The organism is Bacillus sp. PS217, from assembly GCF_037963535.1.
GTDB lineage: Bacteria > Bacillota > Bacilli > Bacillales > Bacillaceae > Bacillus > Bacillus subtilis.
In genome coordinates this window covers 3,308,015-3,364,256 of sequence record NZ_CP150157.1, presented here as the reverse complement: position 1 = coordinate 3,364,256, position 56,242 = coordinate 3,308,015, and the positions used below count along the sequence as shown (strand labels likewise).

Sequence of the window (56,242 nt, the reverse complement as noted above, 5' to 3'; positions counted from 1 at the left end):
AGAGGGACGAACACAAAAGATTCAACTGCCGGAACAGGTCTCGGGCTCGCGATTGCCAAGGAGCTTGTCCATCTGCATAACGGAACGATCCATGTGAACAGCAGAATGGACATTGGAACGGTCATTACCATCCTTTTTAAAAAACAATAAACATCATGTGGTTTGGACACCTCTTTGCCGGGAATAACAATATATAGACTGAAGCTAAAGAGGTGTAACACATGGATGCAGTATTGGAAGCAGACACTCGGGCAGTGATTGGAGAAGGCCCGTTATGGGATGAAGAAAACGGCCGCTTATATTGGGTTGATATCCTGGGGAGCGAGCTCCACATCTTTGACCCTGAAGAAAAAATCAACCGATCAATCAAATTCAAATCCTTTGTGACGGCGCTTGCGAAATATTCAAAGGATGAACTGATTATGACGATGAAGGACGGGTTTTACCTGTATCATCTTCGGGATGACAGCTTGGAAAAAATTAAACAGCCGAAGGACATGCATGAGAGCCTGAGATTTAATGATGCTAAATGTGACCCTTACGGAAGGCTTTGGGCGGGGACGACGAGCATGGAAGGCGAGCAAAAACAGGCGTCGCTGTACCGTTTGAATCTAGACGGCAGTCTTGTCAAAATCAAGGATCAAGTCTCCACCTCAAACGGTTTGGATTGGGACCGCGAGCGGAATTTGATGTATTACATCGACACGCCGACGCAGGAGATTGTGCGTTACAGCTATGATCCTCAAAGCGGAGATGTTTCGAATCCAGAACCTGTCTATCGTTTTGATCAGTCAGACGGATTGCCGGACGGCATGACAATTGACCAAAATGGCATGCTGTGGGTGGCGCTGTTTGGCGGCAGCCGCGTTGTTCACATTGACCCGTTTCAGAAAAAAGAAATCAATTCAATCAGCGTGCCGGCTAAATATGTCACGTGCTGCGCGTTCGGCGGCAGAGACTTAAAAACCCTTTACATTACAACGGCAACAGAACAAATGACAGAAAAAGAGAGATACGAGCAGCCTCACGCTGGAGGATTGTTTTCAGCACAACTGGAAACAGGCGGATATCAGCCGGTACCATTTGCTGGAGACGTATAAAAAAAACGCATCCGAAATACGGATGCGTTTTTTTATACTACAGAGAACGGATAATGCCGCCTTCCACACGCTGTGCCGTGCCGTTAATGGCGGATGCGGCGTCAGACGCGAGGAATACGATTGTGTTAGCGACTTCTTCTGCTGTCGCGTAACGCTGAATAAGTGAGGTTGGCTCATTGACCTTGAAATAGTCTTTGATAAATGTATCTGTATCCTGGCCGGCTGCTTGTGCGGCGCCTTCCATATAGGATGCCACACCCTCTGTCCAAGTAGGTCCCGGGAGCACTGAGTTGACCGTCACATTTGTGCCTTTTGTCATTTCAGCCATTCCTCTTGAAAGGCTGATCAGCGCCGTTTTTGTCATTGAGTATGGAATCATCGTTGGCAGCGGTTTGACGCCTGCTTCACTTGCAATATTTAAAATGCGGCCGCTGTTTTTGGCAAGCATTTTTGGAAGGAAGTGACGGCTTGTCCGAACGGCGCTCATCACGTTCACTTCGAAATATTGATTCCACTCTTCATCTGTCACATCGGCAAAGTCTTTTACCTCGAAGAAACCAAGGTTGTTGACAAGGATATCGATATCACCGATTTCATTTACTTTTTCGATAAAAGCCGCTGCTTCATCTGTTTTTGACAAATCGGCAGCAGCACCGTGCACTGTTCCATAGCCAGAAAGCTCTTCAATCGTGCGATCGACAGTCTCCTGTTTGCGTCCGTTGACAATGACTGCCGCACCCTCTTGCAGAAAGCTTTTTGCGGCGGCTTTCCCGATGCCGGACGTCGAGCCGGTGATTAAGACGAGTTTGTCTTTTAGCTGTAAATCCATAAGAATCATTCCTTTTGATTGATGATGGTATTAAGTATACAAGATCAAATTTAGTGTTTACGAGGATTTTGCTCCCATACACAATACGGGGAAAAGTCATTCAGGACGCATATACAAGCCTGTCAGTCATATAGTATAATTACTCCGAAAAAAGGATACGAATGTCAAATAGGTGCCGGTCCGTGAACAACAGCCGGCTTAAAAGGGAAACCGGTAAAAGCCGGTGCGGTCCCGCCACTGTAATTGGCAAAGCGCCAAGAGCCAGGATACCTGCCTGTTTGATCAGCACGAATTCTGCGAGGACAGATGATGTGTAAACAATAGGCTTTTTTGTGTTGTTTACAGCATCTTTACCGTCGTAGAGATGCTTTTTTTAGTTCGTTTAGGAGGAAAAGATTATGAAAAAACGAGCCGGGATATGGACTGCGCTCCTGCTGGCTGCTGTTATGCTGGCAGGCTGCGGCAATCCTGCGGATCAGAAGGATTCAAAGGCAAAACAAAAAGCAGAAGCGTTCCCTGTCACCATTGATGATGCGTCGAACCAAGATGTAACCATCAAAAAAGAGCCAAAAAAGATTGTTTCATTAATGCCGAGCAACACAGAAATTACATACGCACTCGGCCTTGGTGACAAAGTGGTCGGTGTCACCACAAACGATACCTATCCAAAGGAAGTCAAAAAGGTTGAGAAAGTCGGAGATATGAATGTAAACGTTGAAAAAGTCATTTCTCTAAAACCAGATCTCGTTCTGGCCCATGAGTCTTCCATGTCAGCATCAGCGGATGCCATCAAACAGCTGAAGGACGCGGGCATTACAGTGCTGACTGTCAATAATGCACAATCATTCTCCGAGGTGTACAAATCAATCGAAATGATCGGAGAAGCTGGCGGGGCGGAGAAAAAAGCTGATCAGCTCGTGAAACGCATGAAATCAGATCTAAAGGATATTCAAGAAAAAGCGAAAACCATTTCAAAAGACGAGGAGAAAAGCGTATTTATCGAGGTTTCTCCTGATCCTGACATTTATACAACCGGAAAAGATACGTTTATGAATGAAATGCTGAATGTCATCCATGCTAAAAACGCAGCTGCGGATCAGACAGGATGGGTGCAAATGACAGACGAGGCGATCGTAAAACTCAATCCTGATGCAATTGTTACAACGGACGGTGTGAAAGCGAAAGCTGTGGAAAAACGCGATGGCTGGAGCGAAATCAATGCTGTGAAACATCATCGTGTATATGATGTGGACCCTGATCTTGTGACACGTTCCGGTCCCCGTCTGATCGAAGGGGTCGAAGAACTTGCGGAAAGCATTTACCCGGATACGTTTAAGGAATAATCGTTATGCCGCATATATCATTGGTTTCTCATTTTTAGCCGTGAGCATCATCTTAGGAATTTCTTGCGGCAGCCTGCATATTCCTATTCCCGCTGTTTTTCGTGTCTTTTGGCATCAAGGTTTCGGCGGCTCTATCGGTTCTGATGATCCGATGTACACTAATATTATGATGAATATCAGACTGCCGAGAGTTGTGCTGGCCGCCCTTGTGGGGGCGGCTCTTTCTATTGCAGGGGCCGCTTTTCAAGGATTGTTGAAAAATCCGCTTGCTGATCCCTATACGCTAGGTGTGTCATCCGGTGCTTCAGTTGGAGCTGTTGTGACTCTGTTCTTAGGTCTGCACCTTCCTGTCATCGGAGAGTTTACACTCCCGGTTGTGAGTGTAGCCGCGGCACTTGCCACGATGGCGGCGGTCCTTTTCTTCAGCCGCCTCGTTCATGCTTCGATGTCTGTTTCCACCCTCATTTTGACCGGTGTCATCACTAACTCTTTTTTGGGCGCATTTATTTCTCTTATCATCGCCTTGACAGGAGACAACCTGCTTCCGATTGTGCATTGGCTGCTTGGCAGCGTCTCAATGAGGGGCTGGAGCTATGTTATTTTGTTTCTCCCGTTTTTTCTTTTGGGAACCATTTTATTGATTATAAACGGAAGGGAACTAAACGTGATGACATATGGAGAAGATAAAGCAAAGCTTCTTGGAGTCAGCGTTCAGCAGAGGAAGATGATGATTCTAATAGCCGGATCTCTTTTGACGGGAAGCGCTGTGGCAGTATCGGGTACGATTGGCTTTGTCGGCCTTGTGATTCCGCATATCACAAGGTTTTTGTGGGGAACGGACCATCGGCATTTACTGCCGCTGTCCGCCTTGCTCGGGGCAGGATTTCTCGTTTTAGCCGATCTGCTTTCCAGAACCATCATTGAGCCGATTGAACTGCCGATCGGGATCATTACGTCCTTGGCGGGAGCGCCTGTGTTCGCTCTTATTTTAATTCGGCAGCACCGCGGGAGGAGAAGCTTATGATGAAGGCAGAAGGGCTGTCGGGAGGATACGGTGACAGCCGCCTAATCAACAATGTCAGCTTAACAGTGGAGAAGGGAGAATTTCTCGGAATTCTTGGCCCTAATGGAAGCGGAAAAACCACGCTTTTGCACTTGCTGACAGGTACGCTGCCGGCCAAGGAAGGCAGGGTTTATCTGGCCGGAAAACTGCTGGCGGACTATAAACCGAAGGAACTGGCGCAAATCATGGCTGTCCTGCCGCAAAAAATGGATCAAGCCTTCACCTTTACCGTCGAAGAAACTGTAGCCTTTGGCAGATATCCATTCCAAACGGGGCTGTTCAGACAGCAGACTGAAAAGGATGAAGCCATTGTACAGGAAGCAATGGAGCAAACAGGAGTGGCCGATTTTGCGCAAAAGCCGATTCGCGAACTAAGCGGAGGGGAACAGCAGCGGGTGTATTTGGCACAAGCTTTGGCGCAGCAGCCGCGTATTTTATTTTTGGACGAGCCGACTAATTTTCTCGATCTGGCTTATCAAAAAGACCTGCTTGATCTGATCAAACGCCTGACGAGAGAAAGCGGATTGGCAGCTGTCAGCGTTTTTCATGATCTGAACACCGCAAGCCTGTACTGTGATGAGCTCATGTTTATGAAAAACGGTACCGCCGGGCCTAAGCAAAAACCGGAATATGCTGTTACAGAACAAAGCATAAAGGCGGTGTACGATACAGATGTCACCGCCTTGGTTCATCAAAGCTCACCTAAACCGATGATTGTGATTCAGCCTGAAAAAGATAGCGTGAAGCGGCAGTCTATCCCATTTGAAGCATTGCTCCAAGCGGGGCGTGATGACATTCTTCTGCAAACGGAAATCCCGCTTCGAACATTGTCCTCGACGCCTATCGGTGCAGGGTTTTCGTGGAGCAGGACGCTGATCCATAAACGGCTGCCAGATCAGCCAGATCCGATAGAAGGACTTACGGCCTGTCTTTCAGAAAGCGGTTTTCAACTGCAGGAGACGTGTGCGATGGCTTCTTCAGAAAGACTTGACCGTTTCGTATATCGAACTTATGAAGACGGAGAGTTATCCGTTTTCATATGCGTTCAGACCGGCTTTTCGATTTGGATTTTGATTAACGGCTATGCGGCAGATCAATTCTTCATCAAAGCTCTTATGGCTGCCGAAGCAGAACGGACGAAAGTGCTGGGAGACGGAGGAGGCACAGGTGATATTCTCATCGCCGCGACTCAAACTCAGCAATCCGAAAACATAGAACAGCGGCTGAACCAATTGATAAAGAAAGGGACAGCTGAATGTGTAAAAGAGGCTGCTGAGTTGTTTGAATAAGTCTGTAAAGGAGATTCAGGGTATGAAACTATATACAAAAACAGGCGATAAGGGACAAACGGGCTTAGTCGGGGGCAGAACGGACAAGGACAGCCTACGCGTCGAAAGCTACGGCACGATTGACGAGCTTAACAGCTTTATCGGGCTTGCTTTGGCAGAGCTTTCCGGGCAGCCCGGCTTTGAAGATCTGACAGCCGAGCTGCTGACCATCCAGCATGAGCTGTTTGACTGCGGAGGCGATCTGGCAATCGTCACAGAAAGAAAAGACTATAAACTAACGGAAGAATCTGTTTCCTTTTTAGAAACGCGCATTGATGCCTATACAGCAGAAGCGCCGGAACTGAAGAAATTTATTCTTCCAGGCGGATCAAAGGGTGCTTCGCTTCTCCATATCGCACGCACCATTACAAGGCGGGCAGAACGAAGAGTGGTGGCGCTGATGAAATCGGAGGAGATTCATGAAACAGTGCTGCGTTATCTCAATCGTCTGTCCGATTATTTCTTTGCCGCCGCCCGGGTTGTGAATGCAAGAAGCGGTATTAGCGATGTAGAATATGAAAGAAGTGCCATTGTGTTTCGGGACCGAAACAGCAGCGAATCATAAAAAGTGAAAAGGAAAGCCGGCGTGTTCAAATATATGCCGGCTTTTTTTGTTTTTCACTCTGTCAATTTCCCATTTTACGACAAAAAATGAACCTTATGAATTATTGACTGAAAAATGGAAAAATGAGATATTGTAATAAATAGATGTAAAAAATAGGCAACGGGGGGCTCTGATGGATGGTGAAATTGATTGAAAGTGATAGCATCTGGAAGAGAAATTTCAATTATCTGTTTTTCTCAAGAATAGTCAAGATATCCGGCGATATGTTCGCATTTAATTCAATATTATGGTTTTTAATTTATGACGGCAAAGGTGCGATCGGCACTGCTTTATTGATTGCTGTCACGTTTTTGCCGGAAGCCGTTCTGGCGCCTGTGACGGGGCCTTTTATGAAACAGACCACGCTGAAATTTTGGATGTACTTTTCAGATCTGACAAGGGCGGCGATTGTTTTGATTATCCCTCTATGTCATTTTGCGGGCTTCTCTCCGCTGTGGTTTGTCATGACGCTTATGATTGTGCATTCAGCTACTGGAGCTGCCTACAATCCCGCCTCTATCGCTTTGATTCCTCAAATCGTCAATGAACAGGGCATTCAAAAAGCAAACGCTGTGCTGCAGTCCTCCGCTCAAATTGTCAGGCTCGGGGCTGTCACATTATGCGGCGCTTTTCTTACATTTATCAGTCCTTCTTATACCATGCTTATCGCACTTGTGCTCTATTTGGTGTCAGGTTTTCTCGTTCTTTTTATTAAGTACACTGCGGTTGAATCTCAATCAGAGTCTGCGGTTGTTACACAGAGAGGCACATATATCGGAAGACTGAAACGCGGCTTTAGGCTCGTCAGAAAACACCAGATTTTATACCCGCTCGCCATTTACTGTATCTTTATGAATTTCGCGGCTGCCCCATGGGAAGCGCTCTCTGCCGTATACGTAGCGGAAGATTTAAACGGCCAGCCGATCGTATACTCGCTTTTAAAGGCCACCACCGCCGCGGGCGCGTTTTTATTAGGGTTTGTGCTGGCGAAAGTCAAGGTAAACAGGTACGGCTTGTTATTCGTCACTGCCGGCATTATTGAAGGATTTGCTTTCTTTATTACAGGGATGAATACCTTTTTGCCGCTCGTCTTTTTCGCTGCTTTTACCTTTGGTGCCGCAGTCAGTGCTGTTAATGTTCCTGAGTACACGATTATCCAGACGTCTGTGGACAGTGAGGATCAGCCGCAGGTTTACGCCGTTATACATATGATCTCAAATATTTCGATCCCTGCTGGAGCTGTCATTTGCGGGTATGCCGCTAATGCTTTCGGCTCAGGAACAGTGATTGCTGCCGGCGGGATTGTCGAAATTATTGCGGGTATCGGAATTTTGCTGTTTACAAAACTGGCCAAAGCAGAAAGGTCCGACCTGATTAAAGAAAGGGAAGCAAGTGTTCATCTGTAAAGGGTTTTAAAACGCCATGCCTCGTGCATGGCGTTTTTTTGTGCCAATGGGTCCGGTGCGAGATACGACTCCGGTCTTATATAAAAATCAATCTCTGATTCGTTTTGCATATCTTCCAACTTGTATAAGATGAAGACAAGGAAAACGAAAGGAGGATCTGCATGAAGATAAACAAGAAAACAATAGGCGGATTCTTATTAATTGTATTTGGGATCTCTGTCTTTTTTGGAGGAGGAAGCTTCGGCTTTATCATCCCGCTCGCCATCGGGAGCTTGATGACATACGCAGGAATCAAAAGGTTTGCCGCGGGAAAAACCATCACGGGAATCATCGTGGGCGGTATCGGGGCCATTATGCTCATCTGCTCACTTCCGTTTGTCGTCGGAATCGCATTGGCGGCCGCTATGGTGTATTACGGCTGGAAGCTGATGAAAAACGGATCAGCTGATAGCGGTGTATCATCTTTTGATCCTGAACCGGCTTCTGCTGCCTACCAATCTCACTTTGATGACGAATGGGAAGAATTTTTGAAGAAAAAATAATATCAATATATTAGGAGGAATTAGGTATGGTATTAAAAAGAATCAGAGATATGTTTGTTGCGTCAGTTCATGAAGGACTTGATAAAATGGAGAATCCAAAGGTGATGCTGAATCAATATGTACGCGATATGGAAAGCGACATCGCAAAAGCAAAGCAAACAATTGTGAAACAGCACACGATTGCCTATCAATTTAAGAAAAAATATGAAGAAGCCGCTGAAGTGGCTGGCAAACGGAAAAATCAGGCACAGCTCGCATTTGACGCAGGTGAAGAAGAACTGGCGAAAAAGGCGCTGACTGAAATGAAGTATTTAGAAGGGAAGGCGGCTGAGCATAAAGCTTCCTATGAACAGGCAAACAGTCAGCTGGCTGATCTGAAAGAGCAGCTGGCTGCACTTGAAACAAAGCTTCAGGACGTAAAGGATAAAAAACAGGCGCTGATTGCGCGGGCAAATGCGGCGAAAGCTAAAGAGCATATGAATACGACATTTGACAAAATTGACAGTGAAAGCGCGTATCGTGAATTTTTGCGTATTGAAAATCGTATTGAAGAAATGGAAATCCGCGCGAATTATTCAAAGTCAGCGGAAGCCGGCACAGAACTTACACGTAAAGAATTCGCAGACGATGTAGAAGCGGAGATTGAAAAAATGCGGACACTTTCACTGCAAAAATCAGACCAGACACAAGCGGCAAATGAATAAGCGGAACGGGGAAGGATTTGCGGTCAAGTCCTTCCCTTCCGCACGTATCAATTCGCAAGCTTTTCCTTTATAATAGAATGAATGAGAAGGATGAAACCGAATGAAAAAAATGCTTGGCAAACTGTTGATCACTGCGGGTATTCTGGTTTTTTTCGCCGTCGTCGTAAAAGATGTGTTTGCTGCAGGCCTGGGTTTCATAAATGGCACAGAAGCCGATTTAGCCAGCGCATCGCCGCGGGACATTGACAGCATGGTCATTGAGTCGGATAGCAAGGATGTCCGGATTATAGCGGAAGAACGAAGTGACATATCGGCAGGCATTTCAGGAGACTCAGGAAAGTTATTTGTTACTGAAAACAATAGAAAACTGGAGCTGACCGTAAAGGAAAAAGAATTTCAATTTTTGAATGGGTTTAACCGTTCAACTCTTATCGTCAGGCTTCCGTATGATTATAAAGGTGATCTGGCAGTACGAACCTCAAGCGGGGACGTGTCTGTGGCCGGAAATGACCATTTTGCGCTTTCCAGGCTGAATACAGTATCTGCGAGCGGAAATGCGAGCGTGACGGACGTCCGCCTTCAAGACCTGAAAGTGAAGGCGTCATCGGGGGATGTAACCATTTCAAATACCGTCTCCAAAACATCCGGCATTGATTTAGCTTCAGGGGACGCAAATCTGGTTCATGTATCAGGCTCTCTTGATGTGAAAATGACTTCAGGAGATTTTAATGCTGTATTGACAAAGATAACCGGCCCCGTATCTGTCACGCTGACAAGCGGTGATGCCAATCTAAGCCTTCCCAAAAACGGCAGCTTTACAGTCAAAGCGAAATCAGCGAGCGGTGACGTCAGTTCGCCGTATTCATTTGCTGATAAAGCACATAAAGAGCAGCATCACATCACAGGCACGCAAGGAAGCGGCCGGCATCCAATCGACATCAAAACGGACAGCGGGGATCTAGCGATACGGTAGCACCAGGCAGAAGAAAGGAGGCGGACACCAGGAATGACAAAAAAACAGCTTCTCGGATTGATCATTGCTTTATTCGGCATCAGTATGTTTTTGCAAATTATCGGAATAGGCGATCTGCTGTTTTGGCCGCTCTTTTTTCTGATTGCCGGCTATTTCCTTAAAAAATATTCCCGTGATTGGCTTGGCTCCGTCATGTATATCTTTGCCGCGTTTCTATTTTTGAAAAACCTCTTCAGCATCACCTTTAATTTATTCGGCTATGCGTTTGCCGCATTTCTGATTTACGCCGGCTACAGGCTTGTCAAAGGGAAGCCGATATTCGAACCGAATGAGAAACAGGTCAACCTCAATAAAAAAGAACATCATGATCCGCCAAAAGATGTAAAACATCCCGACATGCGCAGCTTTTTTATCGGTGAGCTGCAAATGATGAAGCAGCCGTTTGACCTGAATGATTTAAATGTCTCTGGTTTTATCGGTGATATCAAAATCGATTTATCTAAAGCGATGATTCCCGAGGGAGAAAGCACAATCGTCATTAGCGGAGTCATTGGTAACGTTGATATTTATGTACCATCGGACCTTGAAGTGGCTGTCAGCTCAGCTGTTTTTATAGGTGACATCAATCTGATCGGCTCGAAGAAAAGCGGATTAAGCACGAAGGTATATGCCGCGTCAACCGATTTCAGCGAGTCAAAGCGCCGTGTCAAAGTGTCCGTTTCCTTATTTATCGGTGATGTGGATGTGAAGTACGTATGAGAAAAAAACTGCTTGTGAGCCTCCAGTGGCGCGCCATCCGCATGACAACGGGAATCAGCCTGCTCCTTTTTGCCTGCCTGATTTCCTTTATGATGTTTTACTATCGGCTCGATCCGCTTGTTTTGCTGTCATCAAGCTGGTTCGGAATTCCGTTTATCCTGATTTTGCTTCTAATCAGCGTGACCGTCGGTTTCGCCTCAGGGTATATGTACGGCAACCGGTTGAAGACAAGGATTGATACATTAATTGAATCCATTTTAACCTTTGAAAACGGCAATTTCGCTTATCGGATACCGCCGCTCGGTGATGATGAAATCGGCCTGGCCGCCGATCAGCTGAACGAAATGGCGAAGCGCGTGGAGCTTCAAGTCGCATCCCTGCAGAAACTTTCCAATGAACGTGCGGAATGGCAGGCGCAAATGAAGAAGTCGGTTATCTCAGAAGAACGCCAGCGATTGGCTAGAGATCTTCATGATGCGGTCAGCCAGCAGCTCTTTGCCATATCGATGATGACATCAGCCGTGCTGGAACATGTCAAGGATGCTGATGATAAAACAGTCAAGCGGATCAGGATGGTCGAGCATATGGCAGGCGAAGCCCAAAATGAGATGAGGGCGCTCCTGCTCCATTTACGGCCTGTTACCCTTGAAGGAAAAGGGCTGAAGGAGGGCCTTACGGAGCTTTTGGACGAGTTCCGAAAAAAGCAGCCGATTGATATTGAGTGGGATATACAGGACACAGCGATATCCAAGGGTGTTGAAGACCACTTGTTCAGAATCGTGCAGGAGGCCCTTTCAAACGTATTTAGACATTCAAAAGCGTCAAAAGTAACCGTGATTCTGGGCATAAAGAACAGTCAGCTCCGTCTGAAGGTGATTGATAATGGAAAAGGCTTTAAAATGGACCAGGTGAAAGCATCCTCATACGGCTTGAATTCTATGAAGGAACGTGCAAGTGAAATCGGCGGGGTCGCCGAAGTGATTTCAGTAGAAGGAAAAGGCACCCAAATTGAAGTAAAGGTCCCGATTTTCCCGGAAGAAAAAGGAGAGAACGAAAGTGATTCGAGTATTATTGATTGATGATCATGAAATGGTCAGAATGGGGCTCGCGGCTTTTTTGGAGGCGCAGCCCGATATTGAAGTCATCGGCGAAGCATCGGACGGCAGCGAAGGTGTTCGGCTTGCTGTGGAACTGTCGCCTGATGTCATTTTAATGGACCTTGTCATGGAGGGCATGGATGGCATTGAAGCTACAAAGCAAATTTGCCGGGAGCTTTCCGATCCGAAAATTATTGTGCTCACTAGCTTCATTGATGATGACAAAGTGTACCCGGTTATTGAAGCTGGCGCGCTCAGCTACTTGTTGAAAACCTCAAAAGCGGCAGAAATCGCTGATGCCATCCGCGCCGCAAGCAAGGGAGAGCCAAAGCTGGAATCAAAAGTGGCGGGAAAAGTATTGTCCAGGCTGCGCCATTCAGGTGAAAATGCGCCCCCGCATGAATCGCTGACGAAACGGGAGCTCGAAATACTCTGCCTAATCGCAGAAGGAAAAACAAACAAAGAAATAGGCGAGGAACTGTTTATTACAATTAAAACAGTCAAAACGCATATTACGAATATTTTATCAAAGCTGGATGTCAGTGACCGGACGCAGGCGGCGGTGTACGCGCATCGAAATCATCTCGTCAAATAGGCGGCTCCTATTTGTTTGCGCCTTTCGTTCCGAAGTCTCTGACAATCACATTGACCCGGTAGTCTATTTCCGCATTGCTGAAATAATCATCATCCCATTTTCTTGCGATCTTTTTCCACTTTTGAGGATAATGAATTCTGACTTGGTTTCCCAATCCGGTCACATCCGCTTTGATCTCTTTCTGCAGCTTCTCTGTAATAAATGTCGTTACTGTTTTGTGTATTCGTTTTTCGACTGCCTTTTCAATGCTTTTAATATATGAATCCTTAAACGAATCTTCACTGGGATTCCAGTCCTCAGATAGACGACCTTCAATAGTGCGGGTGACGGTGAATTTGAACTTTCCGTCCTTATAGGCCGTCTTGATCTTCCGATTGCTCGAATATACTTCATAAGAAAAGAGATGGCCATCGCGCTTCAAGTCAATGACGCCTCCCTCGACAGTGCCTGAAAATAAGTTAATATTTTGAACCTCAATCGGGGTGAGATCCCGGTGCCATAATTTATTTTTGATGATAGAGGCTCCGTTTATCGCGAGCTTGCCGTTTTCCTTACCGACATGAGGGATGAGGAATGAATCGTCAGAGGTTAAGTGTTCTGAGATCTCCCCCAATGTAACTGGCTCCATCATTCTGATCGTCACCTTATTTTTCTCTGTCAGATCATATATCACGTTGGATGCGGGTTCGCCTTCATCATTCATGTTAAATATATCCTTAGTTCGGCCGTTGGTGATAAAGACATAGGAACTCCTCCTTGTTCCGTTGTCTCTGACAAACTGGTTAATGATCGCGTCCATTCCAATTTGATCCGCAATCACGCTTTTGGAAAGCAGAATGAGACGCAAATGCTGTGAAAACGTAGGATTATGCTTTAATGCAGAGGTTCTCATCATTTGATGGACAGTTTTACCCTTTGTGATAGAAAGCTGTGTCGGATCAGATGAAGAGCCCTCCTTGGCGCTGATTATTTTCGGCACGAGAATTTGCTGTGTCAGCTCTAAATTTTCATCGTCAGGCTTGTCTAGCCCTACTCCGATCACTAAGCTTAATTCCTCGATATTCTCACTGTCCCAGCATCCGGACAGCAATAGGGTGCATATAAACATACATAAAATCCGGATTTTCATTTTGTTGTAATCCTCCTCTTGAGAGCTACAATGAAAAAGAGAATGAACGGAAGCAGAAACAGGGAGACAAAAATATAGCCAAGATAATCGCTATACATCATGACTTGATTGGCGTCATCCGGCCAGAGAGAAAAATAAAAGACCGTTATGCCGATAATCACCATGCTTGTTTTAGTCGATAATCCAAATGTCTTCTTTAGCCCGTTAGCGGCAAAGTATCCGTAAATGACAAATGTGGTGAAAAACTGGATAATCCAGACCACCAGTAAAAAGGATTCAAACCGTTCAATAAATATGCCTTTAAGCTCAAAGGACTGAAAGAGAGAAATAGTCGGCCAAATCAGCGTTTTCACCTCGGGAGCGGTCAAAGCTCCGACAACGATAATATACGTAAGGATATATAAGATAATCGGAATCAGAAATCCTAGAGACGCATATCTGAACGTGTATTTCTTTTTCTTCATATGTTCAGGAAGAAACAGCATCACTTCCATTCCTAAAAAAGAGATGGAAACGACGGTAAGGGAGTTTGCAATGGGTCCAAGGCCTTCGCCTAAAACAGGACGCAAATTATTGATATCAAAAATTTTAAAACTGATCCCGAACACAATCAGCAAAATAATAATGGTTACCGTTAAATAAAAGGGAAACAGCCGCGACACATCGCTTAAGCCCCCAACCATTAAATAAATGCCGCAGCAAATAAACGTTAAAATAATGACTTGAATTGGGGTTCTCTCCAGCAGGAAAAACTTCACCATTTCAGCCATTGCCCGTGTCTCGAAGCTGGCTACGCCGAGGAAATAGCCGCAGATCAAAAGGCCGATGATGCTGCCGATCCATTTCCCAAGCCCTTCCTTCAAATATTCAAAGAGTGAAGGGTATTGATGTTTTTTCTGAATGAGCGTGTTTAAATAAATGAAGAAAATAAAAATGAAACCTTCTAATATCAGCGTGATCCAGCCGTCAGGCGTATTAGCCTTAGTGGTCAGCGCTCGCGGCAATGTTAAAAGTCCGGCCCCAAGCATTGTATTTGCAACAATAGAAATACCTTGAAAGGTATTAAGTTTCAGTGGAGTCTGTTTTTGGCTCATTTGGATTATTCACCTCTTTTGGTTTGTTTTTAATTGGGAGACGGATAATGGAGTCATCCGTATTTTTCAGGCTAAAGAATCCGTTTGGCGAAAAATACGGAGACCCAAAGCTCGTTTGTCTCGTTAAGTGCGTATAAACGACAAGCATAAATAAAATAATGCCGTATAGCCCTAAAATAGCGGCGGAAAACATCGAAATAAAACGCAGCACCCGGAAAGACAGACCCATTCCGTATTGAGGAACGGTAAAGGATGCCAGGGCAATGACACTGACGACAATGACCATAATCGAACTGACGAGATTCGCTTCTACAGCAGCCTGTCCGATGACTACGCCCCCAACGAGGCCGATCGTCTGTCCGAGCGGATTGGGGAGTCGCAGTCCGGCTTCCCTTAGCAGCTCGATGGTTACTTCCATCAGCAGGGCTTCAAATATCGGAGGGAACGGCACGTTTTCCCTGTTCGCCGAAATCGTGACGGCGAGTGCGGTCGGCAGCAGCCCCTGATGGAAGGAAACAAGTGCTATATAAATCGATGACAAAAACAAGGTGATAAAGATAGAAGCAAAGCGCAGCGACCGGATAAGAGATGCTGAAATCCAGCGTTCATAGTAGTCATCCGGGGATTGCATCAGGATGCCGAGAGAAACCGGCACCAGCAGCACAAATGGTGAACTGTCGACCAAAATTGCCACACGGCCGTTAAACAGGGCTGAAGATACTTTGTCAGGTCTTTCCGTATTTTGTATCTGCGGAAATGGTGAATATTTATTATCTTCAATGAGCTCCTCGAGCGTTCCGCTGTCCTGGATATCTTCCAGCTGGATATTTTTAAGCCGCGCCTTCACTTCTTTTATGACGGACTTTTTTGCTTTGCCTTCAATGTACATAATGGCTGCAGGCTTCAGCTTGTTTTCGCCGATCATGATTTTTTTGGTGATCAATTTCGGATGAGAGGTTCTTTGTCTGATCAGAGCGAGATTTGTATCAATATCCTCTACAAACGCTACTTTTGGGCCGCGAACCACTTTTTCAGTTGTCGGCTCTGTCAGGCTTCTTGTTTTTTTCTTTCCTGTGGTCAGAATATAGGCTTTATCCAATCCGTTGATAAACACAGCACAATTGCCGTTGAGAATCGATTCAATCGTTTTTTTTGCAGTTTCAACAGGTCTTGCGTCAAGCTGGTCAAGGCGTTTTTTGACCTGGTCAAGCGTTAAGGTCTCCTCATCTTTAATCAAAGTTTTAATGGCTTCTGACACCTTATTCTCATCAGTCATTTCACTGAAATAGAGATAGTAAAAAACCAGTCCGTTCGCAAGCATTTTTTTGTTTTTCACCAGATCATCGTTTTCTTTTAATTTTGGCAGCACCAATGCTAAATTATCGTGTATATATTCCTTAAACTCTGTTTGTTCCAATGAGGTCACCTCTTATCCAAAACCTTAGTAGAGGTTATCTTTTCCTGTTAAAAAAATGATATACTGTGTTAGAGTATTTCATGGAGTAAGTTTTTTTATGAAAGCGGAGGATACGAAGTGGCACAGGTAAGGCTAGCTGGAAAACAAGAAGAAATTGAACAGCTCATTAGATCATTTGAACAGCATTATGATGTCTCTTATACATCAAAGGAGTACGGCAGGACAAATCCAAAATACAAATATTCAAAGGATTCCCGCGTATATCTTGAATTAAAATTAAAATCTGCCAAGATCGAAAAATAAAAAGGATTTTTTGTGTCATTGGCGAATTATGATCTATTGAAGCAACCGTTATGGAGGGATACATAAATGGAATACAGAATTGAACGAGACACCATGGGAGAAGTAAAAGTTCCTGCTGATAAATTTTGGGGCGCCCAAACACAGCGAAGCAAGGAGAACTTTAAGATCGGTTCTGAAAAAATGCCGATGCGTGTTGTGAAGGCGTTTGCAATTTTAAAACGAAGCACTGCTCTAGCTAATAAACGCCTCGGCAATCTGGACGCTGAAAAAGCAGAAGCGATTGCAGCGGTTTGTGATGATGTGCTCAAAGGCAAGTACGATGACAACTTCCCGCTTGTCGTATGGCAGACCGGAAGCGGCACACAAAGCAATATGAACATGAACGAAGTGGTAGCCAACCGTGCGACTGCTTTATTAAAAGAGAAGAACTCTGATCAAACGATTCATCCAAATGATGACGTGAACCGAAGCCAAAGCTCAAACGACACATTCCCGACTGCGATGCATGTTGCCGCTGTTTTGGCTGTTTACGAGCAGCTTGTGCCGGCGCTTGATCAGCTTCGCAATACACTGGATGAAAAAGCAAAAGCATACAATGATATTGTCAAAATCGGACGCACGCATCTTCAGGATGCTACGCCACTGACCCTCGGACAGGAAATCAGCGGATGGGTTCACATGCTGGACCGTTCGAAGGAAATGATTTTGGAAGCGACAGATAAAATGCGTGCGCTTGCAATTGGTGGAACGGCTGTCGGAACGGGTATCAACGCTCACCCAGAGTTTGGAGAGCTTGTCTCAGAAGAGATCACTAAGCTGACCGGCCAAACGTTCAGCAGCTCGCCGAATAAATTCCACGCGCTGACAAGCCATGACGAAATCACTTATGCGCATGGCGCATTAAAAGCGCTTGCGGCTGACTTAATGAAAATCGCGAACGATGTCAGATGGCTCGCAAGCGGACCCCGCTGCGGCATCGGGGAGATCGTCATTCCTGAAAATGAGCCGGGAAGCTCTATTATGCCTGGTAAAGTCAACCCGACACAAAGCGAAGCGTTAACAATGATCGCAGCGCAAATCATGGGGAACGATGCGACAATCGGCTTTGCGGCGAGTCAGGGGAACTTTGAACTGAACGTGTTTAAGCCTGTTATTATTTACAACTTCCTGCAATCTGTGCAGCTGCTCAGTGACGGCATGAATTCATTCCATGATAAATGTGCTGTCGGTATTGAGCCTAATAAAGAAACCATTCAGGAAAACCTGTCAAATTCATTAATGCTTGTTACGGCGCTGAACCCGCATATCGGTTATGAAAACGCGGCGAAAATCGCCAAGCTTGCCCATAAAGAGGGATTGACGCTCAAAGAAGCAGCTTTGAAGCTTGAATTGCTGACAGAGGAGCAATTTAACGAAATGGTTAAGCCGGAAGACATGGTAAAACCAAAGGCGTAATAGGAAGAAAGAACGGCTGCTTTTTAAGCAGCCGTTCTTCTAAATATGTTGCTGTTTTAATAAATATTTAAGCTGTTCCGCATCTTTGGCGAGAGCTTCAGACTCCGTCAGATTATGAATCATTCCTTTTATGATCGCCAGCTTCGGTGTTTTTTTCTTCATTTCTGCTTCAAGTATGTCTAAGCTCTCCGATAATTCAAGAGAGGAGTTTGTGTTTAAGCTGTTAATTTTGTCACGTAGGCTTTTCACAATTGATTCAGTCAGCGGGTCAGGCCGTCCGTGCGTAAGAGGCCCGAATAAAGAGCTAGCGTCTTCCAATGTGATGAAAGGCTTATCGTTTCGTTCAGACATGCCTTTTACCATATCATCAATTCGATTCATAATGATATTAGCTAATTGAGACGGCTTCACAGTGTACCCGAGCAAAATCATGCATTCCAGGTAAATCTGGCTGATGCCCTCTATTAAAAAACAAAGCTCAGCAGTGTAGGGTTCCGCTTTTTTTCCATAGATGTTCAGCAGGCTGTCGATATGAAATTGAAGTGAGGACTGGCGGATTTTTTTTGCGCATTGCTCCACTTCTTCTGTGTAAGGCAGAGAACCCTCCTTCAACTGCATGCTGATAAAATCTTTGTGTTCAAGAATGTTTTCATAGAGGACGGTCAGCTGTTTACGGTAAGCCGTTCTGGGGCTGTCGCCCTTCGTTTTAATATTTAAAATTCGGGTAAACGTTTTATCATAATAGTAGTTCAGCATAGAGAGAAGAAGCGCTTCTTTCGAAGGAAAATAAATATAAAAAGCGCCTTTAGATATTTTGCATTCTTTTGCGATTTCCTGGACTGATGTTGAGTTGTATCCTTTTTGGGCAAATAGTTTTAAGGCTGTTTCAATAATCAGTTTTTCTTTTTCCTTCAATGGTTCCACCCTTTCGGAGCCCGGAGGCCTGCTAGGATATGACCATATAGTCACACCGTCTGTTATAAAATTAACCTTATTGTAACTTGTTTTTTTATCATGTATTATTTATATTATAAATTGAGATGACCGAATGGTCAAAGCTCAAGTGAAAGGGTGAATCTAGAATGAGAGAATTGGACGAAATGATCAGCCGCTTGCGAAACAGAGGAATCAAAGTGGAGAAAGTCAAATATCCGAAGCAGACCTTGTCAGAGAAAAAATGGGTTCATCAATGCAAACAGCCGCTCAAAACAAATTACAGAGATTTTAACGGCTATTCTTTCACATAAAAAAATAGACTGCAAAACATCTACAGTCTATTTTGGCACTGCTATGCGGTATGTTACACCCGTTTTGTCATTTTCAATTGAGATAGATGCCTTATGAAGAGTTAAAATTCGTTTTACGATGCTTAGACCAATGCCGAATTCGCCTTTCTTCCCTTTATTAAAAGGCTCATAGAGGCTGGAGAGCATCTCATCTTCAATATGCGGACCGTCATTTTTAATGGTGATCACGATATTTCGATCATCTTGTTTCATGCTGATTTCTATTTTTGTCTCAGCATAGCGGATTTGATTTTCCAGAATGTTTTCGAGGAGTTTGTTCCATTGCTCCGGATCGCCCGGCATCAAAATATCCTCTTCTACATCAATTTCCCACGATAGTTCTTTCCGCGCCCACTTCAATCGTTCGATGACTTCTTCTGTCACTTCCACAATACTGAACATGTCGTGCTGCACTTTTTGCTTCGCTAAATAATCCAGCTTCGTTAAATATAATAAATCCTTTATTTTTTTCTCCAGCTTAAGGGCTTCGCATTCAATAACATCTACAGTGTTTTCAAGGTCTCCTTTAGGAAAAATCCCGTCTTTAATTGATTGTGTATAGCCTCTGATGACCATGACCGGCGTTTTTAAATCATGAGAGATATTTTGCAATAGAGTTCTTTCTGTTTCATCCTTTTGCACAAGCTTTTGGCGCATCTCTTCGATGGTATGGCCCAATTTGCCGATTTCATCTTTCCGATCCACTTTTACTGGGTCATCCCAATCCTGTTCAGAAATCCGTTTGACGTGTTTTTCAAATGATACAAGAGGCCTTGATAAATACTTTGCAAGCCAAATAGCCGGAATCCAGCTTAATAAAATGACGACAGCTATAATAAACAGAAGCTGTTTGAACAAGGTATAGGCCAAATCGTCCCGATAAGAATCAAGCGCGTAAGAGAGCATCATCGCTGATTGTCCATTGACGGAAAGTCCCTTTTTAATGACAAAAAACACTTTCTCTCCATTGACGTCGGCGCTGTAACGTTTCTTTTTAGCTTCCTGCTTATCAGCCAGCTTGTACACCTTGTGGATAAATGAAGATGACAGAATGCTTAAATCCTTGTCTGAAGAAGCCTCTTCATTTTCAGGAAGGAGCACGTGCTGTACGGAGCGGACAGTTGTCGGCGCCGTCGCCTCCTCGCTGTAATAGCGCCTTTCAATCGAACCTGGCAGGCGGTACTCTGTCAGCACATGCTGCTCATTTTCAATCGTCGTATACGTTTCATTAGTGAAAAAATCTCGCAGCGTGTTTGAAAATAACACAAGCAGTAAAATCGATATCGCTAACAGGATGCCGGATATGACAACCCATATCTGAAACGCGAGCGGCTTGTTTTTCATGATGACATCATCCTGTAGCCGAAACCGTAAATCGTCTCCACCTTCAATTCAGGCATCTTTCTGCGCAGTCTCCGGACGAGATCATCAACGACCCGATCTGTTCCGAAGTAGTCATGTCCCCACACTTTTAGGAGGATATCCTCACGAGAGTATGGATGCCCTTTATGATGGATAAATAATAGCAGCAGATCAAATTCCTTTGACGTCAAATTGATGATATTTCCGTTTTCGTCATAGACCTCGCGGGCGTCTTCAGCGACCCGATACGAGGAGACGGCAATTTCATTTTTTTGGACAGGAGGAGCTTCCTTATATACGAGCTGCAGCAGCTTTTGCACACGGATAATCAGCTCCCGCGGCAGAAACGGCTTTGAAATGTAGTCATTGCTGCCAAGCTCTAAGCCAAGCACTCTGTCAATATCCGCATCTCGGGCGGAAATAAAAATGACCGGCACGTCAGGATCTTTCGCCTTGATTTCTTTTATTAATGTATAGCCGTCGGTATCCGGCAGCATGATATCGAGAATCCATAGGTGGGGAGACGGTGTCATTTTCTTTCTGGCGTCTTCACCTTTCGTAAAAGATGTAATGTTCCAGCCCTCATTCTCTAAATACTTCGTTAGCAGTTCATTCAGGTTATCCTCATCTTCAACTAGATAAATGGTGTATGACAAGGCTCTTCACATCCTTTCAACGTCATTATAAACTAGTTTTAACATACGGCAGGCAATTTTCATAATTTCACATATTCTTTTCATTTTTATCCCACAATGTTTGTTTATGATATGGTTAAGGGAAGAAAGGAAGAGAAAAAGAGCGAGGAAGATGTAGGATGATCAAACATATTCTATTTTGGTGCTTTGCTTTTCTCCTCATTATTGGGACAATTGAACTTGTACATGCGATGAATATGTAACGATAAATGAATAACCGTTAAAGGAGTGTAAGAACATGGATTATCGACGTGATGGCCAAAACGATCAACATCAAACTGAACCTTCACATACAGAACAGCAGAATACAGAAAACCAGAAGCTGATTGGACATTCTGAACAAGAATTGCTTGACGCGCCTGTGTCGTATGAAGCGGGACGGCAGGAAACGGCTTCTGCTTTAGAAATGGAAAAGCAAGAAACGGCTGTGAAAAAAGAAAAGAAACGGAGAGCCGCATGGCTGAGCCCGATTTTAGGCGGTATTATCGGCGGGGGCCTCATGCTTGGCATCGCGCCTTATCTGCCGTCAGACCAAAATCAGGCGACCGAGACCGCTTCCGCAAATAAACAGGTGCAGTCTGATAATTTTACAACGGCGCCGATAACGAACGCATCAAACATCGCTGATATGGTAGAGGATTTAGAGCCTACGATTGTCGGAATCTCAAATATCCAAACCTCTCAAAATAACACATTCGGCACGGGAGGAGGCTCCAGCTCAGAAAGTGAAAGCGGAACCGGGTCAGGTGTTATTTTCAAAAAAGACAGCGATAAAGCGTATATCATTACAAACAACCATGTCGTTGAAGGCGCGAACAAGCTGACTGTTACGCTATACAACGGAGAAACGGAAACTGCCAAGCTTGTCGGCAGCGATACCATTACTGATTTGGCAGTTTTGGAAATCAGCGGCAAGAATGTAAAAAAAGTGGCGAGCTTTGGTGACTCTTCACAGCTGCGCACTGGCGAAAAGGTAATCGCTATCGGTAACCCGCTCGGACAGCAGTTTTCCGGTACAGTGACACAAGGTATCATTAGCGGACTGAACCGGACAATTGATGTGGATACAACACAGGGGACGGTGGAAATGAACGTGCTGCAAACCGATGCAGCGATCAATCCGGGGAACAGCGGAGGCCCATTAATCAATGCAAGCGGCCAGGTCATCGGCATCAACAGCTTGAAGGTGAGCGAAAGCGGCGTGGAATCACTTGGCTTTGCGATCCCAAGTAATGATGTCGAGCCGATTGTTGACCAGCTGCTGCAAAACGGGAAGGTGGACCGTCCGTTTTTAGGCGTGCAGATGATTGACATGTCACAAGTTCCTGAAACCTATCAGGAAAATACGCTCGGCCTGTTTGGAGATCAATTGGGCAAAGGTGTTTATGTAAAAGAAGTTCAAGCAAATTCGCCGGCAGAAAAAGCAGGTATTAAATCTGAGGATGTCATTGTCAAACTAAACGGTAAAGACGTGGAAAGCAGTGCGGATATCCGTCAGATCCTTTACAAAGACTTAAAAGTCGGAGATAAAACAACAATCCAAGTGCTGCGAAAGGGAAAAACGAAAACGTTGAACGCAACACTGACCAAGCAGACAGAAAGCAGTTCAAGCTAAGAAAAAACAAAAAGCTGAACCCGATTAAGGTTCAGCTTTTTTGTTACCCTAAATAAGAGGAAAGCATCCACACTTGTTTTTCAACTTCTTCAATTAATCCGACAAACAAGTCCGCTGTCGCATTGTCTTGATTTTCTTCAGCCAGGCCGATCACGAATTTAGATTCGCTGCTGATTTGTTTGTAGTCGTTTACCAATGCTTGTACCATTTCTGATGCTGATGTTTCGTTTCCGCCGTCTGTGATAGATGCATGCTCAGTGTATTCTTTCACTGTGGCAACAGGCTGTCCGCCAATCGCCAGCAGGCGCTCAGCGATGGTATCCACTGTTTCAGCCGCATGGTCATAAAGTTCTTCAAATTTCTCGTGCAATGTAAAGAAATGAGGCCCTTTCACATACCAATGGAAACGGTGGAGCTTAGAGTATAAAAGAAACCAGTTTGATAATTGTGTGTTCAGTGAATTCTCAACTAATGTTTGATTTGTTTTTGCGTTTTCAGTTTTCATAAGATAACGTCCTCCTTGTGATCTGTTGTTTTAATTATATCATATACTAAATAAAAATCAATACTAAATTATAATAATTATAATTTAGGTTATTTGAATAGCTTTTTCTTCAGGATAGACTCCCACGCAGACCAAGGAAAAAGCGATCGGAATAGCAGGGTGAGCTTGATGCCCTTTCCGATCGGGTATCGCAATTTCTTTATGTGCTGTTTTGTTGCCAATTGATAAATGAGGTCGGCAACCTCTTGGGGATCTCCGCTTTCTTCTCCGTTTTTTTCAACGTAGGAAAGGATCTTTTTATAGTATTGATGATAGGCTGAATCGTCAGCAGGCACCGACATAAAATTTGATAATGACGTTGACCAGATCGATGTCTTGTATGAGCCCGGCTCGATCAAAGCGGTTTCGATACCGAACGGAAGCAGCTCGATACGCAGGCTTTCAGAAAAACCTTCCAATGCATGCTTAGAAGAAACATATGGCGACAGCGCTGGGAATCCGGTCAGTCCGCTGATGCTGCTCACGTTTATAATCTTTGCGCCGCCATGCTTTCTTATGTAAGGCAGAACGGTTTTTGTCACATGGATCACACCGAAGACGTTCGTTTCAAATTGTTGTCTGAAATGTTCCATCGGCACATCCTCGACAAAACCTCCATAAGCCGTTCCGGCGTTGTTAACGAGTAAGTCGATCGGGGCGTAAGCACTAACGGCTTTTCCGAATGAGACTATAGATTGTTCATCGGTGACATCGAGAGCTGTAATGAGAATGGAATCAGACACATTGTGTGCTGCAGCCAATTCCCGAAGCTGTTCCGCTTTTTCAGGCTGTCTTGATGTGGCTATCACGAAAAATGATCGGGCAAGCTTTACAGCTGCCAGCAGACCGAAGCCGCTGGACGCTCCTGTTACGATGGCTATTTTTTTATTCATCCTAACCCTCCTATTAAACTGCTATAGCTATTGTACTATCCTGAACAGGAAATGACGTCTGAAAAAAGAAATTTTTATACAACAATTCAGAATTGTTCTATAATAGAACGAAAGAAGGAAAGGGGTTTTGTGATATGGCGCTGCAAGGGGTAGGCCAAAGATGGGATCTTGATTCATTTTTTAAGGGCGGGAGCCAATCGGAAGAATTCAAAGGATATATTGAGAAGCTGTCACTAAGTCTGCGTGCATTTCAAGACAGGACTGATGCGTTTCAGGTGCCTGAATCGCCTGAAGAGGCTGAAGGGCTGACCGCGTTGCTTGATTTATTCGAACAGACATCCGTCAAACTTCAGCAGGCCGGCGCTTTTGTTGCTTGCCTCCAGGCCCAGAATATCAATGATCAAAAGGCTATAGAGCATCAGGCACTCATGAACCGGCTTTCCGCAGATTTTCAATCGTCGCTCGTTACATTAGATCATAAACTAATGGACATTGATCAAGACGTGTGGAATGAATTGTTAACAAAACCGGGATTGCGCGATGTTTCTTACATATTAAATGAAAGAAGACAGAGGGTTGCCGAAAAGCTTAGCCCCGGTAAAGAAAAACTGATCGGGAATCTTGCCGTGGACGGATATCACGCTTGGAGTGACTTATACAATATGGTTGTCGGGAAAATGACGATCCCGTATGAGGAAAACGGTGAAAACAAGCAATTGTCTGTCGGTCAGGTGGAGAATATGATGGACCATCAAGACCGTACTGTCAGAAAAACAGTATATGAACGTTTCCGCCAAGCTTGGGAGAGCAAGCAAGATATTTTCAGCAGCACGCTGAATCATTTGGCGGGATTCCGGCTTGAAACCTATAAAGCGCGCGGCTGGGAGAATGTCCTGAAGGAACCGCTGCAAATTAACAGGATGAAAAAAGAAACACTTGATACGATGTGGCAGGTCATCACTGAAAACAAGCAGCCGTTCGTTCAGTTTTTGAACCGGAAAGCATCCATGCTCGGCCTTGAAAAGCTTAGCTGGTACGATGTTGAGGCGCCGATCGGTTCTAACGGAAAGGCCTATTCGTATGATGAAGCCGCAAATATCATTACCAGCCAGTTTTCAACGTTTGGCAAAAAGCTGTCCTCATTCACTGAAAAAGCGTTTCGGGACGGCTGGATTGAGGCGGAAGACAGGAGTGGAAAAAGAGTCGGCGGCTTTTGCACCAGTTTTCCTGACAGCGGGGAATCCCGGATTTTCATGACATTTTCGGGCAGCGCCTCAAATGTCTCTACTCTTGCGCATGAACTCGGGCACGCGTTCCATCAGGAAGCAATGCTCGACGTCAGGCCGTTAAACCGCTCCTATGCCATGAATGTTGCAGAAACAGCTTCAACGTTTGCAGAGATGATAGTCGCGGACGCGACTGTCCAGCAGGCCGAGACGAGGGAAGAAAAGCTTGTTCTTCTGGAGGATAAAGTGCAAAGAAGTGTTGCGTTCTTCATGAACATTCACGCAAGATTTCTATTTGAAACGAGATTCTACGAGGAACGAAAGCGGGGAGTGGTACCGGCCAGCCGCTTGAATGAGCTGATGGAAGAGGCGCAAAGAGAGGCATACTGCAATGCGTTAGAAGAATATCATCCGCTTTTTTGGGCATCAAAGCTTCATTTTCACATCACGAGGGTGCCGTTTTACAATTTCCCTTATACATTCGGCTACCTGTTTTCTCTTGGCATTTACGCGCTGGCGCTTGAAGAAAAAAATGCATTCGAAGAGAAGTATATGGCGCTATTGCGCGATACGGCTTCTATGACAGTGGAGGATTTGGCGATGAAGCATTTGGGCGCTGACATCACAAAGCGCGATTTCTGGGAGAATGCCATCAAGCTGACTGTGCGTGACGCCGAAACCTTTTTACAAATGACCGAATCTTAAAGAAAAAGCCGTGGCGTTAAATGCTCCGGCTTTTTCAATTCTTCTCTGAATGAGGATTTCATTCTCTGGATATACCTAAAATAAATGGAATCCTACAGGGGGGAAACATATGCATTTGATCAGAGCAGCCGGGGCTGTATGTCTCGCAGTGGTTCTGATTGCGGGCTGCCGTTTCAATGAAGACCAGCAGCAGGCAGAAGGAGAAAATACAGCCGTCACCCAGCTGAAGTCCGTTCCCTACAGTAATTTTTCGCTTCGTGTGAGCTACGGGGATGGTGAGCATAACCGTTATGAAGGAATCTATACAAAGAACGGAACTCAGGAAAAAGCGGAAATACAGGATAAGCTCTCCGGTGTCAATCAGGAGGGAGAAGAAGCATTGGATGAGATGAAAATGATTTTGAGCGAGCTTTCCGTAACAGACCAAATGGCTGAAACAGAAGTGATACACAGTGTGCTGGCAGCATTTAATCTGGACAGTCATTATGATCATATCGATTTAAAATTGAAGCTGAAGGACGGCTCCATCAGAGAAATCAAGAAGTAATCTTGTGATAAAAAACCCATAAACGTCAATTATGTCCATAAAACTAATTGAAAATGATTTTCAAAGTCAGTGTTTTCTGCTACAATGAGGGATATATGACCATATCAAATGGCTGAATATCGGAATCACTTGCATTGATGACAATTGACTTAAAAGCATGTATATAGAAAACGTGCAATACATAGTGCTGCTAAAAAGCCAGCAAAAAGGAGCGGTTATGGGTATGAGTGCAATTTCTACAGAAACGCTGAGCTTAGGATACGGGGATGCCGTTATTATTGATGAGTTGAATTTAACAATTCCCAAAGGTGAAATTACCGTATTTATTGGCAGCAATGGCTGCGGAAAATCGACACTTTTACGTTCATTAGCGCGCCTGATGAAGCCGAGAGGCGGTTCAGTGCTGCTGGAAGGAAGAGCGATTGCCAAGCTTCCGACGAAGGAAGTCGCAAAAGAGCTCGCAATCCTGCCCCAAGGTCCTTCGGCTCCAGAGGGGCTGACGGTGCATCAGCTGGTGAAGCAAGGAAGATATCCTTACCAAAACTGGCTGAAGCAGTGGTCAAAAGAGGATGAGGAAGCAGTTGAAAGAGCGCTTAAAGCAACAAAGCTTGAGGACATGGCTGACCGTGCCGTTGATTCTTTGTCAGGCGGACAGCGCCAGCGGGCTTGGATTGCGATGACGCTTGCCCAGGAAACGGATATCATCCTTCTTGACGAGCCGACGACGTATTTAGACATGACGCATCAAATTGAAATTCTTGATTTGCTGTTTGAGCTGAATGAAAAGGAAGACCGGACGATTGTTATGGTTCTCCATGACTTAAACTTGGCGTGCCGCTATGCACATCATCTTGTGGCCATAAAAGACAAACGGATTTATGCAGAAGGCCGTCCGGAAGAGGTCATCACTTGTGATCTTGTGCAAAATGTGTTTTCTATGAACTGTCAGGTTACACAGGACCCGCTCTTCGGAACGCCTCTTTGCATTCCTCATGGCAGGGGCAGATGCATTGTCCAGGAAGCGGCTTTCACATCACATGGATAAATAACGCAGCGAAGGAGCTTTCAATTGAGAAAGCTCCTTGCTGTTTTTTCGAAAGGAAGATGGCAAATGGAACAAAAACTTCAGGAGCAGCTGGATGGATTGCTGGAGAAGTATACTGAGCTTCTGCTTGGTGAGACAAACGATGAGCTAAAAGAAGAAGTGAAGCAATGGATTTTGTACACGCATATAGCCAAGAGCATGCCACCGCTCGCTAAGCATTGGAATGCGACATACCCCGACGCAAAGCAGGGCATTAAAGAGATCATTCAGCATATTAAGGAATTAAATGAAGCGCATCGAAACAAACAATAGCCAAAAAGCAGTCTGTACATTATAGCAGACTGCTTTTTTGTGATTCAGCCGTTTTATCTGGCGTAAAGGAATCCATAAAGGTTCTCAGCGCGCTGCTGATAAACGAATCTTTTCGAACAATAAACTCTGTTTTCATCTGGCTGAGCGCTTCAGGCAGCGGGTACAATCGAATTGATCCTTCTGCTTCATGTTTCTGCACAACCGTTCTTGGCAGCAACGAGATGCCAAGACCTGCTGTAACCCCGCCGATAATTGCTTCAAGCGTCCCAAATTCCATAATGACCGGCTGTGTGACACCGACGGAGCGCAGCCATTTTTCAAGTGTTTCTCGATACGAACAGCCTGTGCTGTAAACGAGAATCGGCTTTGTGATGGCTTCCTCAACATCGGGCACGGAGGCAGCCGAAACAACTACTGGTTCTTCCTCAAACGCAGGATAGGATTCGAGCTCAGGATGATGGCATTCGCATCCGATAAACGCGCCATCCAATTCATAACGAAGAACTTTATCAAGGAGAAATTGCGTATGTCCTGTTGTTAAAGATAGCTGGACGTTTGGATGTTCTTCATAATAAGATGCCAGGAGCTTTGGAAGCCTTACCGCGGCGGTTGTCTGAGTGGAGCCGATCATAAGCGGCCCGCTTGGTTCTGCGGAGGATGAGAGCGCTTTAGACGCTTCATCAAGCAGGCCTATAATTTTATTTGCGTAGTCCAGCAGCAATTTTCCGCTTGCAGAAAGTGTCATGCCCCGATTATGGCGCAAAAACAGCGTGGTACCCAGCTCAGCTTCCAATTGTTGAATTCTGGCTGTGACATTCGATTGTACATAGCCAAGCTGCAGTGCTGCTTTCGTAATGGTCCCTTCACGGGCTACCATTTGAAACACACGTAAATCTCCGCTTTCCATTTTTGAATTCCTCCGTTCGTTTGCTATCAATCTGAGTGATATCTAGTATCTTTAACAATCATTATACGTAACATCAAAGCTGGATTACAATGGAATCAGAAATATACTTTAGTCAACAGCAAGGAGTGGCGGCAATGAATGTCTTGAACAAAATAGCTCTCGTAACGGGGGGCGGCACAGGAATCGGAAAAGCAGCCAGTATGGAATTGGCAAAGCGCGGGGCGATTGTGGCGGTGAATTATTCACGCTCGCAATCAGAAGCGGAGGAAACAGTGGAAATGATTAAAAAAGCTGGCGGGCAAGCCTTCGCCATCCAAGCAGATGTATCCAAAAACAGTGACGTGCAGGATATGATTCAAGCAATCGTGAACACACACGGCACGGTTGATATTTTAGTCAACAATGCCAGCATTACACGGCATATTCCAATGGATGATCTTGAGGCTGCGACAGAAGACATATGGGATGAGCTGTATGCCGTCAATGTGAAAGGGATGTTTTTCTGCGCGCGGGCAGTGGTTCCGTTCATGAAGAAAAGCAAGGCCGGGGCGATCGTAAACGTCGGCAGCATCGCAGGGGTAACTGGTGCCGGCTCATCTATGCCTTACGCAGTATCAAAATCAGCGGTGCACGGTTTAACGAAATCATTGGCCCACGCCTTAGCGCCTGAAATCAGAGTGAGCGGTGTAGCACCAGGAGCTGTGGCAACGAGATGGTGGGCCGGCCGGGAAGAAAAAATGAAAAGCATGATCGGCTCTTTGCCGCTGCAGTGTATTGCTGAACCAGATGATGTTGCCAAATTGATTTGTTCACTAATTGAACAGGAATCACTCACAGGCCAAATTATCACAATTGACAGCGGACAGACGCTGTAAAGAAAGGGATGCAGGGAGATGCCATTTGTACAGATTCATTTACGGTCGGGAAGAAGCGAAGCGTGGCTTCAAAAACTGAGCAGGACTGTCCACCAATCGATGATTGAAGAAATCAATGTGCCGGAAGATGACTATTTCCAAGTCATCAGACAATATGAAAAAAGCGAATTTTTTTATGATCCATTTTATCTCCAAGTCGAGCGAACTGATGAACTGATATACATTCATTTTACACTGAAACAGTCAAGAACAACTGAACAGAAAAAAGCACTTTACCGCTCAATCGCGAGCCGGATTCATTCCGAGCTTGGCGTCAGAAAAGAAGATGTGTTTATCATGCTGGCCGGAAATCAGGCTGAGGATTGGTCTTTCGGAAATGGAAGAGCCCAGATGATTGAATAAAAAACCCCGCGGATTGATACCCGCGGGGTGCTCTATTAATGGGAAGGTGATTCAACGGCTTTTGCCGCCTTCTCTTTTTCTTGTTGGTCTTCCGCTTTCTTATTTGATAGCTTGATAGGTTTTAAGAACAAGGTGAATACGGCTCCGACTGCGATAAAGATCAGGCCCGTATAAAACACGCTGTGGAGCGAATCCATCAACGATGTTTTTAAAATCGGCACAATATGGGATGAGAAAGCCGCAGGGATTTGTTTGACCGCGTCCGGACTGAACAGTGATTGCAGCAGCCCTTGCGGATTTGTATCAATCATACCCTTTAGCTGGGCGGCAAACGAGCTTGCCTGTGCCGGAAGAGAGTCTAAATATGGAACCAATTTATCTGTTAATAGATTTCCTGATCTCGCATTCATTACGGCTCCCAGCATGGTAATGCCGAATGTTCCGCCGATAGAACGGAAGAATTGGCTGGATGAAGTGACAACTCCAAGCTCCTCCTTCGAAAAGCTTTCCTGTAAAGCCAATGTCAGAATCGGCATAACAAGACCCATTCCCAGACCAATAATCGCCATAAAAGATGTAGCGACAAGCTTGCTCGTGTCGAGATCCAAGGTCGTTAACAGCAGGAATCCGCCGGCCATAACCAGCATGCCTGCAATGATTTGCGGTTTAATCCCGATTTTATAAACAAGCTGTCCGCCGATGATACTTGTAATAATCATAGAAATCATCATCGGTGTCATAATTGTACCCGATTCAGACGCACTTACACCGACAATTCCCTGCATAAAGAAAGGAACAAACGTAATGGCGCCAAACATACCGATACTCATAAAGAAGCCGATCAAGTTTAGAAATGTAAATGTTCTGTTTTTAAATAAATACATTGGCAGGATTGGCTCTTTTGCTTTTGATTCTACGATGATAAAGCTGACAATGCCGATCAGTGCGAGAGCGAACAACCCAAGAATCTGCCATGAATCCCATGCATAATCTTTTCCGCCAAAGCTTAAGGCGAGCAGGAGGCTGACCACACCGACAATCATTGTGAAAATACCAGCGATATCGAAGTTGATCGGACCAGTCTGCTGGCGTCCCTGTAATCCCCTGGCAATAAAAATAACCGCAATAATTCCGACTGGCAGGTTAATATAGAAAACCCATTTCCAGTTTAACGAGTCTACAATCCAGCCGCCGATTTGCGGCCCAATCACTGAAGCCAGCCCGTAAATTGCGCCAAAGACACCTTGGAATTTAGCACGCTGTTTTCCTGTGAACAAGTCACCGATGACAATCATCGCCATCGGCATCATGATGCCTCCGCCGATGCCCTGCAGTCCACGGAAGATAATCAATTCCGTCATGTTGTTGGCCATTCCGCACAAAGCAGAAGCGGCCATAAAAATAATCAAACCTGATACATAGACAATGCGGCGTCCCAATAAATCAGCCAGTTTACCGGCAATTGGAACAATGGTTGTTGATGTTAACAAATATGCAGTTGTCAGCCAGGTCATCATGCTCAAACCGCCCAGATCACCGACAATTTTCGGCATGGCCGTTCCGACAATGGTACCGTCAAGGGCTGAAAAAAACATGGCAATAATTAAGCCTGTTATTAATAACGTTCGTTTTGATTGTTTGCCTTCTTTACTCATTTTCATCCGTTTCCTCTTTTCATGTTTTGCTTTTCATCCGTTTCTGCTGCTTGTGCGAGCTTTGCTGTAATATGCGCCGCCTGCAGCATCTCCTCCTCCGTCAAAAAGGAAAGATAGCGCGCCATAATGGCCTTTCTGCCTGCCAAAACCTCCTCGAACTTTCTGTCTCCTTCGTCAGTAAGACTGAGATCAATCACTCGCCTGTCTTTTGTGTTGTGTGTTCTGGCGATAAGATTTTTTTGTTCAAGGCGATCTGCCATCAGCGTCACCGCGCTTGGCTTTACCTCCATACGCTCGGCAATTTCAGAAATTTTGAGGCTGCCGTGTTTCTTTAGGCTGGCCAGCACAAACAGCTGCGCTGGGGTGACACCTTGTTTTTCCATGCTTTCCAGCATTTCAGGCTGTATCTTTTGAAAGAGCGCCTGAAGCGATAATTGAATATCGGACATTAACTGATCCGCACTCTTCATATTCATTTCCCCTCTGTTACATACACTGTATATATATTTTGATGACAAAATAGTTAATGCTTATTAAATATAAATAAGCGTAAATGAAAAGTCAACTGATTTTACACAAAAAAAGGATAGATGCCCGAAAGAACATCGTATCCTTTTTACTGATATTGTTATTGCTGATAAGGAGACTGCTGCTGAATGGTCTGCTGGAATTTTTGATAGGACTGCTGCAGCTTTTGTGCATCCTCCGCTTCAACAGAATACCATCCATATTGGAACATGAGATCATATAGTTTTCTTTGCGCTTTTTGTGACTCATCAAAAATGGATTGAATATCCTGATAAAGAGACTCGTGGCTGAATTCGTGCAAGGCAGTACAATAAGCTGTTGTCATGTATTTTTCGGTTGTCAGCAATTCGTTGACGAAATCTCTGTCATTCATTTCCGATGTTGTCGGTACAGGTGTCTGCGGGTTGCTGATTTTTTGATTTTGCTGATTCATTCTGGCGCCTCCTTATTGGATGTAGCCGGACTGCTGCTGGCCTGGCTGCAGGTGCTTTAATATTCTTTGATAGTGATCATGATGCATGTGTCCGACGCGGTCGAGTTCTTGCTTTAACGTTTGATCCTGGCACTGCTGCGCCATGAAATGCGCTTTCTTCATCGCGAGCAAATTCCAGTTCAGCATGTCATTGAGATACAAATGATCCTTTGTCGAAATAACGGAAGGCGGCATTTGAGATTGCTGCTGATTATCCATTGTGATCCTCCTTTGGTTTCTGTTCATTTTATAGTTTCCTTCAGACTGGGAGTTATATACAGGTGTTTTGAAGATGACGGCGGGAGGGAGTCGGATGTTGAGACATGTGTTTTTATTCTTATCTCAAAATAAAACACTTACCAAGTTCGCAAAAGCATACGGAACGCGGCTTGGAGCACGAAGGTTTGTCGCAGGGGATACGATTGAATCGGCGGTTAAGACCGTCAAAAGGCTAAACAGATCCGGTTTGTGTGCAACAATTGATTATTTAGGCGAGTATGCAGCTTCGGAAAAAGAAGCAAACCAAGTCGCAGAGGAATGCAAGAAAGCCATTCAAGCCATTGCCGAACATCAATTGGATTCAGAGCTTTCGCTTAAGCTGACCTCAATCGGGCTCGATCTTTCAGAAGAACTTGCTCTTACTCATTTGCGCGCCATTCTTTCCGTTGCGAAGCAATATGATGTTGCTGTGACCATTGATATGGAAGACTATTCTCATTATGAACAGACACTTTCTATTTACAGGCAATGCAAACAGGAATTTGAGAAGCTCGGCACGGTCATTCAGGCGTATCTGTACCGGGCGGCAGAAGATATCAGAAAGATGCGGGACTTAAAGCCGAATCTCAGACTTGTAAAAGGCGCTTATAAAGAATCTGCGGCTGTAGCGTTTCCCGACAAAAGAGGAACGGACCTTCATTTTCAGAGCTTAATAAAGCTGCAGTTGTTAAGCGGGAACTACACGGCTGTCGCCACACATGACGATGACATCATTGCATTTACGAAACAGCTTGTCACCGAACATCAAATCCCCGCGTCGCAATTTGAGTTTCAAATGCTATACGGCATCAGGCCGGAGCGTCAGAAGGAACTCGCCAAGGAAGGCTACAGAATGCGTGTGTATGTCCCATATGGAACGGACTGGTTCAGCTACTTTATGAGAAGAATTGCCGAGCGGCCTGCCAATGCAGCGTTTGTGTTAAAAGGAATTTTGAAAAAGTGAAAGCAGCCGCGGGAAGCAGCTGCATTATGATTGTTCCATGTTATGTTTTTTATACTGCTGATTTTGACTTGTCCGTTTTCCGCCGCCGTAATGCTGACTCGGACCGGCATCTCCCTTTACGCTCGCCGCGCTGACTGCCGCTGAAGACGGATTTTTTTTCTCTCGTACCATTCCCTTCACCTCCGGGCTTAAGTTGCCCGACTTTTATAGGCTTCATACAAAAAAATAACAAATTAGCTATTGAAGTCGAACCGGAAATCTTTTAAGATGAAAGAAGAAACGGGTTTCATTTTTTTTGGTCAAAAAATGAATGACTATTCATTCAATGTTCAAGGGGGATATCTCATGCACAAACACATTCGAAAGGCAGCCGTTTTAGGATCGGGGGTAATGGGCTCCGGGATTGCGGCGCATTTGGCTAACATCGGAATACCTGTCCTGCTGCTAGATATTGTGCCGAACGATTTGACAAAGGAAGAGGAAAAAAGGGGGCTGACGAAGGACAGTCCGGAGGTGCGCAGCAGGCTGAGCCGGCAGGCGGTGAAAAAACTGCTGAAACAAAAGCCCGCTCCCCTCACATCAGCGAAAAATACCTCCTATATTACACCGGGCAATCTGGAGGATGATGCAGAAAAACTGAAAGAAGCAGATTGGATTATTGAGGTCGTTGTCGAAAACCTTGAAGTCAAAAAGAAAATTTTCGCTCTTGTGGATGAACATCGAAAGACTGGAAGCATCGTCTCAAGCAACACATCCGGCATATCAGTGCAGGAAATGGCTGAAGGCCGGTCGGATGATTTTAAAGCCCATTTTCTCGGAACGCATTTTTTTAATCCCGCACGCTATTTAAAGCTGCTGGAGATCATTCCGATTAAGGAAACGGATCCTGATATTTTAAAGTTTATGACAGCTTTCGGAGAAAATGTCCTCGGGAAAGGTGTTGTTACAGCAAAGGACACACCGAACTTTATCGCAAACCGCATCGGGACGTACGGGCTTCTCGTGACAGTCCAAGAAATGCTGAAAGGCGGCTATCAGGTCGGGGAGGTTGATTCGATCACAGGACCGCTGATCGGCAGGCCGAAAAGCGCTACCTTTAGAACGCTTGATGTGGTCGGTCTCGATACATTCGCCCACGTTGCCCGAAATGTGTATGACAAAGCTGATGGCGATGAAAAAGAAGTGTTTCGCCTTCCAAGCTTCATGAACGATATGCTGGAAAAAGGGTGGATCGGAAGCAAGGCCGGCCAAGGCTTTTATAAAAAAGAAGGAAAAACGATTTATGAGCTTGACCCAGTGACGCTTACTTACGGCGAGCGGACAAAAATGAAAACACCGGCACTTGAAGCGGCAAAACAGGCAAAAGGGACAAAAGCCAAAATGAAAGCGCTTATTTATTCGGATGACAGAGCCGGCCGATTGCTGTGGAATATCACATCTCAAACCCTGCTTTACTCAGCCGAGCTGCTTGGCGAGATTGCCGATGATATTCATGCGATTGACCAAGCCATGAAGTGGGGATTCGGCTGGGAACTGGGACCTTTTGAGATGTGGGACGCCATCGGCCTCAAGCAGTCAGCGGAAAAGCTTGAGCAGCTTGGAGCAGATATGCCTGGCTGGATAAAAGAGATGCTGGACAAAGGAAATGAAACCTTCTACATCAAAGAGAACGGAACGGTATTTTATTATGACCGCGGCGAATACAGAGCTGTGAAAGAAAACAAAAAACGAATTCATTTACAAGCACTTAAAGAAACAAAAGGCGTGATTGCGAAAAACAGCGGAGCAAGCTTAATTGACCTTGGAGATGATGTGGCCCTTCTTGAATTTCATTCGAAAAGCAATGCGATCGGCCTCGATATCATTCAAATGATCCACAAAGGATTAGAGGAAACAGAACGGAATTACAAGGGGCTTGTCATCGGCAATCAAGGGAAAAATTTCTGCGTCGGCGCGAATCTCGCCATGATCTTAATGGAAGTCCAAGATGACAACTTTTTGGAAGTTGATTTTGTGATCCGCCGTTTTCAGGAGACGATGATGAAGATCAAATACAGTGCGAAACCGGTCGTCGCCGCGCCATTTGGCATGACGCTCGGCGGAGGAACGGAAGTATGCCTGCCTGCGGCGCGTACTCAAGCGGCAAGCGAAGCCTATATGGGACTTGTGGAATCCGGTGTCGGCCTCATCCCTGGCGGAGGAGGTAACAAAGAGCTGTACATCAACCATCTACGCCGCGGCCTTGATCCGATGAATGCGGCAATGAAAACATTTGAAACGATTGCAATGGCGAAAGTGTCCGCTTCCGCTCAAGAGGCTCGTGAGATGAACATCTTAAAAGAAACGGATCAGATCAGCGTGAATCAAGACCACCTGTTATACGATGCGAAGCAGCTGGCCGCATCTTTATACGATACCGGCTGGCGACCGCCTGTAAAAGAAAAGGTCAAGGTGCCGGGAGAAACCGGTTATGCGGCACTATTGCTTGGCGCTGAGCAGATGAAACTGTCCGGCTATATATCTGAGCATGATTTCAAGATTGCGAAAAAACTCGCTTATGTCATTGCGGGCGGAAAAGTGCCGTTCGGTACTGAGGTTGATGAAGAGTATTTATTGGAGATCGAAAGAGAAGCGTTTTTAAGTTTGGCGGGAGAGGCAAAATCTCAAGCGAGAATGCAGCATATGCTTGTGAAAGGTAAACCTTTACGGAATTAGGAGGGAGTTTATGAAAGAGGCAGTCATTGTATCAGGTGCAAGAACACCGGTTGGGAAAGCAAAAAAAGGATCGTTGGCCACCGTTCGCCCGGATGATTTGGGAGCGATTTGTGTAAAAGAAACGCTGAAACGGGCAGGCGGCTACGAAGGCAATATTGATGACTTGATTATCGGCTGTGCAACACCTGAAGCGGAGCAGGGGCTTAATATGGCGAGAAATATCGGTGCGCTCGCGGGCCTGCCGTACACGGTTCCGGCGATTACAGTTAACCGCTATTGCTCTTCAGGCCTTCAGTCTATTGCGTATGCAGCAGAAAAAATTATGCTGGGCGCCTACGATACAGCGATCGCCGGCGGAGCAGAATCCATGTCGCAAGTTCCGATGATGGGGCATGTTACCCGTCCGAACCTTGCTTTGGCAGAAAAGGCACCGGAATATTATATGAGCATGGGACACACAGCCGAGCAGGTCGCGAAAAAATACGGCGTCTCCCGTGAGGATCAAGACGCGTTTGCCGTTCGCAGCCACCAAAACGCCGCTAAAGCCCTTGCAGAAGGAAAATTTAAAGATGAAATTGTACCCGTAGAAGTGACGGTGACAGAAATTGGAGAAAACCATAAACCTCAGGAAAAACAATTTGTATTTTCTCAGGATGAAGGTGTTCGCCCGCAAACGACTGCAGACATCTTATCGACATTGCGCCCGGCCTTTTCCGTTGACGGGACGGTGACTGCGGGCAATTCCTCGCAAACGAGTGACGGAGCGGCGGCTGTCATGCTGATGGACCGGGAAAAAGCCGATGCTCTTGGCCTGGCGCCGCTTGTGAAATTCCGCTCCTTTGCCGTAGGCGGCGTGCCGCCGGAAGTGATGGGAATCGGACCGGTGGAAGCAATTCCGCGCGCTTTGAAGCTTGCCGGACTTCAGCTGCAGGACATCGGCTTGTTTGAACTGAATGAAGCTTTTGCCTCACAGGCCATTCAAGTAATCAGGGAATTGGGAATTGATGAAGAAAAAGTGAATGTCAACGGGGGCGCAATCGCGCTTGGACACCCGCTTGGCTGTACGGGCACAAAGCTTACACTCTCACTCATCCATGAAATGAAACGGAGAAACGAGCAATTTGGAGTCGTGACCATGTGTATCGGCGGCGGGATGGGAGCGGCCGGTGTATTTGAATTATGCTAAAGGGGGAAAAACAAATGGCAAAAAAAGCGGCTGAAGTACAAAAAGGCGGCGGATTTTTAATCGAGGATGTCACATACGATCAAATGTATACACCGGAGGATTTCACTGACGAGCATAAAATGATTGCGAAAACAACAGAGGATTACATCGAGCAAGATGTTCTCCCTCATATAGATGATATCGAAAACCACCAATTCGAGCATTCTGTCAGACTGTTGAAGAAAGCGGGCGAACTAGGACTGCTTGGCGCCGATGTGCCGGAAGAATACGGAGGGCTCGGCCTAGATAAAATCAGCTCGGCACTCATCACTGAGAAATTTTCGCGTGCGGGAAGCTTTTCTCTTTCTTATGGCGCGCATGTCGGTATCGGTTCCTTGCCGATCGTCTTTTTCGGGTCAGAAGAACAAAAGAAAAAATATTTGCCTGGACTCGCTTCAGGCGAAAAGATCGCCGCTTATGCTCTGACTGAGCCTGGCTCTGGGTCTGATGCACTTGGAGCAAAAACAACAGCTGTGCTGAATGAAGCAGGAACCCATTATGTATTAACAGGGGAAAAACAGTGGATTACCAACTCTGCTTTTGCCGATGTATTTGTGGTTTACGCTAAGGTAGACGGCGACAAGTTTTCAGCCTTTATTGTAGAAAAAGAGTTCCCGGGTGTCTCCACGGGACCGGAAGAAAAGAAAATGGGAATCAAGGGATCATCGACAAGAACCCTCATTCTGGATCAAGCTGAAGTGCCAAAGGAAAACCTGCTCGGAGAAATCGGCAAAGGGCATGTCATCGCCTTTAATATTTTAAACATCGGCCGTTACAAACTGGCGGTTGGCACAATCGGCGCATCTAAACGCGTCATCGAGCTGTCTGCGGCATACGCAAATCAGCGCCGCCAATTTAAAACGCCGATTGCTGGTTTTTCATTAACACAGGAAAAAATCGGGACAATGGCCTCAAGGCTGTATGCGATGGAAAGCTCTGTATACAGAACCGTCGGGCTGTTTGAAGACAATATGAGCCAGTTCACGGCCGAAGATCTCAAGGACGGCCGGCAAATCGCCAAATCGATTGCGGAATACGCCATCGAATGCTCTCTGAATAAGGTATTCGGCTCTGAAACGCTTGATTATATCGTTGATGAAGGCGTGCAGATTCATGGAGGCTACGGCTTTATGCAGGAGTACGAAGTAGAAAGGGCCTATAGGGATTCAAGGATCAATCGGATTTTTGAAGGCACAAACGAAATCAACAGGTTAATCGTGCCAAGCACCTTCCTGAAAAAAGCGCTTAAAGGCGAGCTGCCTTTATTCGAAAAAGCGCAGTCGCTGCAGGAAGAACTCATGATGCTTATGCCTGAAGAGCCTGGAAGCGGCGTCTTAGAGCAGGAGAAATATATCGTCAAGCAAGCCAAAAAAATTGCGTTGTTTGCTGCCGGCCTAGCCGCGCAAAAATACGGAAAAGCGATCGATCGTGAGCAAGAAATTCTCGTGAACGTAGCGGATATCGTCAGCAATGTATACGCAATGGAATCAGCCGTGCTCAGAACGGAAAAGGCCATTGCCGCACAAGGCGCTGAAAAAGCAGCGCAAAAGGTGCTGTACACAGAAATTTTCGTTCAAGAGGCCTTTAACGAAATTGAAGCGCATGCGAAGGAATCCCTTATCGCAATGGAAGAAGGAGATTCACTCCGCATGATGCTTTCCGCTCTGCGCAAGCTGACGCGCGTAACGCCTAAAAACGTGATTCAGAAAAAACGCGAGGCGGCGGCAGGCATTTTTGAGGCTGAGAAATATACTGTCTGATTGGCCTAGAGCTCCGAATGCGCGGAGCTCTTTTTTAAGAAGCACTGTTTTAGGTTTTTAAAACAAACTGTGTTAAAATAACCTCGATTATTTTATTGAGGGGGAAGAAGATGTCGTTAACTTTTTACTGGTACCCTAAATGCGGAACGTGCCGCAAAGCAAAGAAGTGGCTTGAAGAGCATGGAAAAGAAATAAACGAAATACATATTGCTGAGCAGCCGCCAAGCAAAGAAGAATTAAAAGCGCTTTATGAAAAAAGCGGGCTGGATCTCAAGAAATTTTTCAACACGAGCGGCATGAAATACCGCGAGCTCAATCTCAAGGAAAAGCTGTATCACATGTCAGAGGACGAACAGCTCGAGCTGCTGGCTTCAGATGGTATGCTGATCAAACGCCCGCTTACAACAGATGGCGAAAAAGTGACTGTCGGATTTAAAGAAGACCAATTTGAAGAAAACTGGGCTTAATGTAAATTTTTTTTGAAAAGTGTGGTATCTTCTTATTGTAGTGCTGTAAAAAATGGAGGGATTCAATTGAGCATACCAAAAGATTTGCGTTACTCAGGAGAACACGAGTGGGTAAAAGTTGAAGGAGAAAAAGCCAGAATCGGAATTACGCATTTTGCCCAGTCCGAACTAGGCGACATCGTGTTTGTCGAACTTCCTGAAGTGGGCGCTGAAATCAAAGCGGACGAGCCATTCGGCAGTGTTGAATCCGTTAAAACGGTATCTGAGCTTTATGCACCGATTAACGGAACGGTTGTGGAAGTAAACGAAGATCTTGATGACAGTCCGGAATTCGTCAACGAATCTCCGTACGAAAAAGCATGGATGATCGTCGTTGAGCCATCTGACGCTTCTGAAATTGAAAAACTGATGACAGCAGAGCAATACGAAGAGATGACACAAGAAGACTAAAACAGGATAGCCGTAAAAGCAATTGGACACGCTAACGTTATGGGAGGTGTCCAATATGGCTTTCGACAAACAAAAGCTCGATGTCACCAATGACGTGACAGGCCGCTTTCAAAATGGCCGGCTCTCGTTATATCATGATAATGAGATGATCGGCCAAATGACAAGCATGAATGAATATGAGCTTAAGTCCGGTTATTCCTTTGAAAATGAGAAATTTTATAAGACAGCCGATGTGGTCTCTGGAGACGACGCAAAATATGTAGATTGTGACTACGAAAACGGCTGGTGTTAATGTTGGCGGTGAATTTCACTGCCTTCTTTTACAATCTGAACGTTTCAAATTTGACGCGGCAGGTGAACAAGATGAAGATGGATGAGCTGGAAAAGGTTATGATTGTCGAGGGGAAATCAGATAAAGAGAAAATCGAAAGCGTCCTGAATGAACCGGTGCGCATTATCTGCACAAACGGAACAATCAGCCAGCTGAGGCTCGAGGAATTGGCTGACGAGCTTTATGATAAAGACGTCTATATATTAGTTGATGCTGATGAATCAGGTGAGAAATTGAGAAAACAGCTGAAGCGTGAATTTAATGAAGCCTGCCATCTCCATATCGACAGAGCCTATAAGGAAGTAGCGGCTGCGCCCAGGCACCATGTCGCCTCTGTATTGCTGCGTGCGAATCTGAATGTCCATACTATTTTTCTTGAAAGAAAGTCCCGAGGTGTATAGCATGAAAGAACTCCAAGAACACGAACTTGATCACATTGAAGATGATGTGTACCTTCTATATTTATATACTCCGTTTTGCGGCACCTGCCAGCTTGCAAGCAAAATGCTGACAGTGGTGAAAGAAATGCTGCCGGATGTCGCCTTCTATCAAAACAATGTCAATTACTCTCCGACATTCGCAAAAGCGTATCAAATTGAAAGCGTCCCTTGTTTTCTGCTGTTTAAAGGCGGAAAGATGGTCGAAAGAGGATATGCATTTCATTCCGTTTCTTATTTATATGAGCTGATCAAACAAAAATCATCTTCCGCATCCCATTTATGACATATTTCTCAGCATATCCAATGAAATTGTCGTTCGTTTTATAAAGGGGTTCTTGCGACAAAGAGAGAAATGTGTATGTATGACCAACAAATAGGAGGTTGTACATATGGAGAAAGCGGAAGTTTTAGAGGATGAGTATCAGCATCTGTTTTTAAAACCCCTTTTGAATGCCTCAACATTGCTCATTACCTTCCAAGGAGAAGCAGAAGCCTTAACCGTCTCAATAAACGAACAGGGAGAAATGAAAAAAGTTTCTCCGCCCCAAACGTCCAACCTGACCTTTTACGGAAACCAAACGGAAATTATTGATTTATTGCACGGAGACATTTCCCTTCAGCACCTGATTCAGAGCGGAAGCCTCAAAGTAAAGGGGTCATTCAGGGCCCTGTTAAAGCTGGAAGCCATTCTCTGGCTGACAAATGGATTTTTTCAGAGGATTTTAAAAAATTAAAAAATAATAAATTATTATAATAGTAAAAGTTGACATCATTTATTTTATTGACATTTAATCATTCGCCGTGCTATTCTACATTAAGAATTTCCGGACGAAAAAGACTATATATTTCTCTTATCAAGAGAGGTGGAGGGAAGTGCCCTATGAAGCCCGGCAACCATCAACACTGTTGAAATGGTGCCAATTCACACGAAGCGTTCAGCTTTGAAAGATGAGAGAAAGGCATTTTATATAAGCCTTTCTGCTCAAGTGTGCAGAAAGGCTTTTCTTTTGCAGAAAAAACCGGAAGATTTCTTAGAATAGTGTTAAGGCAGGTGATTGCTTTGATCAATCTTCAGGATGTTTCAAAAGTTTACAAGTCGAAACATGGAGATGTCAATGCTGTCCAAAACGTCTCGCTTTCCATTAAAAAAGGTGAGATTTTTGGAATTATAGGATATAGCGGAGCTGGTAAGAGTTCCTTAATCCGTCTGCTGAACGGCCTTGAGAAACCAACCTCAGGAACCGTGGAAGTGGCGGGAACCAAGATTAATGAAGTAAATGGACGCGGTTTAAGAAAAGCACGCCATGAGATCAGTATGATTTTCCAGCATTTCAATTTGCTTTGGTCGCGGACTGTCAGAGATAATATCATGTTTCCTTTAGAAATTGCCGGGGTGAAAAAGAGCGAGCGGATCAAGCGCGCCAATGAACTGATTAAACTGGTAGGTTTAGAAGGAAAAGAAAAATCATATCCGTCTCAGCTGAGCGGCGGGCAGAAGCAGCGTGTCGGAATTGCCAGAGCGCTTGCAAACAATCCGAAGGTTCTTCTTTGTGACGAAGCGACATCAGCATTAGATCCGCAAACGACAGATTCAATTCTGGATCTATTGTCCGATATTAATGAAAGACTCGGTTTGACGATTGTGCTGATTACGCACGAAATGCATGTCATCCGCAAAATCTGCAACAGAGTCGCCGTCATGGAAAACGGCAAGGTGGTCGAAGAAGGCGAGGTTCTCGATGTCTTTAAAAATCCAAAGGAACAAATGACAAAACGATTTGTTCAGCAGGTGACAGAGCCGGAAGAAACGAAAGAGACGCTTCAGCACCTTCTTGATGATACAGCATCAGGAAAAATGGTTCAGCTCACATTTGTCGGTGAGTCAGCTGAACAGCCTCTGATTACAGAGATGATCAGAAACTTCAATGTCAGCGTCAATATTCTGCAAGGGAAAATTTCGCAGACGAAGGATGGGGCTTACGGTTCACTGTTCATCCACATTGACGGGGACGAGGAAGAAGTGCAAAACGTGATCCGATTCATTAATGACAAACAGGTGAAAGCAGAGGTGATCACGAATGTTTGAAAAATACTTCCCGAACGTTGATTTAACTGAATTATGGAACGCGACATATGAAACACTTTATATGACGCTGATTTCTTTACTGTTTGCTTTTGTCATCGGGGTCATCCTCGGCTTGCTGCTCTTTCTGACGAGCAAAGGAAGCCTCTGGCAGAATAAAGCGGTCAACTCTGTGATTGCGGCCGTTGTTAACATATTCAGATCGATTCCGTTCCTTATTTTAATTATTTTACTATTAGGTTTTACGAAATTTTTAGTCGGCACGATCTTAGGGCCAAACGCCGCATTGCCGGCGCTGGTAATCGGCTCGGCACCATTTTACGCGCGCCTTGTTGAAATCGCGCTGCGTGAGGTGGATAAAGGTGTGATTGAAGCCGCTAAATCAATGGGCGCGAAAACGTCTACGATTATTTTCAAAGTGCTGATTCCGGAATCAATGCCTGCTCTTATTTCTGGCATTACGGTTACTGCCATCGCTTTGATCGGCTCAACGGCAATTGCCGGAGCCATTGGTTCAGGAGGCCTTGGAAACCTTGCGTACGTAGAAGGATATCAGTCTAATAACGCTGATGTTACCTTCGTTGCTACTGTGTTTATTTTAATCATCGTGTTTATTATTCAAATCATCGGTGATCTAATAACAAATATTATAGACAAACGATAAGGGAGGATTTACATTGAAAAAGCTATTTTTGGGTGCATTACTGCTTGTATTTGCAGGAGTTATGGCTGCCTGCGGTTCGAATAACGGCGCTGAATCCGGCAAGAAAGAAATTGTCGTTGCGGCAACGAAAACACCGCATGCGGAAATTTTAAAAGAAGCTGAACCATTGCTGAAAGAAAAAGGCTATACGCTGAAAGTGAAAGTTCTTAGTGATTATAAAATGTACAATAAAGCTTTAGCTGATAAAGAAGTGGACGCGAACTACTTCCAGCACATTCCTTACCTTGAGCAAGAAATGAAAGAAAACACAGATTACAAACTTGTGAATGCCGGCGCTGTTCACTTAGAGCCATTCGGTATTTACTCTAAAACATACAAATCACTGAAAGACCTTCCAGACGGTGCGACAATCATTCTGACAAACAACGTTGCTGAACAAGGCCGTATGCTTGCAATGCTTGAAAACGCTGGATTAATCACTCTTGATTCTAAAGTGGAAACAGTTGACGCAACATTGAAAGACATTAAGAAAAACCCGAAAAACCTTGAATTCAAAAAAGTAGCGCCTGAATTAACGGCAAAAGCATATGAAAACAAAGAAGGAGACGCGGTCTTCATCAATGTAAACTATGCGATCCAAAATAAATTAAATCCTAAAAAAGACGCAATTGAAGTAGAATCAACGAAAAACAACCCATACGCTAACATCATCGCAGTAAGAAAAGGCGAAGAAGATTCTGCAAAAATCAAAGCGCTGATGGAAGTTCTTCACTCTAAAAAGATCAAAGACTTCATCGAGAAAAAATACGACGGAGCTGTGCTTCCTGTATCTGAATAAGACTGAAACCCCGGATGAGAATTCCGGGGTTCAATTATTGACAAAGCCCTAAAACGATATTCGTTTTAGGGCTTTGTCATCTTTTCAGCGTGATTGAAAACCCTTGAAGTCTAGGAAGGCCGAGCATTGGAGCGGAGCGAATGTTGCAATTCGTGAGCACCAACGCGCAGGTCTGACAACGAATGCGAGGGTTTGCTGACACGGTGAAACCTCGGATGAGAATTCCGGGGTTTTTTTCGCGTATTTTCCTAAAAGCTGTTCATAATAAAAAGGAATGTTAAACAGATGGAGGGATTTTCTTTGAATCAAGACAGAGGAAGCATGCAGAACGCATTAAAACAATATAAACATGGTTTAGGCACATTTGAACAAAAGATGCCGCTGATGGGAAGAAAATTTAACGAATTTACTGAACAGTGCTTTGCCGGGAATTCTCTGACTGAAAGAGAAAAACAGCTGATCGCCCTCGGAATTGCCATCAATGCTCAGGACGAATATTGCATGATCTATCATACAAAAGGCTGTCTTGATCAGGGAGCGTCAGAAGAAAACATTCTCGAAGCCGTCAGTGTGGCAGCGGCATTTGGAGGCGGCGCAGCTTTCAGCCAAGGCGTGACAGTCGTTCAACAGTGCATTGAGGAATTCGGAAACACCACGCATTAAGAGAAGGAATATTCCGAAAAACCATTCTCATTTGTTCTGAAAGGATGCTTTCGTCTCATCTGCCGCTATTTCACGCCAAATCGTTTTTGCGGCATCCAACGCAGCACTGGTACAATAAAAAGCAAATATATGAAGGGATTGATTCATTATTTGCAGCAGCCAGGACAGACTGAACCTCGATTATACGTCAGAAATGGAAAAAGCGATGCAGCTGTCACACGGAATTGGATACGAGGAATATGGACGCCGGCTGGAAACAAGAATGAAAGTAGAGCGGCAGAGAGAGCTTGATTATGAAAAAAGCAAGCGGATTTCTGCGGGAGCTTATTGAGAAAATCAATCTTTTAAAAAAGGGTGGGAATCCACTCTTTTTCTTTTTCAATCGCTTTAATAAAGTGCTGATCTTTGTTAAACTTGAGGAATGTGCAAGGCACGATAAAAAGTTGTATTTACTTTTCATTTGTTATAAAATTAGAATGAGAATAAAATGAGAATAATGATTATATATTTTTGGAGGTATAGATATGGCTGCTTCAACATTAACGATCAAAGATCTTCACGTTGAAATCGAAGGGAAAGAGATCTTAAAGGGTGTAAACCTTGAAATAAAAGGTGGAGAATTCCACGCAGTAATGGGCCCGAACGGAACTGGTAAATCCACTTTATCAGCTGCTATTATGGGGCATCCTAAATATGAAGTAACAAAAGGCAGCATCACGCTTGACGGCAAAGATGTACTGGAGATGGAAGTGGACGAGCGTGCGCAGGCAGGCTTATTCCTTGCAATGCAGTACCCAAGTGAAATCAGCGGTGTGACAAATGCCGACTTCCTTCGCTCAGCAATCAACGCGCGCAGAGAAGAAGGCGATGAAATTTCTCTCATGAAATTCATCCGCAAAATGGACGAAAACATGGAGTTCCTTGAAATGGACCCTGAAATGGCTCAGCGCTATCTTAACGAAGGCTTCTCAGGCGGGGAGAAAAAACGCAACGAAATCCTTCAATTAATGATGATTGAACCGAAAATCGCCATCCTTGATGAAATTGACTCAGGCCTTGATATTGACGCTTTGAAAGTTGTATCAAAAGGGATCAACAAAATGCGCAGCGAAAACTTCGGCTGCCTGATGATCACTCACTATCAGCGCCTGTTAAACTACATCACTCCGGATGTTGTTCACGTTATGATGCAAGGTCGCGTTGTAAAATCCGGCGGTGCAGAGCTTGCACAGCGTCTTGAAGCAGAAGGTTATGACTGGATCAAACAAGAACTTGGCATTGAAGACGAAACTGTTGGCCAAGAAGCGTAAGCGTTAGGGGGATTAATATGACACTAGGTACAAAACTATCCGTAGATCAGGAGTATCTCAAAAGCTTTTCCGAAAAGCAACAAGAACCTGCCTGGCTGAAGAACCTGCGCTTACAGGCTCTTGAACAAGCTGAGGATCTGCCGATGCCGAAACCTGACAAAACAAAAATCACAAACTGGAACTTCACGAATTTCGCGAAGCATACAGTGGATAACGAACCGCTTTCTTCATTAGAAGATTTGACTGATGAAGTAAAAGCGCTGATCGACATTGAAAACGAAGATAAAACATTATACGTACAGCGTGACCAGACGCCGGCACATCTTTCTCTTTCTCAAGAATTGAAAGACAAAGGCGTCATCTTCACTGATATTCTGACTGCTGCACGTGAGCACAGCGACTTGGTGGAGAAATACTTTATGAAGGACGGCGTGAAAGTTGACGAACATAAGTTAACTGCACTTCACGCGGCTCTTGTTAACGGAGGAGCATTCCTTTATGTTCCGAAAAATGTTCAGGTGGAGACGCCGGTTCAGGCTGTTTATGTCCACGAAAGCAATGATACAGCTCTATTCAACCACGTGCTGATTGTGGCTGAAGACCACAGTTCTGTAACATATGTAGAAAACTACATCAGCACTGTAAACCCGAAAGACGCTGTCTTCAATATTATCAGTGAGGTCATCACAGGTGATAATGCCAGCGTAACATACGGTGCGGTGGATAATCTGTCAAGCGGTGTGACAACTTATGTGAACCGCCGCGGTGCTGCGCGCGGACGCGACAGCAAAATCGAGTGGGCTCTTGGCCTGATGAACGACGGCGACACGATTTCCGAAAATACAACAAACCTTTACGGTGACGGCACATACGGCGATACGAAAACAGTTGTTGTCGGAAGAGGAGAGCAAACAGAAAACTTCACAACACAAATCATCCATTTCGGTAAAGCTTCTGAAGGCTATATCTTGAAGCACGGTGTGATGAAGGATTCCGCTTCTTCTATCTTTAACGGAATCGGCAAAATCGAACATGGCGCTTCTAAAGCGAATGCGGAGCAAGAATCACGCGTGCTGATGCTTAGCGAAAAAGCACGCGGAGACGCAAATCCTATTCTTTTAATTGACGAAGACGATGTAACTGCAGGACATGCGGCATCTGTCGGCCGTGTGGACCCTATTCAGCTTTACTACCTGATGAGCCGCGGAATTCCGAAAGAAGAAGCAGAACGCTTAGTCATTTACGGATTCCTTGCACCGGTAGTAAATGAACTTCCGATTGAAGGCGTTAAGAAACAATTAGTTTCTGTTATCGAAAGGAAAGTGAAGTAATGAATATCACAGATATTCGTGAACAGTTCCCGATCCTTCATCAGCAAGTGAACGGACATGATCTCGTTTATCTCGACAGCGCGGCGACTTCCCAGAAGCCGCGTGCTGTCATTGAAACACTGGATAAGTATTATAACCAATACAATTCCAATGTTCACCGGGGCGTCCATACACTTGGAACCAGAGCGACAGATGGTTATGAAGGAGCGCGTGAAAAAGTCCGCAAGTTTATTAACGCGAAGTCAATGGCTGAGATTATTTTCACAAAAGGCACGACCACATCACTGAATATGGTGGCGTTAAGCTATGCACGCGCCAACCTGGAACCTGGTGATGAAGTGGTCATCACCTACATGGAGCATCATGCGAATATCATTCCGTGGCAGCAGGCTGTAAAAGCAACTGGCGCCACATTAAAATATATTCCGCTGCAGGAAGACGGAACGATTTCTTTAGAAGACGTCAGAGAAACGGTCACAAGCAACACAAAAATTGTTGCGGTGTCTCATGTATCTAATGTCCTCGGCACGGTCAACCCGATTAAAGAAATGGCTAAAATCGCTCATGACAATGGGGCTATCATTGTGGTGGACGGTGCACAAAGCACGCCTCACATGAAAATTGACGTGCAGGATCTCGATTGCGACTTCTTTGCGCTTTCTTCCCATAAAATGTGCGGACCTACCGGTGTTGGTGTGCTGTACGGAAAGAAAGCCCTGCTGGAAAACATGGAGCCTGCCGAATTCGGCGGTGAAATGATCGACTTTGTCGGGCTTTATGAATCAACTTGGAAAGAGCTTCCGTGGAAATTCGAAGCGGGTACTCCGATTATTGCAGGAGCAATCGGCCTTGGTGCCGCCATTGATTTTCTCGAAGAAATCGGTCTTGATGAGATTTCCCGCCATGAGCACAAGCTTGCAGCTTATGCGCTTGAACGCTTCCGCCAGCTTGACGGCGTAACGGTTTACGGGCCGGAAGAGCGTGCCGGGCTTGTTACATTTAACCTTGATGATGTTCATCCGCACGATGTGGCGACTGTGCTTGATGCGGAGGGAATCGCAGTCAGAGCCGGCCACCATTGCGCGCAGCCGCTGATGAAATGGCTGGATGTAACTGCTACTGCAAGAGCAAGCTTTTATCTGTATAATACAGAGGAAGAGATTGATAAGCTTGTGGAAGCTCTTCAAAAGACAAAGGAGTATTTTACAAATGTCTTTTAATGCAAACTTAGATACATTGTACAGACAGGTGATTATGGATCATTACAAAAACCCGCGAAATAAAGGGGTTTTGAATGACAGCATCGTCGTGGATATGAACAATCCGACATGCGGCGACCGCATCAGACTGACAATGAAGCTTGACGGAGACATCGTGGAAGATGCGAAGTTTGAAGGGGAAGGCTGTTCCATTTCAATGGCATCCGCTTCGATGATGACTCAGGCGATTAAAGGGAAAGATATTGAAACTGCCCTTTCCATGTCTAAGATTTTCTCGGATATGATGCAAGGGAAAGAGTATGATGATTCTATAGATCTCGGGGATATTGAAGCCCTTCAAGGCGTTTCAAAATTCCCGGCCCGTATCAAATGTGCAACCCTGTCATGGAAAGCACTTGAAAAAGGAGTCGCGAAAGAAGAAGGCGGCAATTAAAAGGATTGGAGTGAAAATGGATGGCTAAAAAAATGCCTGATATTGGTGAATACAAGTATGGTTTTCACGACAAGGACGTTTCCATTTTCCGTTCAGAGCGCGGATTGACAAAAGAAATAGTAGAAGATATTTCTCGCATGAAAGAAGAGCCTCAATGGATGCTTGACTTCCGCTTGAAATCACTTGAGCATTTCTACAACATGCCGATGCCTCAATGGGGCGGAGATTTAAACTCACTGAACTTTGACGAAATTACGTACTACGTAAAACCGTCTGAGCGTTCAGAGCGTTCTTGGGATGAAGTTCCTGAAGAAATTAAACAAACATTCGACAAGCTCGGTATTCCTGAAGCTGAACAAAAATACCTTGCGGGTGTTTCTGCTCAGTACGAATCTGAGGTTGTATACCACAATATGAAAGAAGATCTTGAAGCGCAAGGTATCGTCTTTAAAGACACTGACAGCGCGCTGAAAGAGAATGAAGATATTTTCCGTGAGCACTGGGCAAAAGTAATCCCGCCGACTGATAACAAGTTTGCGGCGCTTAACTCAGCTGTTTGGTCCGGCGGATCTTTCATCTACGTGCCTAAAGGCGTAAAGGTTGAAACACCGCTTCAAGCTTACTTCCGTATCAACTCTGAGAACATGGGTCAGTTCGAACGTACGCTGATCATTGTTGACGAAGAAGCAAGCGTCCATTATGTTGAAGGCTGTACTGCGCCTGTTTACACAACAAACTCACTTCACAGTGCGGTCGTTGAGATCATCGTGAAAAAAGGCGGCTACTGCCGTTATACAACGATCCAAAACTGGGCGAACAACGTTTACAACCTTGTAACAAAGCGTACAGTCTGTGAAGAAAACGCAACAATGGAATGGATCGACGGCAACATCGGTTCTAAGCTGACAATGAAATATCCGGCTTGTATCCTAAAAGGCGAAGGCGCGCGCGGTATGACGCTTTCTATCGCTCTTGCAGGTAAAGGCCAGCATCAGGATGCAGGTGCGAAAATGATTCACCTTGCACCAAACACATCATCTACAATCGTATCAAAATCGATTTCAAAACAGGGCGGAAAAGTAACGTACCGCGGAATCGTCCACTTCGGACGCAAAGCGGAAGGCGCCCGCTCTAACATCGAGTGCGATACGCTCATTATGGATAACAAATCAACTTCAGACACAATTCCTTACAATGAAATCTTAAATGATAACATTTCATTGGAGCACGAAGCGAAAGTGTCTAAAGTATCTGAAGAGCAGCTCTTCTACTTGATGAGCCGCGGTATTTCTGAAGAAGAAGCAACTGAAATGATCGTAATGGGCTTTATCGAGCCATTCACAAAAGAGCTTCCAATGGAATACGCAGTTGAAATGAACCGTTTGATTAAGTTCGAAATGGAAGGTTCTATTGGTTAATGATGAAAACTCCTTTGTTTATCAAGGGGTTTAGAGATAGTTTTTAAAATGGCCGGCGTGCCGAATTTGATTGTAGAAGACGAACTTTTGAAGTTCGTCTTCTTTTATTTTTCAGAGACATATCCACTGTTATTTTGATGGTTTTAAGTCCTTATTGATTAGAATATTTCAGACCTGCGCCGGATAGGTTCAGTTTCTATATCACGCAACCATACAGTTGCTTATACTTGACATGCAACTAATGAGTTGCTTATACTCAATATATGAATGGGAACAAAGACGCTATATTCAAAGCACTCGGTGATTCGACTCGGCGGCTTATATTAGACGAATTATCTGAACGCAACGAGCTGACGTTGTATGAACTTACAATACGTCTTATTACAAAGTACGACCTTTCTATTACGCGACAGGCGATAGCTAAACACCTTTCTGTACTGGAGGATGCAGGACTCGTAACATCAAAACGAAAGGGAAAATATCGAGTACTTATATTCAACAACGAACCGCTTAAAAATTTGCTGAAAGGATGGATAGAGTAATTTTATAAAACCAGCACTGACTTTCTGTAAAATGTTGGTTTGTTTTGCTTGAAGCCGGATTGTTTGCACAGTACCATACACCATAAATATCAAAGGAGGAAACAACAATATGAAAATCATTGTGACTAGTATATTCGTGCAAGATCAAGACAAGGCACTGAAGTTCTATACAGAAAAACTGGGGTTTGTAAAAAAGGAGGATGTTCCCATGGGGAAATTCAGGTGGATAACGCTTGTTTCTCCAGATGATCAAGACGGAACCGAGCTTTTACTCGAACCGAATGAACATCCTGCCGCCAAGGAGTATCAAAAGAAGATATTCTCCGAAGGCTTCCCGGCCACAATGTTTGGCGTTGCAGATATTCAAAAAGAGTACAACCGATTAAAGGAAAAAGGCGTGACGTTTACGATGGAACCGACAAAAATGGGCGAAGTCACAATTGCTGTCTTCGATGATACATGCGGTAACCTTATTCAAATTGTACAGAAGTAACCGATTCAGTCGCGTCCTTAAGAAAAACCGCTGGCCACAGGGCCCGCGGTTTTTTACTCTTCTTCTGTCTCCTGATTGATAATTTGCTTTACAGATGATCTGCTGTTATTTTCTCTGTTCATCTCTCGCAATTGAGTATAAGCCATATCGAATTCCTCTTTTGTCATCTGCTTTGCGGCTAATGCAGAGCATAATATAGCAAAAGCAATTGGCATTGTATCAATGTGAATGTCGATATGGACCTCTGAGTTGCCGCTGTTTTTGATAACAGATTCAGTAGTGGGTATCTCTTGAGTATGTCTGTTGAGAGGAATGATGTTTTCGTTCATTAGTCTTCTCCGTCTTGTGACTGCGCCTGTGCCTGATCCTGATCTGTATTCACGCTGACCACAACTTTTGCATTACCGCTGTTTTGGACTTTTGCGACTGCCGCATCGCGTCTGTTTTCTTCATTTTCATGACGATTTTCGCTCATGGTATCATCCTTTCTCTATTGATAGTGACAGGATATTCGATAGGAGAGTAAAGAGATTGGACGAACTTCGCGGTTTTTCCACATTAGGGCAAAAGGTCGAAGGAAAGCATTCTATTTGGTAAAATGAATAGACATTATAATAGAAAAGGTGTTTGCATATGAAATCGTACATCATCGTCGGCGCAGGGATTCTGGGCGCGTCGACGGCTTATCATCTCGCAAAATCAGGCGCTCGCGTTACTGTCATTGATCGGAAAGAGCCGGGACAAGCGACTGATGCGGCGGCGGGGATCGTCTGTCCATGGCTCTCGCAACGCCGTAATCAGGATTGGTACCAGCTTGCTAAGGGGGGAGCCAGGTACTATAAGGATTTAATCCATCAATTGGAAAAAGACGGTGAAACGGATACAGGATACAAACGTGTCGGTGCCATCAGCATTCATACTGACGCGTCTAAACTCGATAAAATGGAGGAAAGAGCGTATAAGAGACGGGAGGATGCGCCGGAAATCGGCGACATTACCCGCTTGTCTGCAAGTGAAACGAAAAAGCTGTTTCCGATTTTAGCTGACGGCTATGAATCGGTTCATATCAGCGGTGCCGCCCGTGTGAACGGAAGAGCGCTGTGCCGGTCGCTTTTAAGCGCTGCAGAGAAACGCGGCGCAACGGTCATCAAAGGAAATGCGTCCTTGCTTTTTGAAAACGGAACAGTCACCGGCGTGCAAACAGATACAAAGCAGTTTGCGGCTGACGCGGTCATTGTGACGGCGGGAGCATGGGCCAATGAGATATTGAAGCCTCTTGGCATTCATTTTCAAGTGTCATTTCAAAAAGCGCAGATTATGCATTTTGAAATGCCAGATGCAGATACAGGATCGTGGCCGGTTGTAATGCCGCCGAGTGATCAGTACATTCTTTCGTTTGATAACGGCAGAATTGTAGCCGGCGCCACACACGAAAACGATGCCGGCCTTGATGATCTTCGTGTGACAGCCGGAGGCCAGCACGAAGTATTGAGCAAAGCGTTAGCCGTTGCACCGGGTCTTGCTGATGCGGCTGCTGTTGAAACAAGAGTGGGCTTCAGGCCGTTTACACCCGGATTTCTGCCGGTCGTAGGGGCCGTGCCGAATGTTCAAGGCCTGTACGCTGCAAACGGTTTGGGTGCTTCTGGACTGACGATGGGGCCGTTCTTGGGTGCAGAGCTCGCAAAGCTAGTTCTCGGAAAGCAGACAGAATTAGACCTTAGTCCTTATCATCCAGCCGGAGCACTTGCATAATAAGCAAGAGCATAACAAACAAATATAATAAAGCTGTTCTAGCTTTTCTTTTCTGTATGTGTTAGCATTTATCTTTAATGAAAAAGAGGACGTGAACTGATTTTGATAAAAATTGATATACCCGCACCGAATGTCACCATCACTGAACGACAGCAGTCAGCTAATGATAACGAACCGAAGATAAAACCGATTCACGGATTCATCGACTTTCACCAGATCCCAAGGGACAAAGGCGGCATTTTTATGTTTTACAACATTCATGACGAGCTGCTGTTTGTCGGTAAAGCCAGAAAGTTAAGACAGAGAATTAAGAAGCATTTCGAAGACACTGTTTCACCAATCAAACATCACAGAGATGAAGTTTATAAAATTGAGGTATGTGTAGTTGATGATCCAATGGAAAGAGAGATTTACGAAACATATATCATCAATACACAGCACTCGAAGTACAATATAGACAAGGTATTTTTTAAATAAGACGTCAGTCTGCGGATTGAACAGCGAAGCCAGAGCTTAAGTCAAGTTCTGGCTTTTGATTTGGGCATTTTTTCGCATATAGACCCTTTGTCTATCATTCGAATAAATTATTGAGAAATTTCAGAAAATAATATTGACAATCCTACCCGCGGACTTTAATATAACATTATATAATGTTATATAACGTTATATAATAAAAACGGGGAGTGAAGGATTTGAGTCAGGCCACAGCAAAAGTAAATCGTGAGGTTCAAGCTTTCTTGCAGGATTTGAAAGGGAAAACCATTGATCATGTATTCTTTGTCGCATGCGGAGGGTCTTCTGCCATTATGTATCCGAGTAAGTATGTGTTTGACAGAGAGTCAAAATCAATAAACTCCGACCTCTACAGCGCCAACGAATTTATTCAGCGCAACCCTGTTCAGCTTGGTGAAAAGTCTCTTGTTATTTTGTGCTCGCATTCGGGAAATACCCCGGAGACAGTCAAAGCTGCTGCGTTTGCAAGGGGCAAGGGCGCACTTACGATTGCGATGACGTTTAAACCGGAGTCTCCTTTAGCGCAGGAAGCGCAATATGTTGCCCAGTACGATTGGGGTGATGAGGCGCTTGCGATCAATACAAACTATGGCGTTTTGTATCAAATCGTTTTTGGCACCCTGCAAGTATTAGAAAACAATACGAAATTCCAACAAGCAATTGAAGGCTTAGATCAATTGCAGGCTGTATATGAAAAAGCCCTTAAGCAGGAAGCTGACAACGCCAAGCAATTTGCAAAAGCCCATGAAAAAGAAAGCATTATTTATACCATGGCAAGCGGTGCAAACTACGGTGTCGCTTACTCCTACAGCATCTGCATTCTCATGGAAATGCAATGGATTCATTCCCACGCCATTCATGCCGGAGAATATTTTCACGGACCGTTTGAAATTATTGATGAATCCGTGCCGTTTATCATCCTGCTCGGTTTAGATGAAACAAGACCTCTTGAAGAGCGGGCGCTTACCTTCTCGAAAAAGTATGGCAAAAAGCTCACTGTGCTTGATGCTGCATCTTACGACTTCACTGCAATTGACGATTCAGTTAAAGGCTATCTTGCTCCGCTCGTTCTCAATCGTGTGCTGAGAAGCTATGCAGACGAGCTGGCAGAGGCGAGAAATCATCCTTTATCTCATAGAAGATACATGTGGAAAGTTGAGTATTGATCTGAAAATGAAGAACCATTATGCATTAGACTATAATGTTATATAACATTATAGTCTAATGTCCAGAGGAGGCCAACCCTTTGAAGAAAATGTTGTTGTTCTTGATCATTGCAGCTGTCAGTATGTTCACCATTGCAGGCTGTTCGAGCCAAAGCAGTTCATCGGACGGAAAGGTGACATTGAAATTTTTCCACAGATGGCCGAAGGAGCCGGAAAAAAGTTATTTTGAAGAGGTTGTTAAGGAATTTGAAAAAGAACACCCAGATATCGATATTCAAATTGAAGCCGTTTTAAATGACTCCTATAAAGATAAAATTAAGGTCATGCTGGGAACCACCAGCCCTCCTGACATTTACTTCTCTTGGAGCGATGAGTTTGCTTTTAAATTTATCAGAG

66 protein-coding genes and 2 riboswitches (2 of these 68 cut by a window edge) are annotated in these 56,242 nt (G+C 44.8%); of the genes, 49 read left to right on the top strand and 17 right to left on the bottom strand.

Annotation, left to right across the window (positions count from 1 at the left end; all coding sequences use genetic code 11):
- Both yvrG and NSQ83_RS17545 read left to right on the top strand, forming a co-directional pair.
- Positions 1-150, top strand: the final stretch of a protein-coding gene (yvrG, locus tag NSQ83_RS17550) for a HAMP domain-containing sensor histidine kinase (RefSeq protein WP_204551372.1). The gene continues 1,593 nt to the left of window position 1, outside the view; the window shows 150 of its 1,743 coding nt (coding positions 1,594-1,743); its start codon lies off the left edge, out of view; it ends in the stop codon at positions 148-150.
- A gap of 71 nt (positions 151-221) precedes the next feature.
- Positions 222-1,100: an SMP-30/gluconolactonase/LRE family protein gene (locus tag NSQ83_RS17545; RefSeq protein WP_003228493.1), complete on the top strand. Its 879-nt coding sequence runs from the start codon at positions 222-224 to the stop codon at positions 1,098-1,100.
- A gap of 37 nt (positions 1,101-1,137) precedes the next feature.
- Here NSQ83_RS17545 and NSQ83_RS17540 read toward each other — a convergent pair whose 3' ends face one another.
- Entirely contained in the window at positions 1,138-1,929 is a 792-nt protein-coding gene (locus NSQ83_RS17540; protein WP_015384617.1) for an SDR family oxidoreductase, read from the bottom strand.
- 153 nt (positions 1,930-2,082) lie between these two features.
- Positions 2,083-2,222: riboswitch (cobalamin riboswitch) on the top strand.
- A 105-nt stretch (positions 2,223-2,327) separates the two neighbouring features.
- Between NSQ83_RS17540 and NSQ83_RS17535 the strand changes: the two genes are divergently transcribed.
- The 11 genes from NSQ83_RS17535 to liaR all read left to right on the top strand — a co-directional run bounded on the left by NSQ83_RS17535 (position 2,328) and on the right by liaR (position 12,343).
- Complete coding sequence (locus tag NSQ83_RS17535) at positions 2,328-3,272, top strand: ABC transporter substrate-binding protein (RefSeq protein ID WP_103030990.1); 945 nt, start codon at positions 2,328-2,330, stop codon at positions 3,270-3,272.
- A complete protein-coding gene (locus NSQ83_RS17530; RefSeq protein ID WP_042974729.1) occupies positions 3,235-4,296 on the top strand; it encodes an iron ABC transporter permease in 1,062 nt (353 codons plus the stop codon). Before NSQ83_RS17535 ends, NSQ83_RS17530 begins: the two co-directional genes overlap by 38 nt.
- Positions 4,296-5,624 (top strand): ATP-binding cassette domain-containing protein, encoded by a 1,329-nt coding sequence (locus tag NSQ83_RS17525; RefSeq protein ID WP_204551516.1) that lies wholly within the window; start codon positions 4,296-4,298, stop codon positions 5,622-5,624. Before NSQ83_RS17530 ends, NSQ83_RS17525 begins: the two co-directional genes overlap by 1 nt.
- Positions 5,625-5,646: 22 nt before the next feature.
- On the top strand, positions 5,647-6,228 hold the full coding sequence (locus tag NSQ83_RS17520; RefSeq protein ID WP_198878512.1) for a cob(I)yrinic acid a,c-diamide adenosyltransferase: 582 nt from the start codon (positions 5,647-5,649) through the stop codon (positions 6,226-6,228).
- Positions 6,229-6,404: 176 nt separating this feature from the next.
- Positions 6,405-7,673, top strand: coding sequence for an MFS transporter (locus tag NSQ83_RS17515; RefSeq protein ID WP_038427906.1), 1,269 nt, complete (start codon positions 6,405-6,407; stop codon positions 7,671-7,673).
- A gap of 161 nt (positions 7,674-7,834) precedes the next feature.
- Entirely contained in the window at positions 7,835-8,215 is a 381-nt protein-coding gene (gene liaI / locus NSQ83_RS17510; RefSeq protein WP_003228504.1) for a cell envelope stress-induced membrane anchor protein LiaI, read from the top strand.
- Between the two features lie 26 nt (positions 8,216-8,241).
- Positions 8,242-8,919: a PspA/IM30 family protein gene (locus tag NSQ83_RS17505; protein ID WP_003228506.1), complete on the top strand. Its 678-nt coding sequence runs from the start codon at positions 8,242-8,244 to the stop codon at positions 8,917-8,919.
- 100 nt (positions 8,920-9,019) lie between these two features.
- Positions 9,020-9,892, top strand: coding sequence for a DUF4097 domain-containing protein (locus tag NSQ83_RS17500; protein WP_003228508.1), 873 nt, complete (start codon positions 9,020-9,022; stop codon positions 9,890-9,892).
- Between the two features lie 33 nt (positions 9,893-9,925).
- The gene (gene liaF, locus NSQ83_RS17495) at positions 9,926-10,651 is read left to right on the top strand and encodes a LiaRS two-component regulatory system accessory protein LiaF (RefSeq protein WP_003228510.1); all 726 of its coding nucleotides are present in this window, start codon (positions 9,926-9,928) and stop codon (positions 10,649-10,651) included.
- Positions 10,648-11,730, top strand: a complete 1,083-nt coding sequence (gene liaS / locus NSQ83_RS17490) for a two-component system sensor histidine kinase LiaS (RefSeq protein ID WP_085185806.1) — start codon at positions 10,648-10,650, stop codon at positions 11,728-11,730. The genes liaF and liaS overlap by 4 nt, the downstream gene beginning before the upstream one ends.
- Entirely contained in the window at positions 11,708-12,343 is a 636-nt protein-coding gene (gene liaR, locus NSQ83_RS17485) for a two-component system response regulator LiaR (RefSeq protein WP_003228514.1), read from the top strand. Before liaS ends, liaR begins: the two co-directional genes overlap by 23 nt.
- A 7-nt stretch (positions 12,344-12,350) precedes the next feature.
- Here liaR and gerAC read toward each other — a convergent pair whose 3' ends face one another.
- The 3 genes from gerAC to gerAA are packed head-to-tail and all read right to left on the bottom strand — an operon-like array spanning position 12,351 to position 15,983.
- Complete coding sequence (gerAC, locus tag NSQ83_RS17480; protein ID WP_339238708.1) at positions 12,351-13,472, bottom strand: spore germination receptor protein GerAC; 1,122 nt, start codon at positions 13,470-13,472, stop codon at positions 12,351-12,353.
- Positions 13,469-14,566, bottom strand: a complete 1,098-nt coding sequence (gerAB, locus tag NSQ83_RS17475) for a spore germination receptor protein GerAB (protein ID WP_009968145.1) — start codon at positions 14,564-14,566, stop codon at positions 13,469-13,471. Before gerAB ends, gerAC begins: the two co-directional genes overlap by 4 nt.
- Positions 14,535-15,983 (bottom strand): spore germination receptor protein GerAA, encoded by a 1,449-nt coding sequence (gene gerAA, locus NSQ83_RS17470; RefSeq protein ID WP_003243555.1) that lies wholly within the window; start codon positions 15,981-15,983, stop codon positions 14,535-14,537. Before gerAA ends, gerAB begins: the two co-directional genes overlap by 32 nt.
- Before the next feature lie 117 nt (positions 15,984-16,100).
- On the opposite strand from gerAA, the gene NSQ83_RS17465 reads away from it, so the two are divergent.
- Together NSQ83_RS17465 and fumC are read left to right on the top strand one after the other, a co-directional pair.
- Positions 16,101-16,286: a YvzF family protein gene (locus tag NSQ83_RS17465; RefSeq protein WP_003244599.1), complete on the top strand. Its 186-nt coding sequence runs from the start codon at positions 16,101-16,103 to the stop codon at positions 16,284-16,286.
- Positions 16,287-16,352: 66 nt separating this feature from the next.
- Complete coding sequence (gene fumC / locus NSQ83_RS17460) at positions 16,353-17,741, top strand: class II fumarate hydratase (RefSeq protein WP_003228523.1); 1,389 nt, start codon at positions 16,353-16,355, stop codon at positions 17,739-17,741.
- A gap of 39 nt (positions 17,742-17,780) precedes the next feature.
- Here fumC and NSQ83_RS17455 read toward each other — a convergent pair whose 3' ends face one another.
- On the bottom strand, positions 17,781-18,656 hold the full coding sequence (locus NSQ83_RS17455; protein WP_198878514.1) for a TetR/AcrR family transcriptional regulator: 876 nt from the start codon (positions 18,654-18,656) through the stop codon (positions 17,781-17,783).
- Between the two features lie 167 nt (positions 18,657-18,823).
- Between NSQ83_RS17455 and spxO the strand changes: the two genes are divergently transcribed.
- Positions 18,824-18,988 (top strand): anti-adapter protein SpxO, encoded by a 165-nt coding sequence (gene spxO, locus NSQ83_RS17450; RefSeq protein ID WP_003221681.1) that lies wholly within the window; start codon positions 18,824-18,826, stop codon positions 18,986-18,988.
- A 27-nt stretch (positions 18,989-19,015) separates the two neighbouring features.
- Here the strand turns inward: spxO and cssS are convergent, their stop codons facing one another.
- Together cssS and cssR are read right to left on the bottom strand one after the other, a co-directional pair.
- The gene (gene cssS / locus NSQ83_RS17445) at positions 19,016-20,371 is read right to left on the bottom strand and encodes a secretion stress-responsive two-component system sensor histidine kinase CssS (protein WP_003228527.1); all 1,356 of its coding nucleotides are present in this window, start codon (positions 20,369-20,371) and stop codon (positions 19,016-19,018) included.
- Positions 20,368-21,045, bottom strand: coding sequence for a secretion stress-responsive two-component system response regulator CssR (gene cssR / locus NSQ83_RS17440; RefSeq protein WP_003228529.1), 678 nt, complete (start codon positions 21,043-21,045; stop codon positions 20,368-20,370). The genes cssS and cssR overlap by 4 nt, the downstream gene beginning before the upstream one ends.
- 277 nt (positions 21,046-21,322) lie before the next feature.
- On the opposite strand from cssR, the gene htrB reads away from it, so the two are divergent.
- Complete coding sequence (gene htrB / locus NSQ83_RS17435; protein WP_003228534.1) at positions 21,323-22,699, top strand: serine protease Do-like protein HtrB; 1,377 nt, start codon at positions 21,323-21,325, stop codon at positions 22,697-22,699.
- Positions 22,700-22,742: 43 nt separating this feature from the next.
- On the opposite strand, the gene mrgA is transcribed toward htrB, so the two are convergent.
- Positions 22,743-23,204 carry a metalloregulation DNA-binding stress protein MgrA gene (gene mrgA, locus NSQ83_RS17430; protein ID WP_003228537.1) on the bottom strand — a complete coding sequence of 154 codons (462 nt, stop codon included), beginning with the start codon at positions 23,202-23,204 and terminating at the stop codon, positions 22,743-22,745.
- A gap of 89 nt (positions 23,205-23,293) precedes the next feature.
- Positions 23,294-24,136, bottom strand: coding sequence for an oxidoreductase (locus NSQ83_RS17425; protein ID WP_033884689.1), 843 nt, complete (start codon positions 24,134-24,136; stop codon positions 23,294-23,296).
- Between the two features lie 134 nt (positions 24,137-24,270).
- Between NSQ83_RS17425 and NSQ83_RS17420 the strand changes: the two genes are divergently transcribed.
- The 4 genes from NSQ83_RS17420 (at position 24,271) to NSQ83_RS17405 (ending at position 27,971) form a co-directional block, all read left to right on the top strand.
- The gene (locus NSQ83_RS17420) at positions 24,271-26,067 is read left to right on the top strand and encodes a M3 family oligoendopeptidase (protein WP_198878515.1); all 1,797 of its coding nucleotides are present in this window, start codon (positions 24,271-24,273) and stop codon (positions 26,065-26,067) included.
- Positions 26,068-26,176: 109 nt separating this feature from the next.
- Positions 26,177-26,614 (top strand): YusW family protein, encoded by a 438-nt coding sequence (locus NSQ83_RS17415; RefSeq protein WP_014477935.1) that lies wholly within the window; start codon positions 26,177-26,179, stop codon positions 26,612-26,614.
- A gap of 217 nt (positions 26,615-26,831) precedes the next feature.
- A complete protein-coding gene (locus NSQ83_RS17410) occupies positions 26,832-27,659 on the top strand; it encodes an ABC transporter ATP-binding protein (protein ID WP_010886609.1) in 828 nt (275 codons plus the stop codon).
- A 24-nt stretch (positions 27,660-27,683) separates the two neighbouring features.
- A complete protein-coding gene (locus NSQ83_RS17405; RefSeq protein ID WP_021480568.1) occupies positions 27,684-27,971 on the top strand; it encodes a YusU family protein in 288 nt (95 codons plus the stop codon).
- Positions 27,972-27,990: 19 nt separating this feature from the next.
- Here NSQ83_RS17405 and NSQ83_RS17400 read toward each other — a convergent pair whose 3' ends face one another.
- Positions 27,991-28,878, bottom strand: a complete 888-nt coding sequence (locus NSQ83_RS17400) for a LysR family transcriptional regulator (RefSeq protein ID WP_015714676.1) — start codon at positions 28,876-28,878, stop codon at positions 27,991-27,993.
- A 134-nt stretch (positions 28,879-29,012) separates the two neighbouring features.
- On the opposite strand from NSQ83_RS17400, the gene NSQ83_RS17395 reads away from it, so the two are divergent.
- Positions 29,013-29,753, top strand: coding sequence for an SDR family NAD(P)-dependent oxidoreductase (locus NSQ83_RS17395; protein WP_144500532.1), 741 nt, complete (start codon positions 29,013-29,015; stop codon positions 29,751-29,753).
- Between the two features lie 18 nt (positions 29,754-29,771).
- Positions 29,772-30,155 carry a tautomerase family protein gene (locus NSQ83_RS17390; RefSeq protein WP_015251261.1) on the top strand — a complete coding sequence of 128 codons (384 nt, stop codon included), beginning with the start codon at positions 29,772-29,774 and terminating at the stop codon, positions 30,153-30,155.
- Between the two features lie 35 nt (positions 30,156-30,190).
- Here NSQ83_RS17390 and mdtP read toward each other — a convergent pair whose 3' ends face one another.
- The 4 genes from mdtP to NSQ83_RS17370 all read right to left on the bottom strand — a co-directional run bounded on the left by mdtP (position 30,191) and on the right by NSQ83_RS17370 (position 33,029).
- Positions 30,191-31,816: a multidrug efflux MFS transporter MdtP gene (gene mdtP, locus NSQ83_RS17385; RefSeq protein ID WP_021480565.1), complete on the bottom strand. Its 1,626-nt coding sequence runs from the start codon at positions 31,814-31,816 to the stop codon at positions 30,191-30,193.
- A complete protein-coding gene (mdtR, locus tag NSQ83_RS17380) occupies positions 31,813-32,280 on the bottom strand; it encodes a MarR family transcriptional regulator MdtR (protein WP_014480800.1) in 468 nt (155 codons plus the stop codon). Before mdtR ends, mdtP begins: the two co-directional genes overlap by 4 nt.
- Before the next feature lie 158 nt (positions 32,281-32,438).
- The gene (locus NSQ83_RS17375; protein WP_003222766.1) at positions 32,439-32,771 is read right to left on the bottom strand and encodes a spore coat protein; all 333 of its coding nucleotides are present in this window, start codon (positions 32,769-32,771) and stop codon (positions 32,439-32,441) included.
- Positions 32,772-32,783: 12 nt separating this feature from the next.
- Complete coding sequence (locus NSQ83_RS17370) at positions 32,784-33,029, bottom strand: hypothetical protein (RefSeq protein WP_003228567.1); 246 nt, start codon at positions 33,027-33,029, stop codon at positions 32,784-32,786.
- A 94-nt stretch (positions 33,030-33,123) separates the two neighbouring features.
- Between NSQ83_RS17370 and NSQ83_RS17365 the strand changes: the two genes are divergently transcribed.
- On the top strand, positions 33,124-34,032 hold the full coding sequence (locus NSQ83_RS17365; protein WP_046381311.1) for a proline dehydrogenase: 909 nt from the start codon (positions 33,124-33,126) through the stop codon (positions 34,030-34,032).
- A gap of 24 nt (positions 34,033-34,056) precedes the next feature.
- Here the strand turns inward: NSQ83_RS17365 and NSQ83_RS17360 are convergent, their stop codons facing one another.
- The gene (locus tag NSQ83_RS17360; protein ID WP_042974692.1) at positions 34,057-34,203 is read right to left on the bottom strand and encodes a YuzL family protein; all 147 of its coding nucleotides are present in this window, start codon (positions 34,201-34,203) and stop codon (positions 34,057-34,059) included.
- 174 nt (positions 34,204-34,377) lie between these two features.
- On the opposite strand from NSQ83_RS17360, the gene NSQ83_RS17355 reads away from it, so the two are divergent.
- The 21 genes from NSQ83_RS17355 to glxB all read left to right on the top strand — a co-directional run bounded on the left by NSQ83_RS17355 (position 34,378) and on the right by glxB (position 52,415).
- On the top strand, positions 34,378-36,747 hold the full coding sequence (locus tag NSQ83_RS17355; protein ID WP_044052668.1) for a 3-hydroxyacyl-CoA dehydrogenase/enoyl-CoA hydratase family protein: 2,370 nt from the start codon (positions 34,378-34,380) through the stop codon (positions 36,745-36,747).
- A 10-nt stretch (positions 36,748-36,757) separates the two neighbouring features.
- Positions 36,758-37,933 carry an acetyl-CoA C-acetyltransferase gene (locus NSQ83_RS17350; RefSeq protein ID WP_029318441.1) on the top strand — a complete coding sequence of 392 codons (1,176 nt, stop codon included), beginning with the start codon at positions 36,758-36,760 and terminating at the stop codon, positions 37,931-37,933.
- Positions 37,934-37,947: 14 nt separating this feature from the next.
- Complete coding sequence (gene fadE, locus NSQ83_RS17345) at positions 37,948-39,732, top strand: acyl-CoA dehydrogenase FadE (RefSeq protein WP_021480562.1); 1,785 nt, start codon at positions 37,948-37,950, stop codon at positions 39,730-39,732.
- A gap of 110 nt (positions 39,733-39,842) precedes the next feature.
- Complete coding sequence (locus NSQ83_RS17340; protein WP_003222779.1) at positions 39,843-40,199, top strand: arsenate reductase family protein; 357 nt, start codon at positions 39,843-39,845, stop codon at positions 40,197-40,199.
- Between the two features lie 66 nt (positions 40,200-40,265).
- Positions 40,266-40,649 (top strand): glycine cleavage system protein GcvH, encoded by a 384-nt coding sequence (gcvH, locus tag NSQ83_RS17335; protein ID WP_003222781.1) that lies wholly within the window; start codon positions 40,266-40,268, stop codon positions 40,647-40,649.
- 55 nt (positions 40,650-40,704) lie between these two features.
- Positions 40,705-40,941, top strand: coding sequence for a YusG family protein (locus NSQ83_RS17330; RefSeq protein WP_003228581.1), 237 nt, complete (start codon positions 40,705-40,707; stop codon positions 40,939-40,941).
- 77 nt (positions 40,942-41,018) lie between these two features.
- Positions 41,019-41,381: a toprim domain-containing protein gene (locus tag NSQ83_RS17325; RefSeq protein WP_015483668.1), complete on the top strand. Its 363-nt coding sequence runs from the start codon at positions 41,019-41,021 to the stop codon at positions 41,379-41,381.
- 1 nt (position 41,382) lies between these two features.
- Positions 41,383-41,703: a thioredoxin family protein gene (locus NSQ83_RS17320; protein ID WP_003228585.1), complete on the top strand. Its 321-nt coding sequence runs from the start codon at positions 41,383-41,385 to the stop codon at positions 41,701-41,703.
- 106 nt (positions 41,704-41,809) lie between these two features.
- Positions 41,810-42,154, top strand: coding sequence for an SCP2 sterol-binding domain-containing protein (locus NSQ83_RS17315; RefSeq protein ID WP_003228587.1), 345 nt, complete (start codon positions 41,810-41,812; stop codon positions 42,152-42,154).
- A 114-nt stretch (positions 42,155-42,268) separates the two neighbouring features.
- Positions 42,269-42,375, top strand: a riboswitch (SAM riboswitch).
- A 105-nt stretch (positions 42,376-42,480) separates the two neighbouring features.
- Positions 42,481-43,506 carry a methionine ABC transporter ATP-binding protein MetN gene (gene metN, locus NSQ83_RS17310; RefSeq protein ID WP_003242531.1) on the top strand — a complete coding sequence of 342 codons (1,026 nt, stop codon included), beginning with the start codon at positions 42,481-42,483 and terminating at the stop codon, positions 43,504-43,506.
- Positions 43,499-44,167: a methionine ABC transporter permease MetP gene (gene metP, locus NSQ83_RS17305; protein WP_003228593.1), complete on the top strand. Its 669-nt coding sequence runs from the start codon at positions 43,499-43,501 to the stop codon at positions 44,165-44,167. The genes metN and metP overlap by 8 nt, the downstream gene beginning before the upstream one ends.
- Before the next feature lie 13 nt (positions 44,168-44,180).
- Complete coding sequence (metQ, locus tag NSQ83_RS17300) at positions 44,181-45,005, top strand: methionine ABC transporter substrate-binding lipoprotein MetQ (RefSeq protein WP_003228595.1); 825 nt, start codon at positions 44,181-44,183, stop codon at positions 45,003-45,005.
- Positions 45,006-45,290: 285 nt separating this feature from the next.
- A complete protein-coding gene (locus NSQ83_RS17295) occupies positions 45,291-45,668 on the top strand; it encodes a carboxymuconolactone decarboxylase family protein (RefSeq protein WP_116315890.1) in 378 nt (125 codons plus the stop codon).
- 193 nt (positions 45,669-45,861) lie between these two features.
- Entirely contained in the window at positions 45,862-45,999 is a 138-nt protein-coding gene (locus NSQ83_RS17290; RefSeq protein ID WP_003228600.1) for a hypothetical protein, read from the top strand.
- Positions 46,000-46,192: 193 nt separating this feature from the next.
- The gene (sufC, locus tag NSQ83_RS17285) at positions 46,193-46,978 is read left to right on the top strand and encodes a Fe-S cluster assembly ATPase SufC (RefSeq protein WP_003151872.1); all 786 of its coding nucleotides are present in this window, start codon (positions 46,193-46,195) and stop codon (positions 46,976-46,978) included.
- Between the two features lie 17 nt (positions 46,979-46,995).
- Entirely contained in the window at positions 46,996-48,309 is a 1,314-nt protein-coding gene (gene sufD, locus NSQ83_RS17280) for a Fe-S cluster assembly protein SufD (protein WP_128422396.1), read from the top strand.
- Entirely contained in the window at positions 48,309-49,529 is a 1,221-nt protein-coding gene (gene sufS / locus NSQ83_RS17275; protein WP_144500535.1) for a cysteine desulfurase SufS, read from the top strand. The genes sufD and sufS overlap by 1 nt, the downstream gene beginning before the upstream one ends.
- Positions 49,519-49,962: a Fe-S cluster assembly sulfur transfer protein SufU gene (gene sufU / locus NSQ83_RS17270; protein WP_003222809.1), complete on the top strand. Its 444-nt coding sequence runs from the start codon at positions 49,519-49,521 to the stop codon at positions 49,960-49,962. Before sufS ends, sufU begins: the two co-directional genes overlap by 11 nt.
- 20 nt (positions 49,963-49,982) lie before the next feature.
- A complete protein-coding gene (sufB, locus tag NSQ83_RS17265; RefSeq protein WP_198878516.1) occupies positions 49,983-51,380 on the top strand; it encodes a Fe-S cluster assembly protein SufB in 1,398 nt (465 codons plus the stop codon).
- Between the two features lie 263 nt (positions 51,381-51,643).
- A complete protein-coding gene (locus NSQ83_RS17260) occupies positions 51,644-51,922 on the top strand; it encodes a metalloregulator ArsR/SmtB family transcription factor (protein WP_009968126.1) in 279 nt (92 codons plus the stop codon).
- Positions 51,923-52,031: 109 nt separating this feature from the next.
- Complete coding sequence (glxB, locus tag NSQ83_RS17255; RefSeq protein WP_003240869.1) at positions 52,032-52,415, top strand: methylglyoxalase; 384 nt, start codon at positions 52,032-52,034, stop codon at positions 52,413-52,415.
- 53 nt (positions 52,416-52,468) lie between these two features.
- On the opposite strand, the gene NSQ83_RS17250 is transcribed toward glxB, so the two are convergent.
- Complete coding sequence (locus NSQ83_RS17250) at positions 52,469-52,744, bottom strand: hypothetical protein (protein WP_003243521.1); 276 nt, start codon at positions 52,742-52,744, stop codon at positions 52,469-52,471.
- Positions 52,744-52,890 carry an acid-soluble spore protein SspG gene (gene sspG, locus NSQ83_RS17245; protein WP_003228613.1) on the bottom strand — a complete coding sequence of 49 codons (147 nt, stop codon included), beginning with the start codon at positions 52,888-52,890 and terminating at the stop codon, positions 52,744-52,746. Before sspG ends, NSQ83_RS17250 begins: the two co-directional genes overlap by 1 nt.
- A gap of 158 nt (positions 52,891-53,048) precedes the next feature.
- Between sspG and NSQ83_RS17240 the strand changes: the two genes are divergently transcribed.
- The 4 genes from NSQ83_RS17240 to NSQ83_RS17225 all read left to right on the top strand — a co-directional run.
- Positions 53,049-54,167, top strand: a complete 1,119-nt coding sequence (locus NSQ83_RS17240) for an FAD-binding oxidoreductase (RefSeq protein WP_198878517.1) — start codon at positions 53,049-53,051, stop codon at positions 54,165-54,167.
- A gap of 102 nt (positions 54,168-54,269) precedes the next feature.
- Entirely contained in the window at positions 54,270-54,644 is a 375-nt protein-coding gene (locus NSQ83_RS17235; protein WP_003228617.1) for a nucleotide excision repair endonuclease, read from the top strand.
- Positions 54,645-54,859: 215 nt separating this feature from the next.
- Entirely contained in the window at positions 54,860-55,846 is a 987-nt protein-coding gene (gene frlB, locus NSQ83_RS17230; protein ID WP_015251278.1) for a fructosamine deglycase FrlB, read from the top strand.
- An 80-nt stretch (positions 55,847-55,926) separates the two neighbouring features.
- Positions 55,927-56,242: the 5' end (the start) of an ABC transporter substrate-binding protein gene (locus tag NSQ83_RS17225; RefSeq protein ID WP_198878518.1), read on the top strand. 953 nt of this gene lie beyond the right edge of the window; the window shows 316 of its 1,269 coding nt (coding positions 1-316); the start codon lies at positions 55,927-55,929; its stop codon lies beyond the right edge, outside the window.

Coding starts and splice junctions, on each gene's coding strand:
- NSQ83_RS17545 (WP_003228493.1), top strand. CDS start 222: ATGGATGCAGTATTGGAAGCAGACACTCGGGCAGTGATTGGAGAAGGC.
- NSQ83_RS17540 (WP_015384617.1), bottom strand. CDS start 1,929: ATGGATTTACAGCTAAAAGACAAACTCGTCTTAATCACCGGCTCGACG.
- NSQ83_RS17535 (WP_103030990.1), top strand. CDS start 2,328: ATGAAAAAACGAGCCGGGATATGGACTGCGCTCCTGCTGGCTGCTGTT.
- NSQ83_RS17525 (WP_204551516.1), top strand. CDS start 4,296: ATGAAGGCAGAAGGGCTGTCGGGAGGATACGGTGACAGCCGCCTAATC.
- NSQ83_RS17520 (WP_198878512.1), top strand. CDS start 5,647: ATGAAACTATATACAAAAACAGGCGATAAGGGACAAACGGGCTTAGTC.
- NSQ83_RS17515 (WP_038427906.1), top strand. CDS start 6,405: ATGGTGAAATTGATTGAAAGTGATAGCATCTGGAAGAGAAATTTCAAT.
- liaI (WP_003228504.1), top strand. CDS start 7,835: ATGAAGATAAACAAGAAAACAATAGGCGGATTCTTATTAATTGTATTT.
- NSQ83_RS17505 (WP_003228506.1), top strand. CDS start 8,242: ATGGTATTAAAAAGAATCAGAGATATGTTTGTTGCGTCAGTTCATGAA.
- NSQ83_RS17500 (WP_003228508.1), top strand. CDS start 9,020: ATGAAAAAAATGCTTGGCAAACTGTTGATCACTGCGGGTATTCTGGTT.
- liaF (WP_003228510.1), top strand. CDS start 9,926: ATGACAAAAAAACAGCTTCTCGGATTGATCATTGCTTTATTCGGCATC.
- liaS (WP_085185806.1), top strand. CDS start 10,648: ATGAGAAAAAAACTGCTTGTGAGCCTCCAGTGGCGCGCCATCCGCATG.
- gerAC (WP_339238708.1), bottom strand. CDS start 13,472: ATGAAAATCCGGATTTTATGTATGTTTATATGCACCCTATTGCTGTCC.
- gerAB (WP_009968145.1), bottom strand. CDS start 14,566: ATGAGCCAAAAACAGACTCCACTGAAACTTAATACCTTTCAAGGTATT.
- fumC (WP_003228523.1), top strand. CDS start 16,353: ATGGAATACAGAATTGAACGAGACACCATGGGAGAAGTAAAAGTTCCT.
- spxO (WP_003221681.1), top strand. CDS start 18,824: ATGAGAGAATTGGACGAAATGATCAGCCGCTTGCGAAACAGAGGAATC.
- cssS (WP_003228527.1), bottom strand. CDS start 20,371: ATGAAAAACAAGCCGCTCGCGTTTCAGATATGGGTTGTCATATCCGGC.
- htrB (WP_003228534.1), top strand. CDS start 21,323: ATGGATTATCGACGTGATGGCCAAAACGATCAACATCAAACTGAACCT.
- mrgA (WP_003228537.1), bottom strand. CDS start 23,204: ATGAAAACTGAAAACGCAAAAACAAATCAAACATTAGTTGAGAATTCA.
- NSQ83_RS17425 (WP_033884689.1), bottom strand. CDS start 24,136: ATGAATAAAAAAATAGCCATCGTAACAGGAGCGTCCAGCGGCTTCGGT.
- NSQ83_RS17420 (WP_198878515.1), top strand. CDS start 24,271: ATGGCGCTGCAAGGGGTAGGCCAAAGATGGGATCTTGATTCATTTTTT.
- NSQ83_RS17415 (WP_014477935.1), top strand. CDS start 26,177: ATGCATTTGATCAGAGCAGCCGGGGCTGTATGTCTCGCAGTGGTTCTG.
- NSQ83_RS17410 (WP_010886609.1), top strand. CDS start 26,832: ATGGGTATGAGTGCAATTTCTACAGAAACGCTGAGCTTAGGATACGGG.
- NSQ83_RS17400 (WP_015714676.1), bottom strand. CDS start 28,878: ATGGAAAGCGGAGATTTACGTGTGTTTCAAATGGTAGCCCGTGAAGGG.
- NSQ83_RS17395 (WP_144500532.1), top strand. CDS start 29,013: ATGAATGTCTTGAACAAAATAGCTCTCGTAACGGGGGGCGGCACAGGA.
- NSQ83_RS17390 (WP_015251261.1), top strand. CDS start 29,772: ATGCCATTTGTACAGATTCATTTACGGTCGGGAAGAAGCGAAGCGTGG.
- mdtP (WP_021480565.1), bottom strand. CDS start 31,816: ATGAAAATGAGTAAAGAAGGCAAACAATCAAAACGAACGTTATTAATA.
- mdtR (WP_014480800.1), bottom strand. CDS start 32,280: ATGAAGAGTGCGGATCAGTTAATGTCCGATATTCAATTATCGCTTCAG.
- NSQ83_RS17375 (WP_003222766.1), bottom strand. CDS start 32,771: ATGAATCAGCAAAATCAAAAAATCAGCAACCCGCAGACACCTGTACCG.
- NSQ83_RS17370 (WP_003228567.1), bottom strand. CDS start 33,029: ATGGATAATCAGCAGCAATCTCAAATGCCGCCTTCCGTTATTTCGACA.
- NSQ83_RS17365 (WP_046381311.1), top strand. CDS start 33,124: ATGTTGAGACATGTGTTTTTATTCTTATCTCAAAATAAAACACTTACC.
- NSQ83_RS17360 (WP_042974692.1), bottom strand. CDS start 34,203: ATGGTACGAGAGAAAAAAAATCCGTCTTCAGCGGCAGTCAGCGCGGCG.
- NSQ83_RS17355 (WP_044052668.1), top strand. CDS start 34,378: ATGCACAAACACATTCGAAAGGCAGCCGTTTTAGGATCGGGGGTAATG.
- NSQ83_RS17350 (WP_029318441.1), top strand. CDS start 36,758: ATGAAAGAGGCAGTCATTGTATCAGGTGCAAGAACACCGGTTGGGAAA.
- fadE (WP_021480562.1), top strand. CDS start 37,948: ATGGCAAAAAAAGCGGCTGAAGTACAAAAAGGCGGCGGATTTTTAATC.
- NSQ83_RS17340 (WP_003222779.1), top strand. CDS start 39,843: ATGTCGTTAACTTTTTACTGGTACCCTAAATGCGGAACGTGCCGCAAA.
- NSQ83_RS17330 (WP_003228581.1), top strand. CDS start 40,705: ATGGCTTTCGACAAACAAAAGCTCGATGTCACCAATGACGTGACAGGC.
- NSQ83_RS17325 (WP_015483668.1), top strand. CDS start 41,019: ATGGATGAGCTGGAAAAGGTTATGATTGTCGAGGGGAAATCAGATAAA.
- NSQ83_RS17320 (WP_003228585.1), top strand. CDS start 41,383: ATGAAAGAACTCCAAGAACACGAACTTGATCACATTGAAGATGATGTG.
- NSQ83_RS17315 (WP_003228587.1), top strand. CDS start 41,810: ATGGAGAAAGCGGAAGTTTTAGAGGATGAGTATCAGCATCTGTTTTTA.
- metP (WP_003228593.1), top strand. CDS start 43,499: ATGTTTGAAAAATACTTCCCGAACGTTGATTTAACTGAATTATGGAAC.
- NSQ83_RS17295 (WP_116315890.1), top strand. CDS start 45,291: ATGGAGGGATTTTCTTTGAATCAAGACAGAGGAAGCATGCAGAACGCA.
- NSQ83_RS17290 (WP_003228600.1), top strand. CDS start 45,862: ATGGAAAAAGCGATGCAGCTGTCACACGGAATTGGATACGAGGAATAT.
- sufC (WP_003151872.1), top strand. CDS start 46,193: ATGGCTGCTTCAACATTAACGATCAAAGATCTTCACGTTGAAATCGAA.
- sufD (WP_128422396.1), top strand. CDS start 46,996: ATGACACTAGGTACAAAACTATCCGTAGATCAGGAGTATCTCAAAAGC.
- sufS (WP_144500535.1), top strand. CDS start 48,309: ATGAATATCACAGATATTCGTGAACAGTTCCCGATCCTTCATCAGCAA.
- sufU (WP_003222809.1), top strand. CDS start 49,519: ATGTCTTTTAATGCAAACTTAGATACATTGTACAGACAGGTGATTATG.
- sufB (WP_198878516.1), top strand. CDS start 49,983: ATGGCTAAAAAAATGCCTGATATTGGTGAATACAAGTATGGTTTTCAC.
- NSQ83_RS17260 (WP_009968126.1), top strand. CDS start 51,644: ATGAATGGGAACAAAGACGCTATATTCAAAGCACTCGGTGATTCGACT.
- glxB (WP_003240869.1), top strand. CDS start 52,032: ATGAAAATCATTGTGACTAGTATATTCGTGCAAGATCAAGACAAGGCA.
- NSQ83_RS17250 (WP_003243521.1), bottom strand. CDS start 52,744: ATGAACGAAAACATCATTCCTCTCAACAGACATACTCAAGAGATACCC.
- sspG (WP_003228613.1), bottom strand. CDS start 52,890: ATGAGCGAAAATCGTCATGAAAATGAAGAAAACAGACGCGATGCGGCA.
- NSQ83_RS17240 (WP_198878517.1), top strand. CDS start 53,049: ATGAAATCGTACATCATCGTCGGCGCAGGGATTCTGGGCGCGTCGACG.